The sequence below is a fragment of the Paenibacillus sp. O199 genome (assembly GCF_001636635.1).
In the GTDB taxonomy this organism is placed as follows: domain Bacteria; phylum Bacillota; class Bacilli; order Paenibacillales; family Paenibacillaceae; genus Paenibacillus; species Paenibacillus marchantiae.
The window spans coordinates 57,672-98,768 of the sequence record NZ_LGRP01000019.1 but is presented as its reverse complement, the minus strand read 5'-3'; the positions used below and the strand labels follow the sequence as shown (position 1 = coordinate 98,768).

30 protein-coding genes and 2 riboswitches (1 of these 32 cut by a window edge) are annotated in these 41,097 nt (G+C 47.3%); of the genes, 6 read left to right on the top strand and 24 right to left on the bottom strand.

From position 1 onward, the window contains the following. Positions 1 to 547: 547 nt before the first annotated feature. On the bottom strand, positions 548 to 1,366 hold the full coding sequence (locus A6049_RS23105) for a TerC family protein (protein WP_063566900.1): 819 nt from the start codon (positions 1,364 to 1,366) through the stop codon (positions 548 to 550). 279 nt (positions 1,367 to 1,645) lie between these two features. Next, complete coding sequence (locus A6049_RS23100) at positions 1,646 to 1,960, bottom strand: DUF3817 domain-containing protein (RefSeq protein WP_063566899.1); 315 nt, start codon at positions 1,958 to 1,960, stop codon at positions 1,646 to 1,648. A 174-nt stretch (positions 1,961 to 2,134) separates the two neighbouring features. Between A6049_RS23100 and A6049_RS23095 the strand changes: the two genes are divergently transcribed. Then, positions 2,135 to 3,235, top strand: coding sequence for a glycosyltransferase family 4 protein (locus A6049_RS23095; RefSeq protein ID WP_063566898.1), 1,101 nt, complete (start codon positions 2,135 to 2,137; stop codon positions 3,233 to 3,235). A gap of 23 nt (positions 3,236 to 3,258) precedes the next feature. Here the strand turns inward: A6049_RS23095 and A6049_RS23090 are convergent, their stop codons facing one another. The 12 genes from A6049_RS23090 to A6049_RS23035 form a co-directional block, all read right to left on the bottom strand. Continuing rightward, positions 3,259 to 3,621: an HIRAN domain-containing protein gene (locus tag A6049_RS23090; protein ID WP_063566897.1), complete on the bottom strand. Its 363-nt coding sequence runs from the start codon at positions 3,619 to 3,621 to the stop codon at positions 3,259 to 3,261. 48 nt (positions 3,622 to 3,669) lie between these two features. After that, positions 3,670 to 4,635 carry a helix-turn-helix transcriptional regulator gene (locus tag A6049_RS23085; RefSeq protein ID WP_063566896.1) on the bottom strand — a complete coding sequence of 322 codons (966 nt, stop codon included), beginning with the start codon at positions 4,633 to 4,635 and terminating at the stop codon, positions 3,670 to 3,672. Positions 4,636 to 4,907: 272 nt separating this feature from the next. Next, the gene (locus A6049_RS23080; protein WP_063566895.1) at positions 4,908 to 5,426 is read right to left on the bottom strand and encodes a hypothetical protein; all 519 of its coding nucleotides are present in this window, start codon (positions 5,424 to 5,426) and stop codon (positions 4,908 to 4,910) included. Between the two features lie 263 nt (positions 5,427 to 5,689). After that, the gene (locus tag A6049_RS23075) at positions 5,690 to 6,322 is read right to left on the bottom strand and encodes a 50S ribosomal protein L25 (protein WP_063566894.1); all 633 of its coding nucleotides are present in this window, start codon (positions 6,320 to 6,322) and stop codon (positions 5,690 to 5,692) included. A 281-nt stretch (positions 6,323 to 6,603) separates the two neighbouring features. Further along, positions 6,604 to 9,483, bottom strand: a complete 2,880-nt coding sequence (gene pulA / locus A6049_RS23070; RefSeq protein WP_063566893.1) for a type I pullulanase — start codon at positions 9,481 to 9,483, stop codon at positions 6,604 to 6,606. Positions 9,484 to 9,765: 282 nt separating this feature from the next. Beyond that, on the bottom strand, positions 9,766 to 11,817 hold the full coding sequence (gene pulA / locus A6049_RS23065; RefSeq protein WP_063566892.1) for a type I pullulanase: 2,052 nt from the start codon (positions 11,815 to 11,817) through the stop codon (positions 9,766 to 9,768). A gap of 165 nt (positions 11,818 to 11,982) precedes the next feature. Continuing rightward, positions 11,983 to 13,494: an extracellular solute-binding protein gene (locus A6049_RS23060; RefSeq protein WP_095206194.1), complete on the bottom strand. Its 1,512-nt coding sequence runs from the start codon at positions 13,492 to 13,494 to the stop codon at positions 11,983 to 11,985. A 185-nt stretch (positions 13,495 to 13,679) separates the two neighbouring features. Beyond that, entirely contained in the window at positions 13,680 to 14,789 is a 1,110-nt protein-coding gene (locus A6049_RS23055; RefSeq protein ID WP_063566891.1) for a glycoside hydrolase family 88/105 protein, read from the bottom strand. A 23-nt stretch (positions 14,790 to 14,812) separates the two neighbouring features. After that, entirely contained in the window at positions 14,813 to 16,312 is a 1,500-nt protein-coding gene (locus A6049_RS23050) for an extracellular solute-binding protein (RefSeq protein ID WP_063566890.1), read from the bottom strand. A 65-nt stretch (positions 16,313 to 16,377) separates the two neighbouring features. Further along, positions 16,378 to 17,250, bottom strand: a complete 873-nt coding sequence (locus A6049_RS23045) for a carbohydrate ABC transporter permease (RefSeq protein WP_024633116.1) — start codon at positions 17,248 to 17,250, stop codon at positions 16,378 to 16,380. A 45-nt stretch (positions 17,251 to 17,295) separates the two neighbouring features. After that, positions 17,296 to 18,249 (bottom strand): ABC transporter permease, encoded by a 954-nt coding sequence (locus tag A6049_RS23040; protein ID WP_063566889.1) that lies wholly within the window; start codon positions 18,247 to 18,249, stop codon positions 17,296 to 17,298. A 283-nt stretch (positions 18,250 to 18,532) separates the two neighbouring features. Beyond that, positions 18,533 to 20,869 carry a helix-turn-helix domain-containing protein gene (locus A6049_RS23035; RefSeq protein WP_161490628.1) on the bottom strand — a complete coding sequence of 779 codons (2,337 nt, stop codon included), beginning with the start codon at positions 20,867 to 20,869 and terminating at the stop codon, positions 18,533 to 18,535. 574 nt (positions 20,870 to 21,443) lie between these two features. Here A6049_RS23035 and A6049_RS23030 point away from each other — a divergent pair. Next, the gene (locus A6049_RS23030) at positions 21,444 to 23,453 is read left to right on the top strand and encodes an endonuclease MutS2 (protein WP_063566887.1); all 2,010 of its coding nucleotides are present in this window, start codon (positions 21,444 to 21,446) and stop codon (positions 23,451 to 23,453) included. Between the two features lie 92 nt (positions 23,454 to 23,545). Further along, complete coding sequence (locus A6049_RS23025) at positions 23,546 to 23,794, top strand: cysteine-rich CWC family protein (protein WP_063566886.1); 249 nt, start codon at positions 23,546 to 23,548, stop codon at positions 23,792 to 23,794. 52 nt (positions 23,795 to 23,846) lie between these two features. Here A6049_RS23025 and A6049_RS23020 read toward each other — a convergent pair whose 3' ends face one another. The 5 genes from A6049_RS23020 to gcvH form a co-directional block, all read right to left on the bottom strand. Beyond that, positions 23,847 to 24,998: a mannitol-1-phosphate 5-dehydrogenase gene (locus tag A6049_RS23020; protein ID WP_063566885.1), complete on the bottom strand. Its 1,152-nt coding sequence runs from the start codon at positions 24,996 to 24,998 to the stop codon at positions 23,847 to 23,849. After that, the gene (locus A6049_RS23015; protein ID WP_024633110.1) at positions 24,995 to 25,429 is read right to left on the bottom strand and encodes a PTS mannitol transporter subunit IIA; all 435 of its coding nucleotides are present in this window, start codon (positions 25,427 to 25,429) and stop codon (positions 24,995 to 24,997) included. The genes A6049_RS23020 and A6049_RS23015 overlap by 4 nt, the downstream gene beginning before the upstream one ends. After that, positions 25,426 to 27,531 carry a BglG family transcription antiterminator gene (locus A6049_RS23010; protein WP_063566884.1) on the bottom strand — a complete coding sequence of 702 codons (2,106 nt, stop codon included), beginning with the start codon at positions 27,529 to 27,531 and terminating at the stop codon, positions 25,426 to 25,428. Before A6049_RS23010 ends, A6049_RS23015 begins: the two co-directional genes overlap by 4 nt. Beyond that, entirely contained in the window at positions 27,531 to 28,997 is a 1,467-nt protein-coding gene (locus tag A6049_RS23005) for a PTS mannitol transporter subunit IIBC (protein WP_063566883.1), read from the bottom strand. The genes A6049_RS23010 and A6049_RS23005 overlap by 1 nt, the downstream gene beginning before the upstream one ends. Before the next feature lie 563 nt (positions 28,998 to 29,560). Then, positions 29,561 to 29,950 (bottom strand): glycine cleavage system protein GcvH, encoded by a 390-nt coding sequence (gcvH, locus tag A6049_RS23000; protein ID WP_063566882.1) that lies wholly within the window; start codon positions 29,948 to 29,950, stop codon positions 29,561 to 29,563. Positions 29,951 to 30,297: 347 nt separating this feature from the next. Further along, positions 30,298 to 30,420, top strand: a riboswitch (glycine riboswitch). Positions 30,421 to 30,423: 3 nt separating this feature from the next. Further along, positions 30,424 to 30,524, top strand: a riboswitch (glycine riboswitch). Positions 30,525 to 30,721: 197 nt separating this feature from the next. Here gcvH and gcvT point away from each other — a divergent pair. From gcvT to gcvPB, 3 genes are all read left to right on the top strand, one after another. After that, the gene (gene gcvT, locus A6049_RS22995; protein WP_063566881.1) at positions 30,722 to 31,858 is read left to right on the top strand and encodes a glycine cleavage system aminomethyltransferase GcvT; all 1,137 of its coding nucleotides are present in this window, start codon (positions 30,722 to 30,724) and stop codon (positions 31,856 to 31,858) included. Further along, complete coding sequence (gene gcvPA, locus A6049_RS22990) at positions 31,855 to 33,210, top strand: aminomethyl-transferring glycine dehydrogenase subunit GcvPA (protein WP_063566880.1); 1,356 nt, start codon at positions 31,855 to 31,857, stop codon at positions 33,208 to 33,210. The genes gcvT and gcvPA overlap by 4 nt, the downstream gene beginning before the upstream one ends. Positions 33,211 to 33,305: 95 nt before the next feature. Beyond that, positions 33,306 to 34,793, top strand: a complete 1,488-nt coding sequence (gcvPB, locus tag A6049_RS22985) for an aminomethyl-transferring glycine dehydrogenase subunit GcvPB (RefSeq protein ID WP_063566903.1) — start codon at positions 33,306 to 33,308, stop codon at positions 34,791 to 34,793. Between the two features lie 144 nt (positions 34,794 to 34,937). On the opposite strand, the gene A6049_RS22980 is transcribed toward gcvPB, so the two are convergent. From A6049_RS22980 to ptsP, 5 genes are all read right to left on the bottom strand, one after another. Next, positions 34,938 to 35,720, bottom strand: coding sequence for a hypothetical protein (locus A6049_RS22980; RefSeq protein ID WP_063566879.1), 783 nt, complete (start codon positions 35,718 to 35,720; stop codon positions 34,938 to 34,940). Next, positions 35,717 to 36,697: an ABC transporter substrate-binding protein gene (locus A6049_RS22975; RefSeq protein WP_063566878.1), complete on the bottom strand. Its 981-nt coding sequence runs from the start codon at positions 36,695 to 36,697 to the stop codon at positions 35,717 to 35,719. Before A6049_RS22975 ends, A6049_RS22980 begins: the two co-directional genes overlap by 4 nt. A gap of 26 nt (positions 36,698 to 36,723) precedes the next feature. Next, positions 36,724 to 37,890: an alpha/beta hydrolase family protein gene (locus A6049_RS22970; RefSeq protein ID WP_063566877.1), complete on the bottom strand. Its 1,167-nt coding sequence runs from the start codon at positions 37,888 to 37,890 to the stop codon at positions 36,724 to 36,726. Between the two features lie 144 nt (positions 37,891 to 38,034). After that, positions 38,035 to 39,606: a helix-turn-helix domain-containing protein gene (locus A6049_RS22965; RefSeq protein WP_063566876.1), complete on the bottom strand. Its 1,572-nt coding sequence runs from the start codon at positions 39,604 to 39,606 to the stop codon at positions 38,035 to 38,037. Positions 39,607 to 39,855: 249 nt separating this feature from the next. Next, a protein-coding gene (ptsP, locus tag A6049_RS22955) for a phosphoenolpyruvate--protein phosphotransferase (RefSeq protein ID WP_063566874.1) crosses the window boundary here: on the bottom strand, positions 39,856 to 41,097 show its 3' portion. The gene runs 471 nt beyond the window's last position; 1,242 of the gene's 1,713 nt are visible here — the last part of the coding sequence; the start codon falls outside the window, past its right edge; it ends in the stop codon at positions 39,856 to 39,858.

Below are 41,097 nucleotides of genomic sequence, written 5' to 3'. Positions count from 1 at the left end.
AAATTGAACCTAACGTTATTCCGAATTCATATCCATATTCAGTACAACAAAAAAGAAGCCACGGACAGTTCGCCCGTGACTTCTTCATGACAATAACAGAAAACAAAAGCAGCATGAACATGCCGCATCTGTTCTCCATTGCTATATACGCCGAGAGTAGCATATCGATTAATAACGTTCAAAGGATAAACGATATGCATCTTCCCCTATGTCGCCCGTATGAGGCCAAAGAGACGATGAACTGGATATACAATTGTGTCTGTGCTTCGTAGTGTCTTTGTGAATTTCAAATCATAACCAACCATCATATCTCTCGGCCTCCCTTCATTAATATTATGTTTATATTAAGCGGACTCGTTTCGATATGTCAACCCTTTTCTTGGAAAATTCCCTATTTTTCATATGCATTAGATTTAACTTCGTGCCAATAACTTATATAAAAAAAGCAGGGTCTGTAAGGAACAGACCCTGCTTACTCATGCATATCATGAGATTAGATATCGATTATTGATGGTACATGTTTTGACAGATTTGAATCTGCATCTTATCATTTCCCTGCTTGTTTTTCCAATTCTTCCACAGGATTTTCATCTTCTTTTTCAGGCACCTTGGACGACAGGAACCAACCGCATACTGCAATCGTAATCAGCACAATGTAGAATCCAAATTTCCAAATTTTATTTTCCGGGAAATGCTCATCCAGAACGCCCAGTGAAGGGTGTGCAAGTGTAATAACAGCCAACTTAACCCCAACCCAGCCGACGATAACGAAGGCTGCAACTTCAAGCCCTGGACGGGAATGAAGCAACTTAACGAAGAAGGAAGCCGCAAATCTCATGATGACGAGACCGATAAATCCGCCGAGGAAGATGACGATAAACTGGCCACCGTCAAGTCCACCGATCGGAGGAAGACCACTTGGCGGCAAGGCAACAGCCAGCGCCACAGCTGCGAGAATGGAATCGACCGCGAACGCGATATCTGCCACTTCCACCTTGAATACAGTCATCCAGAAACCAGATTGTTTTTTTTGTTTTTTGGGAGCGAAATCAGCCGCTTCATCTGTTTTGTTTCGGCTACCCATAACCTTCTTGATAATGTGGTTAATCGAGATGTACAAGAGGTACAGTGCCCCAATTGCTTGAACCTGCCACACATCCACCAGGAATGAGATCAGGAACAACGAACCCAATCGGAAAATAAACGCTCCCATCAAACCATAAAATAACGCCTTTTTGCGTTTATCATCAGGTAAATGCTTAACCATAATGGCAAGAACCAATGCATTATCCGCTGCAAGCAATCCCTCCAGGACTACTAATACGACGAGAACCCACCCATACTCCAATAATAATGACAAATCCAAAATTGACTCCTCCTTAGTATCCTTATGATGTACAAAAAAAAGGACCTTTACCATTACTGGTAAGGTCCTTTTTATTCACAAAAAGAGACCTTTACCCAGTATGAAAACTTGGTAAAGGTCTCGCTAACAACAAAATTGCTGCCAATAAAGCCGGGGATATAATCCCGAACTGACGACTTTACTGTGAAAGCTACTCCCCTTTAACATCAGGAATATTTAGTTTTAAGTTGAAACAGGTTCAATAATCTGTTCTCATCATATTCATAACGATAAGCAAAGTCAAGCTTTATTTGACTGACTACGATCCAGCTTGCGAAAGACCAGCAAATCATAGATGAGATTGCCTAGCGGGATAAATGAGACAAAAAACAAAGCAATTGGACGACGTAAACGCCATTTTTGCGTGGTATAAAGACTGACCATAAATAATAAATACATCAGAAATAAAAAGCCATAGATGTTGCCAAACCACGTGACTGCCTGAGGCATGATTCCTGATTCCCTTAATGGAAAAGCAACAAATAACAACAGCACATATGAAAGCCCCTGCAACCACAACAGCAGTCGAAAGCGGCTGAGTGTTGAATGTAACATTTTTTTCCTCCTGCTTCTAAATACGCGCAACGATTTCACTGCACCCCGTACAGTATATCACAAAAACGAAATTTCCCCTCACGCGTAGTTCCACAGGAGCCAAATCCACCCGATGCACATAGGATATATGACCAAAGTAGATTGTTACGAATATGGACAAGGAGGAGCCTGTTGATGAAAATAGCCCTGATAGCGCCTGAAAAATTGCCAGTCCCAGGTAACGGATCAGTCGAAATCTGCCTCCTCGGCATTGCTCGCGAACTTGCACTCCGTCACCAGGTGACGATCTTAAGTCGTCAGATGCCCGGCCTTGCCATCACAGAGCAATTAGATGGCATTACGATCCGTCGTGTACCAGCAACCAGTCCCAGCGAGTACACAAGGGCAGTGATCCGTTTTCTGAAAATTCAGCCCTTCGATTTGATCCAGGTAGACAACAGACCTCATAGTATGGCTGCAATTAAACGCGCCTTCCCTTCGTTACCTGTGGTGCTCTATCTTCACTCGTTAACTTTTGCACAACCAGGTCCTGCAAGATTAGCGCTGTTAAAAAAAGCGAAGTGGATTGCCGTCAACAGTCAATCTCTCAGACAAAGGCTAGGTCGCCGATTTCCATCCTTGAAACGACGGATGGGTGTTGTACCACTTGGCGTGGACCTAAGCCGCTTTTTGCCTGCAGCTAAAGGAGAGCAGCAGCAGCTACGGAAGCAGTTCGGTATTTCAGGGCCATTCTCCATTCTGTATGTAGGCCGACTGATTCCGGGCAAAGGGGTGGATGTGCTGATTCGTGCCGTAGCTCTTATTCAGCAGCAGGTACCCATGCAACTGATCATTGCAGGGAAAGGACCTCCAGTTTACGTCCGCAAACTGCGACAGCTTGCCCGAAAATTAAAGGTGGATGCCACCTTCCGAGGTCAAATCGCCCATGAACGTATTGACCGTTTGTACAGGGCTGTGGACTGTCTGGTGTGCCCTTCCCAACAACATGAGGCCTTCGGGCTGGTTAATGTTGAAGCTATGGCTTCAGGACTACCCGTCATTGCTTCAGACAATGGAGGCATTCGTGAAATCATTGTATCGGGGACTAATGGATACCTTGTGAGACAGTATCACAACCCCCGAAGTTTCGCTGCTTACCTGTCTAAACTCGCAGACAATCCTTCTCTTGCTCGTTCGCTTGGAGAAGCTGGCCGTGCCAGTGCAGTTGAACAGTTCAGTTGGGCCCGGACAGCCATGCATCTTGAAGCAGCTTATACAAGACTCATCCGCGCATAAATCTTGTTGCGCTTGTGATTTCGTTAGGCTTTTTCACGTGACTGCCAGTCTGCAATAAAACTATCCATATGCGGAACAGGAACGTACATCATTTCAATTAACTCCACAATAATCATATCTTTCATGGCAAACCTTACTTTAGCGCAGGTTTGTTGGCGGAAAGCATCATAGATTCCCGAGCCTGTCCAGCAACCATGAGGAGCGAGCAGCGGATTATTAACAATATATCCAACCGTCCCAATGGGTGGAACCACTACCTTGATGGCTCGAGAGTCCACCCGATTGTCGGGGTCTTTAACCAGAAACAGGATATCGCCTACGTTTAAAGCTTCTACACCATGATAATGTTCCATTCCATACATGGCTGCAAATAATTTGGTACTCATCGAAAAAGCTCCTTTTACACATTTTTTTTAAATTTAGAAGGGTTGAAATTATTGATCTTCCTCATAATGCTTCATCCACTCTATGAGTTGTTTACGAATTTCTTTACGATATTCGCGGGGTTCAAGAACCTCCGCTTCGGGGCCAAATTGATATAACCATTTCAGGAATTCACGACTACTGTTCAGCGTTACTTCAAATAACAATCCGCCATCAGGCAAATCAGTCATTCGTGGACGAACAAACATTTCTTCTTCTTTTATGTAGGGGGCCACCTCTTTACTGAACCTTACTTTAAAATGAATCAGTTTATCCCCACGATCAATGGACCACGTATTTTTCATGAACTGCGTTATGTTGAAATCACCCATAACAAAATGGGTATTGGTCTGGATAACGTCCAGAAAGCGACTGATCCGAAACAAACGTACTTTCTTCAGCAAGTGGCAATAACCAATCAAGTAGAAACGCTGATCGCGCGGAATGAGGTAATAGGGGTCAATGTCGCGGACCGTTATTTCATTTTTCGTAAGCGTATGATATTGGGTTCGAATCGTTTGTTGATCCAAAATGGCTTCAATGACTGGAATAAGTAAGTTGGGATACTTCCCTTCTTCCCGGTATGCAGGTGTACCCATACGAATAATGCCTGCAATATTTTCTACAATGTCACTGTTTCTCGATTTCATTTTGGTATGAGCTGTCATCACCTTGTCAAAAGCTGAATCAAATTCAGCCGGGAGTTGCGAAGTATCCACCACGGATGGAAGCATCGAGAATACCATCGCTTCCTGTTCGGTAAAATCCAGAGGATACATGGCAAATTCACCAATGAACCGATATCCCTTGCCATAACCTTCATTCATGATAGGGGCAACCCTGTCCAAAATTCGGAGATCGCGATAAATCGTGCGCACAGTGGTACCGCATTTCAACGCCAATTCTTTGGCGGAAATTCCGGGATTCGCTTGTATAGCCTGAAGTATACGCAGAAGACGAATTAATTTCTCTGTCATGTAGTTTCTCCCCTTCGATATTTTATCGGCAAGGAAAACTAGTTCCTTTAGTCCGGTACTAAATCTTTAGTCCCAAACTCACTTTCGCAATTTCACCTTATGTATATAGTTCAATCGCACTTATTCGGCTTATTAAATATACATTCTCTTACTTGCTTGCGTAAAATATTAACCTCAAGTCCTTATACCTACGCCTGATAGCCTATTTGGCATTCAAAAAAAAATAAAAAAAGTCTTGTCTCTTTGAGCAGAGACAAGACTTTTTCGCTTGGTTATTTGTGCAATTGCAATAATTTAGTCAGCACATTGACCATATGGTCGCACAGATCAGGGATATCTCCCATCTGATCTTCATTCACACTACGGTCAAAATGTACTTCAGCAGTGACGGCGTAAGTTGCTGGCTGATCTTCAAATATATAATGAATATGCTGCAATTTTCGTTGTTCCGGCCAGCTCTCTTGTAATATGGGGCTAATCGCCGGACATTGAGTCTCAGGCTCCTTAACAACCATTCTGAACCGCAGCCGCAAACGGCAACCTGATGGACCACCTGGTGTCTCCAAAATCTCAGCCGCGAGATCCTCAAGCGATGTGCTCAGTACCACTTCGCCAGTTACCTCAGGACAATCTCTCAGGCAGAATTGCAGCACGAACTCTCTGGACATACGAGCCATCTCAAGCTGATCCTTCCGATCTGTTATGGAAATAAGTTCATCCAAATTATCGAGATCATATAGGTAATTTTCGAAGCCTACTTTCAAATTGTCATAAATCGTCGGATCAAACATGTTGCGAAACCTGCTTTCTTGTGCAAATTATTCCAAAGTGCATTGTTGCTGCTCCGAATCATAGTATACTGTAACGCTACTTCACGCAAACAGGCAACGTTATCATACCGAATAGCTCGACTATGTAGCCATCTGTCATAAGTCAAAACGACATTCATTATCGCGCATCTCCAGCGACTCCACTTGTCCATTTCCAATATAAAAAAGCCCAGTCGTGATGACCGGGCTTGGTTGAGATACAGAATAATAAATATTCTGACTCCCTATTCTTCTTTAGCTGGTTCTTCTGGTGCTGCTGGTGCTGCTTCATCAGCAGAAGCCGTAGGCTCTTCCTCAGCCGCTTGTGGCGGCATCACGGAAGCGATGATGGAATCACCTGACGTCACCAGAGTCAGACCTTTTTCGAGCTTGATATCTCCAGCTGTCAAACGATCACCAATTTCCAGTCCGCTAACATCCACCTCAATGGAGGTTGGCAGATCAGCCGGAAGTCCTTCGACCTCCAGTTGAGTTTCCTGTGTCTGGAACACACCGCCTGCCTTGGAGCCGGCTGCGGTACCTTGGAAGTCGATCGATACACTAACGCTGATCGGCTTGTTCTTCGAAATTTGCAGGAAGTCCACGTGCAGCAGACGTCCGTTACGTTCCTGCTGATCCTTGATCAGCACTGGAACCGTTTTGCCACCCTCAAGATTGAGGTTGAACATCTCGGAGCGACCTGTACGTGCTACTTTCAGCACTTCTTTTTCATCTACATGTATCGCGGCACCTTCTAATCCCGGGCCATAAACGACAGCCGGAACACGTCCGCCTTGTCTTAACAGGCGCAATGCTGCACCTTTCTTTTCAGTTCTTGGTGTTGCCGTAAGTTGAGCCATTTTTCCGTTGGATTTCATGATTGAACATCCTCCTTCAAGGGATCCTTACTTTATATTTGTTAGGAAGCGATAAGCTTCTCTCTTAGACCAGAATGGCCTTTTCGTGCGTGGCCGAATCTGGGGCCATATCTATATTTACCCCAATGAAAGACCATCTCAAACACTGACATGTACAGTTTTTTTATTTTTCGGGTGAAAATGGTTCTTTCTGATGAACAAAAAAAGCAGCCGGAATACCTTCCGACCGCTTGTTAAGCCTATATTTTCCAACCATTTGTATGAAGCTATAACCTGACCAGCTATGCGCTGTTACGATCATCCTCTACATCACTTTCACGGATAACCTGCATCTGATCTGACCCACTCTGAACGATAATGTGTACATCTCCGTCTTCAGGACCGATATCAACATAACGGTCTCCGCAGGTATCTTTGGCTTCCCATTCATTCAGCCGAATGATTAAGCCCAGATGATGCAGTCCTGCAGCCACCCGAAAACGGGCTTCTGCTGCATTGCCTACTCGCTCAAAGGAGACCGCTCCATCCTCCATGCCTGTGCCCCATACCCAGACATCCCATCCCTCATAATGCTGATCTTCCCGTTCATATCGGAGAGTGACAATTCGCGAAATTGGTTTGTGGATTTTGATATTCAGCGATGCCTGAATTCCTCCAGCCTCCGCGATAATCTGGGTAGATCCTGGTGTTAAAGCACGCACAATGCCTGCTGTACTAACCGCTGCATGATCCAGATGAGACGAGCTCCACCGTATATTCATACCTTGCAAAGGCTGGCCGAATTGATCCAGAACCAAGGCGCGGAATCGACTGACACGTGTTGTGTACATCACGGATTCCCCGATAATTTCAATTCGTTCCGGATGGAGGTAATCAACCTGCAGCGTACACTCTGTGGTAATCGTGCCACATTGGACGCTAATCGTGGCTTCTCCGGTCTCCCCCGTATGAATTGTCCCATCGGATTGAATCGCAATAATCTGTGGGTTCGAAGAGCTCCAGTTCACAGATGCGTTCTCCACCACATTACCAAAACGGTCTCTGACCGATGCTCGCAAACCGGCAATCTCTCCGACACTGTACACAAGACGCGGCGAATGAATCTCAATCACAGCGGGTTCAGCACCGCCAGCATACTCCGTGTCGTACATTACCATCAGTGACCATCGTTCTACCATTGCGGTTCCGCTCACCGTCTCAATGAGATCTGTACCTGCCTGGTGATCATTCACCACGATATGCCAGTCACCCTCCGGCAGTCTCACTTGCTGCTGCTGACCTGTACCGTTGTAAATCACCACGATCTGATTCCAGGTATCCTGATTCGCTCCGTGATCCAGTGTAAATGCAACCACATTTCCTTCTGCTCGCATCATGCGAAGGTGACTCCTTACCTGCTCGGCGTTAATCATACGAAAAGCCGGATGTGTGCGGCGCAGATGAATCAGGCCGCGATAATAGTCAAAAACAGGTCTGAATCGAGCTTTGTTAGCCCAAGTGATCGTATTCACGGCGTCCCCGCTGCGATAACTATTGTGATCTCCTGCTTTGGATCTCAGCATCTCATCCCCTGCATGGAGAAATGGAATCCCCTGTGAGGTAAGTAGAATCCCTGTTGAGAGCAAGGAACGACGGACCATCTCATGATCAAGTACATCATCCGCATTGACATAACGATAAGGGTCCGCCGCTTTAACCGCCGATTCCGCACTGCCTCCTTCTACGGGCTGCCCGTCTCTCCATACCGGGTAACCGAGATCATGCCTGAGGTACATCGTTGTTGCGATTTTGTCCCACAGGTTGAGATTATCATGTGCTGTTACATAATTGACGGATTCCACCGGTGAAGATGTGAAATCATCCAGCGCTCCAGCTACACCCATGGCAATTTCGTACTCCCTACCGTCTGCTCCTGTAACAAAACCTTTGCCGATACTATCACTATCCCCTTTGATGGCACTGCGGAAATGATCGTTAAAAACGGAAAATCCCTGACCGCGCTGTGTTCCTTTTAACGTTTTCCGATCCAGAGGTGAATCTCCACCTGTCCACGGCTCCCCGTAGATCAGAAAAGCCGGATCAATCTGTTCTCTCAGCTCACGGGTCACTTCGTTCATCGTATCTGTATCAATCAGACCCATGAGGTCGAATCGAAACCCGTCCACATGATATTCCTCTGCCCAATACAGGAGAGAGTCCAAAATATATTTTCGCACCATGGGGCGCTCCGTAGCCAGTTCATTGCCTACACCCGAACCATTGCTCAATGTGCCGTCCTCACGGTAACGATAAAAGTAACCCGGTACAATTCGTTCAAAAGGTCCATCATCCACGCTGTACGTATGGTTATAAACCACATCAAGCACGACACGAATGCCTTGTCGGTGCAAGGAATGAATGAGAGCCTTGAACTCCCGAATTCGAACCGCAGGATCACGTGGATTGGTGGCATAGGAACCCTCCGGCACGTTATAGTGCTGCGGATCATACCCCCAGTTGTATGGCAATTTGGCATTCGAACCGGCGTCCGTTGTCGATGCCAATTCATCCACCGTCTGATAATCCGCTACAGGCAGAAGATGCACATGCGTGATGCCGAGTTCGACAAGATGATCTACTCCGATGGAGTTGCCGCCTCTGTCCGTCAACCCGGAAGCTGTAAATGCCAAATATTTGCCCTTATACGGAATATCGGCATGGGGGTCGGAGGAGAAGTCACGCACATGTAATTCATATAGAACTGCATCTGCCGGACGTAGAAATACGGGCTTCACATCCTCTTCCCAGTCCACAGGATTGGTTGTACCCAGATCAATTATGGCTGTTCGCTGTCCGTTCGCCGATACAGCACGAGCGTAAGGATCGGGTGCCACTGCACTATGCTGATCATCATGCGTAATGTGATACATATAATAATGTCCGGCCCAATCCCCTTCAAGCTGTAAGCTCCATATTCCATCCGGGTCACGGGTCATCGACCGTTGCTGTCCGTCATCATGTTCGGTTACTTTACCACTTGCATCATAATGTCCCTCATCATCAAAAATGAGTATAGAAACCTGCTGAGCTGTAGGTGCCCACAGCTTAAATGTGCTTACTGTACGCGTATATGTTAAGCCAAGATCGTTGCCTTCATAACGAAAAGATGTCCATTCCGGCATCGTTCCCACCGCCTTTATATCCATTGATTTCGTGTTGTCCCGATGTTACGGAGCGAGACGTCATTTGTCAACCCGGGGTTGTCTGTACTCAACATATCGGTTGAGCAGAGGCTTTCAATTAGCATATTGAATATGATGCAAATCTACATAGCAATCGCTTTCAAGATACAGCATATGTAAACAAGCGCCATAGATTGACAGCATTTGTACCTGTCCTGATGAAAAAAGACGGGAGAAAACAAAACACCCTCGTCCCACAATGGAGAAAGGGTGCCATAACGTTCATTCACCTGAATACATAACCGTCATGGATATAGCAGGAATGCTGACCTGACCATCCTTGGCCGTACGCAGCGTCTCGGTACCAACCTGCCCCTGCTCTACGACCACATTCCATGTACCTGAAGGAACGGAGGTTGTACGGGTTTCTTTGGAAGCATTATATATAACGATTATCCGTCCCCATGAATCTCCGACAGCGGTTCCTGCCAGTTCATAGGCCAACAGCCCTTTTCCTTTTTCAAGCAATCGAACATGCTCTTCAATTTCTTCCCGGGTACGAAGACGAAAAGCAGGATGCTCGCGCCGAAGACGGATCAGGCCACGATAATAATCATAAATAGGCTTAAACTGCTGCTTTTGCTCCCACCGAATAGCATTGACTGAATCCCCACTCTCATGACTGTTGGCATCACCATATTTACTTCGCAGAAATTCATCTCCAGCCGCAAGCAAAGGAACCCCCTGGGAAGTCAATACGATGCCATTAGCAAGTAGACAGCGCCGGACCGTTTCGTTCTCCAGTATACGATCCGGGTCAACGTGTAAATACGGCTTCGCCTGCTGTACAGCCTCTTCCACGTTGGCGCTGCCTTTCACACGACCATCCTCACTATATGTGATAAATCCCAGTGTATCGTGCAATCCTTGTGTCTGGGCGACTTTGTCCCACAGGTTGAGATTATCATGTACGGTTACATAATTAATTGTTTCAGATGGGTTATCCGTAAAATCGGTAATGGCTCCCCGTACGCCTGTCCATATATCATCTTCCTTTCCCTCCGCTCCAGTAGCAAATCCGGTTCCCGTTCCATCACTATCGCCTTTGATCGTTCCACGGAGGTTATCGTTAAATACAGCAAATCCGGCTTTACGCTGTGCTCCCTTAAGTGTCATTCGATCCCCAAGGGGTGATTCCAGCGCACCCCAGGGTTCACCGTATAAGAGGATGGACGGAGAAACTTTGGCATGCAGTTCTGCTGCGAGCTCTTTCATCGTTGCAGTGTCCATCAGACCCATCAGGTCAAAACGAAACCCGTCCACATGGTATTCCTCTGCCCAGTATCGTACGGAGTCGATAATGAACTTGCGCACCATCGGCCGCTCCGTAGCCACTTCATTGCCTGTACCAGATCCATTGCTGTACGTGCCATCCGGGTTCTGACGGTAGTAATATCCTGGAACAAGCTTCTCAAATGAACTGGCTGCCGTATCAAACGTATGATTGTACACCACATCCATAATGACTCCGATCCCCTTCTCATGAAGGGCGAGTACCATCGATTTGAACTCTCGAATTCTTGTCTCCGGCTCATCTGCACGGGATGCATAAGAACCTTCTGGAACGTTGTAGTGGAGCGGATCATATCCCCAGTTATAACGTGAGCAATCGGAAGTCCCGTCATCTTCCTTCGATTCGTCCACTGTCGCAAAATCAAAAACCGGTAGCAGATGTACATGAGTAATTCCCAGCTCAGCCAAATGATCGATCCCCAGTGTATTCCCGTTTGAATTGTGCAAACCTGTCTCGGTAAAAGCAAGATACTTTCCTTTGTGCCTCATGCCGGATGACTCATGGATCGAGAAATCGCGCACATGCAGCTCATATAAGACCGCATCTACCGGGCTCGCCAGTTCTGGACGAATATCCTCATTCCAGCCATTCGGGTCGGTCTGTTCGAGCCTGACGATGACTCCCATTTCTCCATTCATGGTCACAGCCCGTACATATGGATCAACCGCAATCTCCTGTCTTCCGTCATCAAAGGTTGCCCTGTACATATAACGATAACCGTTCCACTCACCTTCGAGCTTCAGGGACCAGATGCCCTGATCCTGTTTGTTCATTGGTATTTCTTTCTGTTCATCCTGATTCTTCTGTTCATTGGGACTTCCCCCTGTTGAAGGCGGGGATAACAGCACATCTACCTGCTTTGCGGTAGGCGCCCACACTTTGAAACTACAGGCTTGTGGTTCCATCGTGACACCCAGATCTCTTCCTTGGTATGTATCTACTACGTTTAATACGTCTAACTTGTGATGGTCATCAATCATGCTGTATATTCCCCTCTCGATGAGCAATAAAATGAATGTGAACAAATGCTCCTTACCTTTTATACCCGTTCTGTCACTTAACCATAATCTTAGGGATGAAAAAGAACATAAAAAAACAAGCCATGCTTCACGTCATTTCACGCAAAACACAACTTGTTCTTCAAATTACTTCCCGTTTAGCTGGGCATAAGACGCTTCAAATTCGGAAATGAGCTGTTCGCCACCGGATTTTCTCCAGTTCGCCACTTCCTGCTCCCATCCAGCATCATCGATTTTGCCCATAATGTATTTGGTCTGTGCATCCCAGATCATCTGGTCCAGCTCCTGGCCGCGCTCAGTATAGATGGCAGAAGACAAGGTCAGCGCCGGATTTGGAATGGCATACTGCTCATTCTCACGTGCCATCTTCGTGCCCTTCATACCGATTGGTACATCGACAAGTTCAGGCACGTTATATCCTTCAATGCTTAGCAGATTGTCACGATAAGGCTTCACTTCACGCTGGTATCCGTCGAAGTCCTTGAATTCGGTTTTGCCATCCGAAGTCTTCGTATAGTGTACATCTTCCAGACCACGCAGCTGAAGCGTACTCAGCGGTTCGTCCATCAGTTGATCCAGGAACGTCAGCACCTGTTTTAACTGTTCTTCGTCCGTTACGGAAGCTTTGGGAATGACAAGCATGCCATAGTTCCCTGGTTCACCGGCAATTCGAATGCCATCCGGTCCCTGGAACGGGGCCACATCAATCTCACCATCAGGCACGTTTGGTGTCAGCCGCTGTTGGAACGACTTTCCGTTCTGAGCAACACCGTTCAGCTTCATAGCTACAAGACCGGAGTCGATTTTTTTGTCCGCATCGGAAGGGTCCAGCGCAGGGAAATCACTGTTGATCAATCCCTCACTGAATAGACGCTTGAACAGCTTCATCGTGTCCACATATTCTGTGGTCAGGAATTCAGGGGTAAGTTTACCCGCATCGTCCACACCCCACTTGTTCACCCCACCAATACTTACGGCGATCCGTGTCAGCGGAGAGGATACTCCTTCGTTGTACTTTTTGAATAGTACCGTTCCATACGTATCTTCCTTGCCGTTACCATCAGGATCATCCTTGCGAATGGAGCGCATCACTTCGTACCAGTCATCCAGCGTTTTTGGTACATCCAGCTTAAGCTTGTCGAACCAGTCCTTGCGGTACACCATGGCTGTACGCCCAATATCGCGGAAGTTGGGTACCCCGTAGACCTTTCCTTCGATCTTGATATTGTCAAAATAAGCCTCGGATTGGGCAGACAGGTTCTTATAATCCTTCAGATAGGGTCCAATTTCCCAGAACAGCCCCGTTTTGGCTGCGTTAAATGTTGTGGGTACATAATTCACACGCATGATGGTCGGCATCTCGCCCGAAGCTACCATGACATTAACTTTATCATCAAAAGCAGACTGCGGAATCCACTGTACACTGACATCCGTATTCGTATATTCCTCAATCTTTTGTTCAATCCCATTCTCCTTGGCCGGCACATCACCAACCTGCATCAAAGAAATCGAAATGGGAAGCTTGCCTTCCCCTGCCGCAGGCGCTTTTTCTCCCCCACAGCCTGCAAGCAGCCCGGCGGACATTGCACCAACCACGACCAATCCGCCTAAACGGGACATCCGACCTTTTGGACTCATGAACCATCTCTCCTTTGGTTAACCAAATTGTTCACATTTTGCCTCATTTGATTAAATCGCTACGGGTACACAATATAGACGGACTGAACCGTTCCGATCTATATTGTGCTGATTTGAAGTCGCTCCTTGGATTGATGCAAAACGCCCCATGAATGCGCTATCATAAATAAGTCTGAAGAAAAGAACTAGCGTGTCGCCAGTTCTATCTCCACTCCTGCCAAAATAAATGGAGCAACCGATTTCGGATCATTAATCCGAATGGATTCAGTTACATAATACTCGTATGACCCGTCACGATACGGGGTCCCCCCCAACCCTGCTCCGCCGTTACACTGCGTCAGGGACAATACACCTTCACGGTCCGTTTGCAGCAGATGCAGCAGCAGACCTTGATACCCCTTTTCTGCGATCGCTTTAAACTTGCCACTCAGATAACCCTTACGTACGCCCTTCGCAAGTGCATACACAAACATTGAGGTTCCCGAAGCCTCTAAATAATTACGCTCACGCCCCGGCTGATCGAGCAAATGAGGCCATAACCCGGACTGTTGGTCCTGTACATGTACAAGTGCATTCGCTACACGTTCGAAAATCCCCACAATCTGACCCCGCTGCTCATGATCTACAGGCAGATGATCCAGTGTATCCACTACCGCCATCACATACCAGCCCATCGCCCGGCTCCATACATGCGGAGAACATCCGGTTTCTCCCGAGCTCCAGCGCTGTTCTCTGCTCTCATCCCAGGCATGATACAGCAGACCGCTGCGTGGATCACGTGTACGTTTCTCCACCAGCAGCAGCTGTAATGCCGCCTTGTCAAACCACTTCTCCTCGCCAGTAACCGCACCATACTGCGTTAGAAACGGCGTGGCCATATACAGCCCATCCAGCCACATCTGGAACGGATAGATTTTCTTGTGCCAGAATCCGCCTTCACTCGTACGAGGCTGTCCCTTAAGCTGTACCATGAGCAAATCCGCGGCTTTACGGTACTTTTCTTCACCCGTTTTGTCCAGCAACAGGAACAGCGATTTCCCCTGGTTAATCTGGTCTAGGTTATATTCCTCTACCGCATAGGAGCGAATCGAGCCATCCTCCTGAATGAAGTTATCCATCAGTTCACGGATGTAGTCGAAATATTTCTGTTCTCCGGTATGGGAGTACAGCTCTTCCAGCGCTTTCAGCAGACAACCATTTTCATAATGCCAGGTCGGATACAGCTCATGATTGCGATAACTTTCCATGAACTGTTCAGCCATCCGTACCGGTGTGAATTGCAGGGTTTCTTTCATGGCGTTCCTCCGCTTCCGGCTTTTTATTTAGCCTGTTTTTTGTAGTCTTCGGCATATTCCTCACGAATTTTGGTACCGCCCGCATTGCCCCAATTCTCGATCTCCTGTTTCCAGCCATTTTCATCGATTTTGCCCATAATATATTTGGTCTGCGCATCTGCAATCATCTGATCCAGATCTGCCCCACGGTCGCCATAAGTAGACGAATACAAGGTTAATGCAGGGTTTGGCACAGCGTGTTCGGCCAGCTCTTTGGCAAGTTCCGTACCCTTCTCACCGAGTTCGGTATCTTTCAATTTCGGTACGTTGTAACCTTCTACGTAAGGCAAGTTATCACGATATGGCTTCACTTCACGCTGGAATGCATCGAAGTCGCTCATCTCCACCTGGTCCTCGCCAGCCTTCTTATAATGTTTGTCTTCAATACCACGCATCAGCAGCGTTGCCATCTCCGGGTCCATCAATTTATCCAGGAAAGACAACAGGTTTTTCAGCTCGTCTTCCGATTTCACCGTCGCTTTCGGGAAGGCCAGAATACCGGAGTTACCCGTCTGCCCCGCCACACGGTCGCCACTCACACCAAGCAAACCTGCAATGTCTACTACGCCATCCGGGTCATTCTTAGAAAGACGCTCTTGTTGGCTCTTTCCGTTCTGGGCGACACCGATACGCATGCCGACAACACCTGTATCATATTTCTTCTCCGCTTCTGTCGAGTCAAATACGGCAAAGTCCTGATTCAGCAGTTTCTCGCTATACAAACGTTTCAGCAAATCCAGCACCTGCATATATTCCGGTGTCATGAATTCCGGCGTAAAACTGCCGTCATCTTCTACCTTCCACTTGTTTGGTGCACCAAAACTTACGCCAAGACGTGTAGTGAAGGAATATTGATCCTCGTTATACTTTTTGAAAAGCATGAGTCCAAACGTATTATCCTGACCGTCTCCATCCGGATCGGAGGTCGCCAGCGTCTTGATCGTTTCATACCATTCATCCGGTGTCGTTGGTACCTTGAGATTCAACTTATCAAACCAGTCTTTACGGTAAATCACCGTTGCACGGGCAATATCAGAGAATACGGGTACCCCGTAGATTTTGCCTTCCACCTTGATATTGTCAAAGAAACGCTCGTTCTGTGCAGACAGATTTTTATAATCCTTCAGCAAAGGTCCAACTTCCCAGAATACATCGTTACGCATCGCACTGGTTACGGTTGGGTTATACTGTACTTTCACAATTTTGGGCATATCGCTTGATGCAATCATGACATTGATTTTGTCATTGTAAGCCGAAGCCGGAATCCACTGAATGTCTAGTTTGGTGTTCGTATACGCCTCAATCTTTTGCTGGACCTCATTGCCTTTGCTCGGTACGTCGCCCACCTGTGCTATTGCAATGGACACATTCTGCACGCCGCCCTCGGCATCCTGACCTTCATCCGATCCGCATCCTGCCAGCAGGCCTGTTACCAATGCCAGTGTGCTCAAGACAGCTACGGCTTTCTTTTTTGTTGCTTTCATTAAACGAAAACCTCCCCTTTTTTATACAGTCATGAACCCGTTTTGATGTACAACCATGCGCAATTTCAACCTTTTACCGATCCCAGCATCACTCCTTTGGCAAAGTGTTTTTGCAGGAATGGATACACCAGCATGATTGGAATCGTGGAGAACACGATAACGGCCATGCGTATGGTGAGCGGCTGAATCTCGGTCTCTTCGATACTGGTATCCCCGATCCGGCTCTGAGCCAGGATGACAATCTCACGCAGCCACACTTGTACGGGCCACTTTTCACTATCGTTGATATAAATGACAGCGTTGAAGAAGCTGTTCCAATGAGCCACCGCGTAAAAGAGAGAGAATGTAGCCATTGCTGGCATCGACAAAGGCAAAACAATACGGAACAATACGCCCACATCGTTACATCCATCGATTTTGGCGGCATCCTCCAGTTCATCCGGAATGGCTTGGAAGAAGTTCTTAAGTACGATCAGGTTGAACGCACTAATCGCTGTAGGCAGCATCAAAGACCATAATGTATCCGTCAGGTGCAATGATTTTACGACAAAGTAGGTTGGAATCATCCCACCGCTGAACAGCATGGTGAACAGTACACCCAGCAAGATCGGCTGGCGTCCACGCAAGTATCTTCTGGAAAGCGGATACGCCATAAGCGAAGTGAACAACAGGTTAAGCAGTGTTCCGATTACAGTGATATAAATGGATACACCCAGACTGCGAATCAATGTGTCTGTAGAGAAAATGTAACGGTAAGCAGCGAGGGAGAATTCTTTTGGAAAAAGAATGAATCCTCCCTTAGCCACTTCATGCGGACTCGTAAACGAGACGGCCAAAATATAAATGAACGGGATAACGGTCACGATTCCGATCAAAAGTAGAAAACCATGATTGAGGATATCAAAGATCCGGTTGCCCCACGTTTTATCCTGTTGCATCTTAATGTTCACTCCTGTCTGGTGAAGGACGTCTGCTGCCAAGCTTTAGTAGACGCCTTCCTCTCCGAATTTTTTGGCCATCGTGTTGGCACCCAGTACAAGTGCCAGTCCGACCACCGACTTGAACAAACCAACAGCAGCACTATAACTGTACTGTGCCTGTGTGAGACCTTTGGTGTAGACGTAGGTATCAAATACCTCACCCACATCCCGATTCGTCGGCGTGAGCATCAGGAAGATCTGTTCAAAGCCTGTATCTAGGAAGTTACCCAGACGCAGAATGAGCAAAATAATGATTGTACTGCGGATGGCAGGCAACGTAATATGCCATGTCTGACGCCAGCGATTGGCACCATCCATCCGTGCAGCTTCATAGAGCTGTGTATCTACACCGGAGAGTGCCGCTAGGAAAATAATCGTGCCCCAACCTACCTCTTTCCAGATGGATTGTCCAACAATCATCGTTCGAAACCAGCCAGGCTCAAGCAGGAAAGCCACTTTTTGTCCCGTCAGGTTATAAAGTAATTCGTTAATAGCGCCACCCTCGGTTGTGAACAGCATGTAGAACACACCAACCACAACAACCCAGGATACAAAGTGCGGAACATATACCAGCGTCTGTACAAAGCGTTTGAATCGTTCACGGCGAACTTCATTCATCATGAGTGCCAATACAATTGGCAGCGGGAAGAAGAACACCATATTATAAATCGCTAGCAAAAACGTATTCCGGAACAAAGTCCAGAACTGCGGTTCCCCGAAGAAACGCTGGAAGTGCTTAAACCCTACCCAGTCGCTGCCCAGAATGCCCTTGTAAGGCGTGTAATCCTGAAAAGCCATCGTAATACCGTACATGGGTATGTATTTGAAAATAACAAAGTAAAGCACGCCCGGTATCAACATAATATAGAGCCACCGGTTTTTGATGATGTCCCTCCACAGCAGGTTTTTGTCACTGCGGGTAGCGGGTCGTGTCCGAGCCGCCGTTTCGGCTTTCATAGTGTCTTCCTCCCCACATTGGAAACGATTACAAAATATCACTTCCTGAATTCATGTCTTCATTGTGGAGGATAAATGGGTAACTGGCTATCGTCTCATTTTAGCTTCTTGTTTTCCCTTATGCAGCAAGGGTTTAAGGCATTTGTAATTCTGGAATGCTCCTCTGAATGAACCACATTTAACCTCCGATATTCCTGTCTTAACTCTGCTGCAAACGCAGAATAAAGGCTGACCTTGAAACAAAGAAAAACCTGCCTGCCATGGCAGGCAGAGCAGGTTGCTTTTATCGCTGCTGCTCCCGGTATTTTCCGGGGGTAGTTCCCGTAATTTTACGAAATGTACGGATAAAAGCGGTAGGGTTGGTGTAATTGAGTTTCTCGGCAATCTCCGATATTTTCAGGTTGGTCGTCTGCAGCCAGGTTTTGGCTTTTTCCATCCGGTATTCGGCAAGGTATTCCGTAAAGTTCACACCAGCCTCCTTCTTGAACACACGGCTCAGATAGACTGGATGAAAATTCAGTTCTTCTGCGCAAGCTTCCAGCGACAATTCGCGATCATATCGCTCCTCGATCAGCCGAATCATGCGCCGGGCAATATTCAGATATTGAGATTCTTCCTGTTCACGCCAGAATCGAATGACAGGGTGAAATAAACATTTGCGGAACCAGTTCGTCATTTCATCCAATGTGGATAACTTGAGTAGTCGAGCCATAGAGGCCTTTTCGCCCAACACTTCCGCAACATTCCCACCCTGCTCCTGTACAAGCTGATACACACGGGACAACAGTTGAACCATGATAACGGGGTATTCGCTGAAGTGCAGCTTCTTGTCTGCAAGCAGACCGAGGTATTGCTTAAAGTACGCATCGGTTTTCTCCTCGTCCCCTTGCTTGAGTGCAGAAGCCAACTGGTCTTCAATCATCCTGAGCTGTGTATATAACGCTGCCTCCGTCTGACCTCGCGGCTGAATATCCTCGTAATGCAAAATAATACGGCTGCCCAGACTTACCCTGCCTTGCAGAGCCTCACGACTCTCCTGGTAAGCCCGTGGCGAATCACCTATTGCAGAATAGGAACGACTAATACCGATACTTACAGGCAGATTCAGATAGGTCACAACCCGCTCACGGATCAATTCCGCTTGAGTGTGCATCCACTCTTTTAGCTGTACTTCATCATCCAACACGGATGCCAATACCGTAACCTGGGCGTCATCAATCATGACAGGTGCAAAACGAATATCAGAGGGCAGCAGCTCACCGACCATATTGTTTAACGCAAACAGCAGCAGATCCCGGTCCTGCTCCTCATACCTTGTCCCTTCAAGGGTATCGATCTGAAGTGTAAGTAGCCCAAGTCTGGACCATGAGGTTGGAAAATCGTATAACTGACCCTGATATCTGAAGTCATCTTCCGATATTTTGCCTGTAAGCAGTTTGGTCATAAAAAATTCCTGCAAATGAACATGCTGGCCCTTCATCTGCTCACGCATCGTCTTTTCCGAGCTGAACAAGGTCGATAATCGCTCTTCGATGTATATAAATTCATCCTGACGGCGTCCCGACGGAGCCAATGGAGAATCCAGTCCTTTTGTAAACTGCAGAAGTCTGGAAATGGGAGAATACATCTTGCGACTGCCGTAGATGGCTACTAATCCCGTCAAACATAACATGACTAATGTAGCCACTCCCGTAACCAATGCAATTTTCTGCGATTGGGCGGTTATCTGACTCAGCGATACAACGGATACATACAACCAACCATTGAGTGGGGATTGCCTGTAGCTAACTGCCACCTGACTTCCCTCGACCTCTGCACTGAAGAAACCCTCCGACTGTCCTGTCGTTTGTACCTTTTCATGGATTTCCTGATTTAGCGTGTCGTATTTCCCGTCTTGTTCTGTATCGTTGAGAAAATATTTTTGCTCCCGATCAAGGACGTACATATCCCCTGAATTCGGATTTCGACTTAGAAATGTACTTAGCTCTGTATCGGCTATGTCTATAACCAGAAATCCCTTGGGTTTCACATTCGTTGGTATCATCGGAATCTTGAATACCATGCTTACCACGTTGTCGGATGAAATAAGAGTAGGTGCGTGTTCTGGCGTTGCTTCACCAACTCCCGCCGATACCGGCACACTTTCTTTGGTTGAACTCACATTTTGCGTTACCCAGAACAGGCTGTTTGTATATTTCAAATAAGAGCCTATCCGGTCCCGAATACTGAAATCATCCAATTTTCCAAAGGAACGCATCGAAACGACCCAGTCTTCATCCAGATTCACGAGATAGGCCTGATCGATATTAGTAACCGATTGCAGATTATTAAATCCGGAAGTCAGATCACGAATTTCCTGAAATTCGCTGCTGTCCAGCGGTTTTTTCATCGCTTTTAATACCAGTGGAGAATTCACATATTGGATGGACGATAATTGCAGGCTGCGCAATACTTGCTCTACCCGCATTTGGGTCTGATGCAGAATCTGCAAATTACTCTCCCGGACCTTCTGTTCAATGTCACGTGAAGCAATCGAATAGGAGACTGAACCAATAACAATGACCGGAAGGGCTCCGAGAATCATGGTAAAACAGAGCAAACGCAGCAGGTATTTAGGCAAAAAGAGCATCCTCCTTTGTGCATTTTGCGTTATTTGATCGAGAACGATTTCGGAATCACTACCCGATCTAATGCAAAACGTATGTATAATATCGCTTTCATTGGATTAATTTACTATTGTTATTTTAAAACCCATTGTTATTCAAGTCCACTATTTATTATTGAAGGTTGACTTCAAGGCAATTTCCAGTTTATATTGGTTGCATATTCCTCAATCAAAGGAGAGATTTTGATGTCGGTGAGCGTTCTTAACTAACTAGTTTCATATTCAGGAGTTTGGCCTTCGATTCACTTGTGCCTTGTGGCATACGTGTATTTCATGATGCGCCATTACCCTGTACTTAGTTAAGAACAGCGGATATCATAAATCGCCTCCGGGATTGTACGTGTCCGGGTCTATTTCCGCGCTGTGTTCAGCGTGGATTTTTTTGTATAGACCTATAACGGGCCCTACTTTCCCGTACGTTAAGGGCGGAGAATGACGTTTGTTCATTCTCCGCCCTTTTTGCGTTTTCCGGGAATATGTCCCATCGCTTTAACCGAAATTCCATTTTATATCCAAGGAGAGATTAAGCATGAATGAAAAAACGTTAACCAGTCTGGGTTATCCCCAAATTCAAAAAAACGTTGCAGCCTGTGCCCTATCCTATTTGGGCAAACGTTACGCAAGAGACATGAAGCCAATGGAGGACGCTTCTCTGATTCAAATGCGGCTGGAAGAGACCGCTGAAGCGGCTGCTTTGATTCGTTACGGTGCCAGTGTGCCCATTCCTTCACTGGATGGCATGGAGACCATCATGGATCTGCTCGGCACCGGTTATTTATTTACGGAACGTGATTTCAGTCATCTCGCCCAATTTCTGCGCAGCTGCGCACAGCTTATGAAATACATGGAGGGCAAATCCGAAGTGGCCCCCACAGTTAGTCGCTACGCTTCATCCATGATATGGATGGAATCCCTGCTCAGCGAGATTGAACGCTGTATCCATAGTGGACGCATTCAGGATCAGGCGAGCAAGGAGCTGATACGTATTCGTAAAAAAATGACGGTGAATGAGGAACGCATGAAGCGCAAGCTGGATTCTCTAATAAGCAAACACCGCTCCATCATGCAGGAAAATGTGATTAGTCAGCGTGGTGGAAGAACCGTGCTGCCCATTAAGAAAGAATTCCGCAAACACGTTAAAGGCAGTGTGCTGGATGAATCAGGAAGTGGCCAAACCGTATATATTGAACCTGCTGAATTAGTAGGTCTGCAAATGGAGCTGTCTTCACTGCAAGCCGAGGAATCACGGGAGGAGATGAAAATTCTCGGTGACTTAACCTCCCTTGCAGAGTCTTATAATCGTGAAATTTCGTTAAATACGGAAACGGTAGGGATTCTGGATTTCCTATTTGCCAAAGCGAAATATGCGGCCACCATGGATGGACGAACTGTACGCGTCAATGCCATTGGACGCGTTCGGCTTCATCATGCCCGCCATCCGTTTATGGGTGCATCCATGGTTCCGCTTGATTTTGCAATTGGTCAAACTTATTCCTCGCTAATCATTACCGGGCCGAATACGGGTGGCAAAACGGTTGCACTCAAAACATTGGGTCTGCTCACATTGATGATGCAATCTGGTCTGCTTGTGCCTGTCGCTGAAGATGGCGAGATGGCCGTGTATCATGAAATTGCTGTTGATATCGGCGATGGACAGAGCCTGGAGCAAGCACTCAGTACCTTTTCTGCACATATTCGCAACATGATTGGCATCCTGGAGCAAGCCGATTCATCGACACTTGTGCTTATTGACGAGATGGCCTCCGGTACCGATCCCGGTGAGGGAGTGGGACTCTCGATCGCCATGCTGGAGGAGCTGCACAGCCGTGGAGCTACCGTTATCGCTACAACCCATTTTGGGGAAATCAAACATTTTGCAGCATCCACGCCTGGATTTGAGAATGCAAGAATGGAATTTGATACGGTCTCTCTTCAACCTCTTTATCGATTGCGGATCGGAGAAGCCGGGGACAGCTATGCCTATTCCATTGCACTGAAATTGGGTATGCCACAGCGTATTATTGAGCGCTCCAAGCTCATTTCAGATCAGGGTGTCTCGCAAAGTGTCTCTTCCACCTCCTCTCCATCCGTGCCTAACGTAAGTTCAACGTCATCGCAAATAAACAGCACGGTTGAACAAGAACAATTGAATGAAGCAAGGAACACGATAAAACCTATCAGCCCGTCCGTACAGACTGGAACTAGAAAGCAATCTGCTGATCGGCCTGAAACATTAGAACCCGCGCCCCCTGCCAAAGCATTCCGAAAAGGGGATCGGGTCTATGCAGCTTATCTGAACCAGTCAGGCATCGTCTGTGATGTGGAGGACAGTCGCGGAAATATCGGAGTCATGCTGCGTGGACGTAAAGTCAAAATTCATAAGAAACGTCTAACTTTGCACATCTCCGCAAATGAACTATATCCGGGTGACTATGACCTCGACATTGTGCTGGAGACCAAAGAGAATCGCAAGAAACGCAAACTGATGAGTCGCAAGCATGTGGAAGGACTGAAGATTGAATTGCCCCCTGAAGAATAACCACAGGATTGATATAATGGGTTGAGTTGCTATACTTTAATAAACCTATCGATCGTTCGTGGTTAGAAATTTATCGGGGAAGGAAGACTCGTATGTCTGTTGAGCAGGATACAAAGAAAGTCACTCCAGAAGTTCTTGTATGTCCTTTATGCGGTGAGGCCAATGGCTGCTCCTATGCGGCTGGTCGTCCTCATTCAGAATGCTGGTGTAACTGGGCTGTGTTCCCAGAAGGGGTATTTGACCCCATTCCGGCAGAACAGCGCAGGAAGTCCTGCATCTGCGAGGCATGTCTGGATACGTATAAAAAGAAGACAGAGCAAAATAAAGAGCCCCACAGTTAACCCTGTGAGGCTCTTCTTCAATCAATATTATTTTGTATTGAAATACAGAACGTTACTTCTGCATTTGTTGATAATGCGCTACAGCCTGCTTCAGTACAGGATGACTCTCATCCATGGACGTATACTGGCTGAGTGCTGCTTCAATCCCTTTTTGCTGGATCGTAGTCTGGAGTTCCACCGCTTCCGGGTCTTCGGATACGTCAAACTTGCAGGCAGCGGCCATACCCATCGCCAAAAGTGTTGTCTCCGTTCCATACTCGTAAGCCTGGAGAGCTGGGCGAACCAGACGGTCATTCGGGGACAGTTTCCGCAGTGGAGAACGTCCTACACGAGTTACCTCATCCGTCAGATGCGGGTTAACGAACCGTTCCAATATTTTGGCAATGTACAACTGATGATCGTCGGCATTGAATCCAAAACGCTTCACCAAAACGGCTCCGGTTTCCTGCAAGGCACCATATACGATGGATTTGACTTTTTCATCGGCAATAGCCTTCTGAATTGTATCAAACCCGTTCACATATCCAATATAAGCGGCAATACAGTGTCCCGTATTTACGGTAAACAGCTTCCGTTCGATATAAGGCTCCAGATCATCCACATACATTACACCCTCAACCGGTTTGAACGCAGGAGCCATTTGTGAACGGTCAACAACCCATTCATAGAAAGGCTCTACCTGTACATGCAATGGATCTTCATGATGCTGAATCGGCACAATCCGATCTACGGCAGAGTCCGGGAAATACACGTACTGATCCGCAAGCAGGCGAGTCCGCTCATCAAGCAGGCCATATACATGTTCTTTCAGCTGAGTGCTGGCTCCAATTGCATTTTCACAGGCAATAATGTGAAGGGGTTGGAAGACATCGCCCGTTCCCAGTCTGGACGTAAGTCCTTTGGCAATACCGGGAGCAATATGTTTCAGAATGTTCACGCCCACTGCAGTTGTGATCAGTTCAGCTTCTGCAACATTCTGAGCAACGGTATCCAGATTGGTTCCATCGATTGCACTCACACCGGTAACTGTCTCCAGGTCTTTGGCCTCGTTAGCCAGTTCAACCGTATACTCTCCACGCTGCTCTAGAGCCTTAACCAGCTCCTGGTTAACGTCCGAGAAAACAACATTGTAGCCTGCACGGGACAGAATCAAACCGATAAAGCCACGTCCAATATTACCTGCTCCAAAGTGAAGGGCCTTCATAGTTCCATTTCACTTTCCAAAATAGTGATGACTTCTTCAGCGGTTTGAGCATGACGCAAAGCTTCCATGTTCTCTTCCTCGGCGCAGATGACTGCGATGCTGGTCAGGATCTCCATATGTTCTCCACCTTGAGCGGCGATACCAATTACCATATACGCTTTTTCTTCCCCAAAATCAACACCTTGCGGGAACTGAATGACGGAAATGCCTGTGGACAGGATGAATGATTTGGATTCCTTCGTGCCGTGTGGAATCGCAAGTCCGTTGCCGACATACGTGGAGACAATCTCTTCACGCTCCAGCATTTTGTCGATGTATTCAGCGGTGATATGTCCCGCGTCTTTCAAAATTTGACCTGCCATACGAATCGCTTCGTATTTGTCCTGAGCCGTTGCATTCATGATGACTTTATCTTTAGTTAACACACTCATGTTTGAATACCTCCAATTTCGGTTTTGCTGCGGTAAAATCCCGCAAGTTCTTGGGACAAGTAATGAATAAGATCATCCCGGTTGCCTTTTTCAAGTAATGCAATCATTTCTTCCTGCAACAATAGCGCACTGATTTCACTCAGTACCTCCAAACTTTCCTTCGATAACTGTCTGGGTCCAAGCATCAAGAGCACATGGCTGACACCTGCCGGGTCTTCCGGCGTGCGTAGAAGCGGCTCTGTCAATTGGAACAGCGTAATTGAAGGACTGTGAATGCCATCACTGCGTGTATGAAACAGAGCGAGGGAAGTTCCGGGAATCTTCTGACTTCCAACAGCTTCACGCTCCTCCAGCAGCCTGGCAATCTCATCTGGATTATTCAATACACCGGATTGATGCAAAACGCTGCACATGGCGTAAGCCGTTTCTAAAAATCCGATCTCCTGATTATCCAGCGGGAACACCTGAAACTTGCCGATTATCTGTACGATTTCAATCAGGGTCGCTTCCAGTCCAACCGGATCGGAAATTCGTCCTGTTGTCCTTGAGTCTGCTTCAGGTGGGGGACTATGTTCCCGCTGAAGCGTCGTTGTCCTGATGAAGTTTCTTAAACGTTCACTTTCTTCTGCCGTCAGCAGTGGGCTTACCTTGTAGTATTGATGTTTATCCATCGGCAGATCCACGGTAGAGAGAACCAGATCATATTCCGTCTTCGGTATACGTGCGGCTTCATACCAGGACACGCTGTCCACAATCCGAATTTCGGGAATTTCCTTGGACAGACGGCTCGATAACATCCGTGAAGATCCAATCCCACTCGTACAGACGACGACAGCCCTGATTTCACGCTTCAGCACCCTCAGCCGTTCAATGGAAGCACCGAAGTGCATTACCAAAAATCCGATCTCCTCATCCGGCACATCCGTATTGGGCCAAGCCTCTCGCACGGCTTTCTTTACATCCTCAAACAGTGATTCATAATCCTTGCGGATCTGCTGAAGCAACGGATTACGGATGAGCTGCCGCCCATCCATTCGTTCCAGCACCGGCTCTATATGGGCAATCAGACCTTCACGAAGCAGACGATCCTCATGGAACGAATAATGAGTTTTCTCCTGCATTCGATCTGTAAGAGAACGAACCATGTCGAGTAAGACCAGATCGTCTATGGGCAGTAGACGCGAGGAATGAATCGATTGCTCGATTTCAACTAGCAGCCTGTGAAAATAAGCCTGCTCCTCGCCGACAAACTCCAGCCCAAGCTGGGCAGATAGAACGCCGCACAACCGTGAAGCCAAATATTCCGGCACCTTCCGCTCATCTTGCAGTGGATTTCCAACGTCATTTTTGTCCTGTTGTGTGCCCCGACCTATGCCAAAACCTTTGCGAATCCGCACAACCGCTACAGACAATTGGATCAGCAGCTTCATGTATTGACGTTCCGGGATATTTTCCAACCACTCAATATCCGGCTGCCATAATGCATTTTCGACCGTAAGTACATCCTCATGCCCTATCATTTCCAGAAGTTTGCTGTTTACTTTGGAAACTCCCTGCTCCGCTTGTCTACCGAATAAATCGGATTCATCCAGATATTCAAGAGCGAGCGCGGAAATAGCCATGCGATGAGCCAGCTCGCTTCCATTGATCTTGACCCCATATCCACGTCTGCGAACCAGCTTCAATCCAGCCAGCTGAATGCGTGGTTCCAGATCGTCCAGATCATTGCTTGCCGTAGACACGGTTACCTTCAGATCTGAGGCCAATGCAAGCAGCTTCACAGGCTCGGATTCATCCAGCAAAATACAAAGCATGAAGAGTTTACGCTCTTCGGGCGTAAACTCCACATATTCGTTAAGCTCAAGTTGTTGACGCAATACGGCCAAATCATCGGAACCGGGATCAATTCGAACCCCGGTTCCCGATTTTTTTTCCAATCTCATGCCAAGGGGCTCAAGCCATTGTTCAATCATCTGCAACTCTCGATGTACGGTACGAGTGCTTACTTTGACCGCAACAGCTATATCGCCAGCAGTTACCTCATGAGGATGCTCCAGCAGGAACTCCACGATCTCACGCTGTCTCCTTGTAATATTACTCATCAGGAGTCGGATTTGAGGCGCTCCACCAGTGCCTCATATTCAGGACTCTTCAGGAAGTTATCGATGGAAATATGCTCTGCATTTGGAGCCACGGATTTGGCCCGGTCAGTCAATGTTTTCTGTGTGATGACGATGTCGGCATCTTGTGGAATCTCACTGATCGCCGTGTTGGTTACAGCGACATCCACACCGGCTGCCTTCATTTTCTTCCGCAGAATCGAGGCACCCATGGCACTCGAACCCATACCTGCATCACAGGAGAATACAATTTTATTGATATCCGTTTTTACTGCCGAAGAAGCAATATCGGCTGCACGGTCAGCTTCACGATTGTCTTTATCAACGGTGAGGTTGCCCGTTTTGCCCTGATTTTTCATATCTTTCATGCGGTTGGAAGCACTATCCAGATCTTCGTCATCCTTCTGTTTACCTGTTTTGAGCAGTATGGATGCCACGAGGAAGGAGATGACCGCAGCTACGGCTACCCCGGCAAACATGCCAAGATATCCGCCCTTAGGTGTTAACAATGAGTAGGCAATGATACTTCCCGGTGACGGTGCAGATACCAAACCAGCTCCTGTCAGCATGAAGGTCAATGTACCCGCCACACCACCAGCCATCGCAGCCAGAATCAGTATCGGTCTCATCAGAATGTAAGGGAAATAAATCTCGTGAATCCCGCCAAAGAAATGAATGATTACAGCACCTGGAGCGGAAGATTTGGCTGATCCGCGACCGAAGAAGCAGTATGCCAGCAAAATGCCGAGTCCAGGTCCTGGGTTGGATTCAAGCATGAATAATACGGATTGCCCCAGTTCTCTTGCTTGATCCGTACCAATCGGTGTCAGAATACCATGGTTGATCGCATTGTTCAGGAATAATACTTTTCCTGGCTCAATGATCAGGTTGACCAGCGGGAGAAGACCAGCATTCATCAAAGCTTCTACCCCAGCCGATAACACCTTGCTAATCGCTTCAACGAAAGGCCCGATGCCTTTAAGGGCTAGAAGGGCCAAAATCCCACCAATAATACCAGCGGAGAAGTTGTTAACCAGCATCTCAAACCCTGATTTGATTTTGCCATCGACAGCTTTGTCAAATTTCTTAATGACCCAAGCTCCCAATGGTCCGGCAATCATGGCGCCAAGAAACATTGGAATGTCACTGCCGACAATAACCCCGATGGTCATTATTGCACCGACTACACCACCACGTTGGCCGTGTACCATGGTACCGCCTGTGTAACCGATAAGCAAAGGCAGCAAATATTTGATCATTGGATCAACCAGCAATGCAAAATCTGCGTTAGGGAACCATCCTTTTGGAATGAACAATGCCGTAATCAAACCCCAGGCGATAAATGCACCCATGTTCGGCATAACCATACCACTCAGGAAACGTCCAAACTTCTGAACGCCGACCCGTATTCCTCCGCTTTTTTCGGACTTTGCGTCCACTGAACTCATATTGAAAACCTCCTCAACATATTAAACCTTAATTCCACTGAATTTTGACAACGATGATCCAGACGAACAAAGGTACAAATCTTCAATAAATCTTAATTTACAACCATATCGTAAATGAAAACGGTATCTTCTACAACGAAATGAAAACCTACTTCCGTCATGAACGTTGATGACAAGATTTAAATTTAAAGGATTGTCCCATGTTTGAACCTTGTATATGGAATGGAACCTGTTATTCCCTTTCATGTATCATACCCACGAAATGCCCCATTTTAATGACATATGAAATTGTAAATTTATTCTATTTGAACGAGCTGTTTCTATCTCAATTAGAAATAATGATGAAACACGTTAATTGATATTCATTCCATCCCATTCGTCTGTTAACAACGAAAAAAGCGCAATTACCTCACCCTGTCCCAGGTGAGGCAATTGCGCCTAAGTATTCTCCGAATGAGCTGTATCACCATCCGGATCTTTAATTAATCGATTCATTTTATTACGTTAAAGGACTTTTCCATCAAGCTGAAACTCCGTATCTAGCGGAAATTTGTACCTTAATATTATTCCGTATGTTTACGATACGCATCCGCGTTCATCAATGTGGAAAGTGCTGCTGTGAGGTCGCCCTCAACACGAATCTCGATCATCCAGCCTTCCTCATATGGGGAGTTGTTAACCAGCTCCGGGGAATCCTGCAATGCATCATTCACAGCAATAATCGTTCCACTGACAGGAGAAAACAAATCCGAGACGGTTTTGACGGATTCAATCGTTCCAATGCCGTCTTCCGCTTTTACATCCGATTCAAGGTCAGGCAATTCCACAAACACAATGTCACCCAGCTGATGCTGCGCGAACTCGGTAATGCCAATACGTACGGTATCCTCCCCTACGGTCTGCACCCATTCGTGCTCTTCACTGTACAGGAAATCACTTTTCAATTCGCTCATCGATATCCGCCTCGCTTTTCATTAATGAGTGCATGCGTTTCTTTGACCTTAACCTTTTTCCCAGAACATAGCGTATGATATTTTCGATTCAAATGTCAAGATACCTTACAATTTATTTGATTTTCTTCTATATATGCCTGTAACTCAAATGGACCCTTCCTACATATAATGGTGAATATTAGAAAAGTAAGCGCACTCTTTATAAATAGACGTACATTATAATGTTAATTAAAAATTTCATTCGGATTTTTTGTTCATATCTATGATATCGTTCTTGACATCAATAGACGATTCAGGCTTTAATGAGAGTAGTAAATGTGTTTAATTGGTCTATGCAATACCCGCGGATGAATGTAAAGGGAGAGATTACCCTTGACACCCGAATCAGGGTGTACATGCGGTAACGCCGAAGGAGTAAGCCACCGACAAGCGGAGGTGAATCTCTCAGGCAAAAGGACTTTTACGGGACGCAACTCTGGAGAGCATCTAATCGCCCTGTATGGGCGTTATGATCACCCAAGGGGAAACCTGCTGCATCATGCGGCGGGGTAACTCTCAGGTACCAAGGACAGAGCCTAAGAATACAGCGTGCTTCTGGCATGCCGATTCTTTGGCCTGTCCTTTTCCTTTTTCCCAAAAAAACGAAAACAGGTTATAGAGCGGCGCTGCCTATAGCGTCCTTACCTTACTTTTATAATAAAATATGATGCCAGATTCATTGATCCACGGTTATACACTCGGCCGGTTGACGGCCCATGACGAGGTGATTGGATGTCCGATTTGCTTAGAACCCCACTCTTTCCACTCTATCAGCAATATGAAGGCGTACGATGCATTGATTTTGGTGGCTGGGAGCTCCCGGTACAATTCAGTGGAATTCAGAAAGAGCATGAAGCGGTGCGAGAACGTGCCGGATTATTTGATGTATCTCACATGGGTGAATTCACCGTACAAGGTGAACACGCAGAAGCTTTTTTACAGCACATGACCACTAATGATGTAACAACACTCGTTCCCGGTCAGGCCCAATACACGTTAATGTGTTATCCGGATGGCGGCGTGGTCGATGATCTGCTGATCTATAAACTGAAAGACCAGCATTATATGCTGGTGGTTAACGCCTCCAACATCGACAAGGACTGGGCATGGCTGCAACAGCACATGACGCCAGGCGTAACGATGACCAATGATTCGGATCAAACGGCGCTGCTTGCTCTGCAAGGTCCGCTGGCAGTGGATATTCTCAGAGCGGTGACAGACACCGATGTGTCTTCGATTGAGCCTTTCCGCTTTGTGGAAAATGCGAAGGTATGTGGCGTTTCATTGCTGTTATCCCGCACCGGATATACGGGTGAAGATGGCTTTGAGCTCTACGTTCCCGCGGAACAAGCTGCTGAGGTCTGGAACGGATTGATGCAAGCGGGAGAAGGTCACGGACTCGTTCCGACAGGACTGGGTGCCAGGGATACGCTGCGCTTTGAAGCCAAGCTGCCCCTGTATGGACAGGAATTGTCCGCAACCATCTCACCGCTGGAGGCTGGCGTAAGTATGTTTGTGAAGCTAAATGCAGGACCGTTTATCGGACATGAAGCCTTGTTGCAGCAAAAAAATGATGGGCCTGCCCGCAAGCTGGTCGGCATCGAAGTGCTGGAGCGCGGCATCCCTCGTCCTCATTATCCCATTTACGCCGAAGGCGTACAGATTGGTGAAGTAACCACAGGCACCCAGTCGCCTACGTTAAAACGTAATCTGGGGCTGGCCTTGATTGACAGCAAATATGCTGCACTGGGTACCCCGCTGGAGATTGAGATTCGTGGCAAGAAACTGAAAGCCGAGGTCGTGAAGACCCCTTTTCATAAACGGATACGTGCGCCAAAGACACCTACTCAAGGAGCTGATCAAGCATGAGCAAGCATCGCTACATCCCCATGACCGAGCAGGATCAGAGTGCCATGTTGGCAACCATCGGCGTGGAAACGATTGAGGATCTGTTCCATGACATTCCACAGGAGATTCGCTATCAGGGCGAACTGCCTGTTTCCTCCAAACTGGATGAATACGCACTGACACGTCATATGTCGAAGCAAGCGGCAGCGAATGCCAACTTCGAGACACACGCCAGTTTCCTGGGTGCAGGCATTTATGATCACCACGTTCCCTCCGTCATTAATCATGTCATCTCCCGTTCCGAGTTCTATACAGCCTATACACCTTATCAACCCGAGATCAGCCAAGGAGAATTGCAGGCGATTTTCGAGTTTCAATCCTACATCTGTGAGTTGACAGGCATGGCTGTAGCCAATGCCAGCATGTACGATGGTGCAACTGCATTTGCGGAAGCAGGCAATCTGGCCGCAGCGGCAACCCGCCGCAAACAACTGATTGTGTCACGTACCGTGCACCCCGAATCCCGTCAGGTATTGCAAGCTTATGCTCACGGCCTCAATCTGGAGATTGTTGAGATTGGATATCAAAATGGTGTAACAGACTGGGATGCCCTGCAAGCCGCCGTGTCCGATGACACCGCAGCCGTCATGATTCAAAGCCCGAACTTCTTCGGCGCCGTGGAAAATGTAAAACAGGCCGCAGACCTTGCGCATGCGCACAAGAGCCTGCTCGTGGTCAGCGCCAACCCGCTATCGCTGGGTCTGCTGGAAGCCCCAGGCAAGCTGGGTGCTGACATCGTCGTTGGCGACGCGCAGCCCCTTGGCATCGCCGCTTCACTCGGCGGCCCAACATGCGGATACTTCGCCGTATCCCAGGCTCATATGCGCCGAATTCCTGGCCGAATTGTAGGCCAGACAACGGACCGCAACGGCAAGCGTGGTTTTGTACTCACGCTGCAAGCACGGGAACAGCATATCCGCCGTGAAAAGGCGACGTCCAACATCTGTTCCAACCAGGCGTTGCTCGCGCTGAGCGCCTCTGTATATATGTCCATTATGGGTAAACAAGGCATGATCGACGTTGCTGATTTGAATTTGCAAAAGAGCCATTATGCCCTTAACACGTTTACCGCAATTCCAGGCGTCTCTCTTACGTTTACCGCACCTACGTTCAATGAGTTTGTTATCCAACTGCCTGAAGGAACAAATGTGGAACCACTGCAACTGAAATTGCTGGATGCAGGTTTCATTGGCGGCTATGAGCTTGGACGTGATTATCCGGAGCTCGCCGGACATATGCTGATTGCAGTTACTGAACGACGCAGCAAGGAAGAGATCGACGAATTCGCACGTGTATTGGAGGGATCGCTGTGACTCAGGAAACGACAACAAAGACAACTACGACGACATCAGCACAAGGACAATCGGAAACGGTAACTTCTATCTCCCCTTCGGGCAAACCTGAAACTATCACAACAGACACTAACCAGGCTGCCTCTCCAGTACCGGAGCAATCGTTGATTTTTGAACTCAGCAGTCCGGGTCGGGTCGCTTATTCGTTGCCTGAATGCGACGTTCCCCGTCAAGCTGTGGATTCCCTGATTCCCCGGGAAATGCTTCGGTCGGAAGCAGCAGCATTGCCTGAGGTTTTTGAAGTTGACGTCATTCGCCATTACACTGCCCTGTCTCGTCGTAATTTCGGGATAGATAACGGATTCTATCCGCTGGGCTCTTGTACGATGAAATATAATCCGAAGATTAATGAGGATGTGGCCCGTTACAACGGGTTCGCCAAAATTCATCCATATCAGTATGAATCCAGCATTCAAGGTGCACTTGAACTGCTCTACACGTTGCAAAATGACCTTGCCGGACTTACCGGGATGGACGCCGTTACGCTGCAACCGGCCGCTGGTGCACATGGCGAATGGACCGGGCTCATGATGATCCGTGCTTACCACGAAGGTCGTGGTGAACGGCGTACGAAAGTCATCGTACCCGATTCTTCTCATGGGACCAACCCGGCAAGTGCAACCGTAGCAGGTTTCGAAACGGTAACGATTCCTTCCCGCGCAGACGGTCTGGTAGATCTGGACGCACTTCGCGCAGCTGTTGGTTCGGACACCGCAGCGCTCATGCTGACTAACCCGAATACACTCGGACTCTTTGAAAAAGACATTCAGGAGATTGCCTCCATTGTGCATCAGGCAGGTGGCTTGCTGTACTACGATGGAGCCAACTCCAATGCCATTATGGGCATCACCCGACCTGGCGATATGGGCTTCGACGTGGTGCATCTGAACTTGCATAAAACGATGAGTACTCCGCACGGCGGAGGTGGACCTGGTGCCGGCCCGGTTGGTGTGAAGAGCCGCTTGATTCCATTTCTGCCGAAACCGATGGTCATCAAAAATGATGAGGGTATATATGCATTGGATCGCGAAGGTGATCAATCCATTGGCCGGGTCAAAGCTTACTATGGTAACTTCGGTATTCTGGTCCGCGCCTATGCCTACATTCGTACTTATGGACCTGAAGGCTTACGCCGGGTATCTGAATGTGCGGTGCTCAACGCCAACTACATGATGGCCCGTCTCGCACCTTACTACGAGATTCCGTATCCAGGCGTGTGCAAACATGAATTCGTTATGTCTGGCCGGGGGTTGAAACAGTATGGTGTACGTACACTGGATGTTGCCAAACGATTGCTTGATTTTGGGTATCACCCGCCAACCGTGTACTTCCCACTGAACGTCGAGGAGTGCATCATGATCGAACCAACCGAAACCGAGAGCAAAGAAACCCTTGATGGGTTTGTCGATACGATGATTCGCATTGCCAAGGAAGCAGAAGAAACGCCTGAACTGGTACTCAATGCCCCTTACGGCACACCGGTTACCCGTCTGGATGAAACAACAGCAGCCCGTAAACCTGTACTGAACTGTGCTTGCAGTTAAAAGCTAACCTCTAATAAACTAATGAAAACATATTCAGTCGTTGATAATCATTAATAAATGCCAAAAACAGCCGCATTTTGCTTTCTGTGCGGCTGTTTTCTTTATTGCTTATTAACCTGTCAGCTTTATTTTATCTTCTCCGGTCTAGGGCTTCCAATTGGCCCGTTCCTTCTTGCCCAATCGCGGACAGGTGTAACAATAGGAGCGACCTTTTCGTAAATATTGCAAGCAACAGACGTTTTTGATCGCAAGTCTCTTCGTAGGCTCCAGCGGATGATCAATCATCCGAACCCTGACACGAAGCGGATTCTTGGCCAGACCAAATACATCAGCTTCCAGACCATTTTGCAGCACCAGTTCATCAGCGGCAAACTGACGCAAGAGAGCTTCATCGTCTTGATACGTATTATGAATATTCTCCCTGTAGTTTTGCAGAGCCGTTGGCAACTGCCCCCACAACATGCTGACATGCAACCCAGAAGCTTTGGACAAACACTCCATGAGGGGACGTGCAGTCTGACTGTAAAAACGTCTTAATTCTGCTTCAAGCCAGACCGTTCTTTCCTCCGAATCCTTCGGAGCGAGAGTGACATCCATGTTCTCAAGTTGAAAAGCAATTCGTGTATACCCGGTTTCCTTCATCAAATGTATACTCAGATTGGCTAGCGAAAAATTCAGAGCTGCATCATGGACTGATACGGTATATTGCAGCGCAGCTGCCACATCCCCGAACCAACTGGTGAAATAGGCTGCGGCAACCGCTAGATCCTGTCCCTCGATTAACTGTTGATAGGCGGACAAAAAGCTTCTCATTGCCTCCGGATCAACAATAGATTCTCCACATAGCGATGCCACGGGTACACCATTCAGTTCCTGTACAAGATTAAAGTGCTTCCCCAGTTCCTCACGAATCCGGTCATTCATCATTCGCCGAACAAACGATTCAGGTCATCCAGCATGGAAGTAGCCGCATTGGGTCCATACCCGCCAAACCACGAATCTGAAGCCACCTGGAATACCTGATTATTTTTAACAGCCTTCATGTTTTCCCAAATCCCCAAGGTCTGCAGATTGTTATAGATCTCTTCATTATCATTGATAAGGATAATGTAATCTGGATCGATTTCTGGCAACTTTTCATTAGACAATACTTCATAGCGACTTTCAGCGCTTGTCACGGGGAAAACAGCCGGTCTGGAGAAACCGAAATCATCATAAAGCCATTTGTAGTCCATGTCTCCGTAATACCGAATATCATTTCTTATCCGCAATACCATGAGTGTCTTACCCTCTGCTTTGGCGTGAACTTTTTGGATCGCCTCAGCTTTATGCGTTTCATAGGTTTTTATCACTTCTTCTGCCTTTTCGTTCAGACCAAAGGCCGCCGCGGTAGCTCGAAATGCCGTCTGCCAATCAGGTGCCACATATCCATTCTCAAGCATGGCCGTTGGAGCAATTTTGGCATAATTCTCGTATTGCTCTTTGCTGTTCGTATCCGTCACAATCAGATCTGGTCCAAGAGAGAGCATTTTCTCTGCACTGACCTTACCTTGATCACCGATGATAGCCACATCATTCAAGAATGGCTTCAAATATAACGGAAAATCTTCGTTCTGTGATTTCACCGTAGCTTGTGGCGTCATGCCAAGTGCAATCAGGTGATCCGTCAAATATGTCACTGTGGAAGCAATATTTTCTGGCTTTTGTGGTAATGTCTGCTCACCATTTGTATCCTTAAATGTAAACGTGGCATCTTGGGACTCTTCCGAAGCCGCTTGTTCCTGTTTCGTCGGTTCTGCCTCAGACGAACCTGACTTCTCTTTGTTGCCACAGGCCACAATCAATAATAGCACCGCAAGCAAAACTGCTGTTAACGTGAAGTAGCGTTGATTTCGTTGTTTCATTTTCTACAGATCCCCTTATTCTTTGGTTATTCTATTATTTTGTCTTCTGCCGTTCTCTCATTTCTCATTACACGTGTGCTTGTGATCCATCCCATTTCATTTCTTAGATTCATAAAAAACGAACTTCCATGCTGTGGAAGACGTATGAGCGCTTTGCAGTTCGTTGTATCCAACGAAGCGGGAATGGACTCCCATCTTGCGGTTCTCCAATTGCGATCATCCACACACCAATAAAGATTGGCCTCCAGGACAGGAAGGCATGAATCATACCGAACGACAAACCAACCGTCCTCGTGCTTCTCCTCACAAATTTCAATAAGCGCAGCTTTCACTTTAACGATGCTGTCCGCAAAAGCGAAGACCTCCTCGCATGCCCATGCCTCCTTATAAGAATGCCCGAGACCCGGGTGAAGGCTTAGTCTGCTGTTGTTGTTCGGATGGCACTCCAGATGCTGCTCAAAAGACTTGTTAAATATGGTCAACGGAAAATGGGTATCATTACTACCGTTAAGCCATAACATCGGCAAGCGGCTTTCCGACAGAAATGTGGATGGATCCCATAATAGACGAACACGTTCTGCCTCTGCCTCCGGCATCGATGCAAAGCTAAGCCCATAATAGGAACCCGGTTCATGCAAATACCCACAGCCATAAACGGGCATGGCAAAAGAAAGCCTGGTGTCTAACCCCGCAACCAAACTTGTGATGATGCCTCCCCATGAAATTCCTGTTATACCTATGCTCTGCTTGTCTACACCCGGAAAAGAGCGGAGCAATGAATGAGCCAATATTACAGCGGCTACGGCATGATACATCCATTGATCTTCAACAGGCTGTTCGTAATCTGCAAATACACCCTGTTTCTCAGGACCACTCCATGAATGTGAAGGCCATTCCATCCGTTCGGTGTGCTCCTCATCCCCGAATGGAACATGCCCTTCCAGATCCATGGCTATCGCAGCATACCCTCGTGCCATCCATTCTTTCACCCAACTGCTAAAAGCTGTTCCCGCACCACCGTGAACCAAAATTACCGCGGGAACTTCCTCGTTAGGAGAGACCGGACGCGGGATGCCGTAGTAGCCAAATATGCGAGTAGCACGACCTTTATATGACACACCCTCATAGAAGCAAGCATGTACGCCGGTATGTTGATCTTCGGAAACCGGGTATAATCGAGGTGCTTTAAACAATTGCTCTAGATTCCAAGGCGGCTTTCCAGAAATGGAATGTCACCTCCTCTTTACACTGATAATGATTTTCTTTCTCAATACGTATCATATCATTCATTGCTTCAGCTAAACATGGATATATAAACGGAGTGAACTGGACTTTAGTCAGCCAAATAACCGCATAAAATAGGATAGCGCCCGATCATGCGACCAAGCTGAATACTCAAACAATTTTTCTGTCCCCACCTCGTACACATGTCCATGCCGAACCGCTGTCAAACGATGCCACTGCTCACTGGCCTGAAGCGCCTTCCATTCCCGGGCCGCCTGCTGTGTGGAATCTACCATGATAATCAGCATATCTGCGTCGTATTTTTCCAGAGCTTCTTTAGTCACCGATTCAAAAACATTGATGTCATCGAGACGATGCGTAGCTGCCAATCTAAAATCATCATAAAGGACCGCGCCAGCATTGCGTTTGCCATATATCCGATATTCCGAATCCGTGATACGCCATATGTTGACGGTAGCTCCACCGATGTTACGTCTTACTTTGCGGTAGACCGCTTCCGCCTTGCCATCATATTCTGACAGCCACACCTCCGCCTCTGCCCGATGCTCCATGACTTCTGCAATCATTCGAAGCTGCTCGCGCCAGTCTGCGGATAACCAAGGGATGGCAACTGTCGGCGCAATCTGCTCCAGCTCTTTTCGCGCCCGCTCGCCCAGAATGTCAGTGCAGAAAATAAGCTCCGGCTCCGACGCACGCAATCGATCCACATTTTCTTGCCAGATCTGCCCTTCCCCCAGCTCATAAGAATGCAGACGAGTCATTCGGTTGTATAATTCATGATTTGGATAAAAGGCAGCAGCTTTCGGAAGCAGGCCAAGTGCCAGTAAACTACCCGAGATTGGATCAGAGACACTTGCGATACTATATCTGCGGCTTTTGACAAACGCATTAGGCGAAAGTCCCATCTTCTGTTTGAATCTGCGGCTAAAATAAAATTCATCTTCATAGCCGACTCGGACCGCGGTCTCTTTTACACCATCACCTGACAAAAGGAGCTCCTTGGCCCGTTTCATTCTGACATCCATCAGATAGGCCGTCGGGGTCTTTCCTGTATATTGCTGAAATGCCCACGAAAAATATCCTGGACTCAGGCCAGCAAGCTTGGACAATTCATCTCGTTTTAACTCATGATCCAGATGTTCATTCATATAATCGGCAACACGGGCAATCGCAGAAGCGGTAGACTCAACGCTTTCCGGCTTGGCCTCCGCTTGAACAAGTGAAGTCATCAAACCGTATAATGCGGCCTGTCTATTGAAGTGTTCCTCGTCACCAGCGACCTCCAGTTGAAGCAATCGATCACAAGAGAGCGCGAGTTGATGCGGATCTTTGCACCAAAACAAACCCTCCATGAAAGCATGGGTAGCAGTCATCTGCTGTTCTCCGCCATATTCGTATACTTCGAAACGGACCATACAGCCTTTTAACGCCTGCTCATCTGCCGCCAGCTTGAACCTCTGTCCAGGAGCCAGCAAATAGACTTCCCCTTCATTCAATCGGGATATGTGTTCGTTCGATACCAAAGTTCCTGAGCCACTTATACAAAGAATAGCGAAGTGTTCCGCTGTCGCTGCATGAACAATTTCTCCATTTGAGGACACTTCAAACGAATCGATACTGCTATATTTAAGCATCTTGCCTGCCTTTTTTTCATTGACCTTCATGGTAACCCTACTTTCTCCCTCAGCATGATGTCCATTGATTGAATTGTTCGAATATCTTAATGATAATGATTTTCAACCAAGATACAAACGGAAAAATGTAACTTCTCTGCAGAATAGTGATATCGGCCCAAAACAAAAAAAGCCGGTATCTGCTGTAACAACAGATACCGGCAAAATCGCTGCAAGACTGCAGCTTTTTTATCGGAAAAAGAAACCCTAAAAATCGGGTGGAAACCCCGTAAAATTACATTACGCTTGAATGCTTTGAACCAATTCAACGACTTGTTCAGCCGTTTGCATATCGAGTGCTTTGGCAGCAAGTTCTTGCATGTCTGCACGGGACAGCTTGGTGATCTGACTGCGAGCTGGCAGAATAGATGTTGCGCTCATGCTGAACTCATCCAGTCCGAGACCGAGTAGCAATGGAATTGCTGTTTCGTCTCCGGCCATCTCACCACACATGCCAACCCATTTACCTTCACGATGCGCTGCATCGATAACCATTTTAACCAAACGCAAAATAGCTGGGTTGTAAGGTTGGTACAGATATGCCACTCGTTCGTTCATACGGTCAGCAGCCATCGTGTATTGAATCAGATCGTTCGTTCCGATACTGAAGAAATCCACTTCTTTGGCAAACTGATCCGCCAGAACTGCAGTCGAAGGAATTTCGACCATAATTCCGAGTTGAATGCTGTCAGAAACAGCAATACCTTCAGCAACCAGCTTCTCTTTCTCTTCGAGCAAGACAGCTTTCGCTTCACGGAATTCACCAAGTGTTGCGATCATAGGGAACATGACACGCAGGTTACCATGTACGCTTGCACGCAGCAATGCACGCAATTGAGTACGGAAAATGTCCAGACGGTCCAGACACAGACGAACTGCGCGGAAACCGAGGAATGGATTCATTTCTTTTGGCAGGTCCAGATATGGAAGCTCTTTGTCTCCACCGATGTCGAGTGTACGAACAACAACAGGTTTGCCTTCCATTTTTTCCAGTACAGCCTTGTAAGCATTATACTGAATGTCCTCGGAAGGAAGCTTGTCTCTGCCCATGTACAGGAACTCGGTACGGTACAGGCCTACAGCCTCGCCGCCATTCTCCAGAACACCAGCAACATCATTCGGTGTACCAATGTTGGCTGCCAGTTCCACATGAACGTTGTCCACCGTTACCGTTGGCTCATCACGCAGTTTTCTCCACTCCGCACGTTGTGCATCGTATTGCTCCTGTTTGGAACGATACTCAGCAATAACATCATCCGTTGGATTAACCAGTACGTGACCGTCCAAACCGTCAACGATAATCATGTCACCTTGTTTCGCTTGAGCCAGAATGTCCTTGGTTCCAACGACAGCCGGAATTTCAAGCGAACGAGCCATGATTGCAGAGTGAGAAGTACGTCCACCAATATTGGTTGCAAAACCTTTAACATATTGACGGTTCAGTTGAGCCGTGTCGGAAGGCGTAAGATCCTCCGCAAGCAC

Bases quoted from the DNA above. Each gene is read 5' to 3' on its own strand.
- A6049_RS23090 (WP_063566897.1), bottom strand. From the start codon at position 3,621: ATGAGTACCAAATTATTTGCAGCCATGTATGGAATGGAACATTATCAT.
- A6049_RS23010 (WP_063566884.1), bottom strand. From the start codon at position 27,531: ATGAGTAATATTACAAGGAGACAGCGTGAGATCGTGGAGTTCCTGCTG.
- A6049_RS23080 (WP_063566895.1), bottom strand. From the start codon at position 5,426: ATGTTTGATCCGACGATTTATGACAATTTGAAAGTAGGCTTCGAAAAT.
- A6049_RS23100 (WP_063566899.1), bottom strand. From the start codon at position 1,960: ATGTTACATTCAACACTCAGCCGCTTTCGACTGCTGTTGTGGTTGCAG.
- A6049_RS23015 (WP_024633110.1), bottom strand. From the start codon at position 25,429: ATGAGTGTGTTAACTAAAGATAAAGTCATCATGAATGCAACGGCTCAG.
- pulA (WP_063566892.1), bottom strand. From the start codon at position 11,817: ATGATTGATGACCATCACAAGTTAGACGTATTAAACGTAGTAGATACA.
- A6049_RS22975 (WP_063566878.1), bottom strand. From the start codon at position 36,697: ATGAAACAACGAAATCAACGCTACTTCACGTTAACAGCAGTTTTGCTT.
- A6049_RS23050 (WP_063566890.1), bottom strand. From the start codon at position 16,312: ATGAAAGCAACAAAAAAGAAAGCCGTAGCTGTCTTGAGCACACTGGCA.
- A6049_RS23055 (WP_063566891.1), bottom strand. From the start codon at position 14,789: ATGAAAGAAACCCTGCAATTCACACCGGTACGGATGGCTGAACAGTTC.
- A6049_RS22980 (WP_063566879.1), bottom strand. From the start codon at position 35,720: ATGATGAATGACCGGATTCGTGAGGAACTGGGGAAGCACTTTAATCTT.
- A6049_RS23095 (WP_063566898.1), top strand. From the start codon at position 2,135: ATGAAAATAGCCCTGATAGCGCCTGAAAAATTGCCAGTCCCAGGTAAC.
- gcvT (WP_063566881.1), top strand. From the start codon at position 30,722: ATGTCCGATTTGCTTAGAACCCCACTCTTTCCACTCTATCAGCAATAT.
- A6049_RS22965 (WP_063566876.1), bottom strand. From the start codon at position 39,606: ATGAAGGTCAATGAAAAAAAGGCAGGCAAGATGCTTAAATATAGCAGT.
- gcvPA (WP_063566880.1), top strand. From the start codon at position 31,855: ATGAGCAAGCATCGCTACATCCCCATGACCGAGCAGGATCAGAGTGCC.
- pulA (WP_063566893.1), bottom strand. From the start codon at position 9,483: ATGCCGGAATGGACATCTTTTCGTTATGAAGGCAACGATCTTGGCTTA.
- gcvH (WP_063566882.1), bottom strand. From the start codon at position 29,950: ATGAGCGAATTGAAAAGTGATTTCCTGTACAGTGAAGAGCACGAATGG.
- A6049_RS23060 (WP_095206194.1), bottom strand. From the start codon at position 13,494: ATGAGTCCAAAAGGTCGGATGTCCCGTTTAGGCGGATTGGTCGTGGTT.
- A6049_RS23005 (WP_063566883.1), bottom strand. From the start codon at position 28,997: ATGAGTTCAGTGGACGCAAAGTCCGAAAAAAGCGGAGGAATACGGGTC.
- A6049_RS23085 (WP_063566896.1), bottom strand. From the start codon at position 4,635: ATGACAGAGAAATTAATTCGTCTTCTGCGTATACTTCAGGCTATACAA.
- A6049_RS23075 (WP_063566894.1), bottom strand. From the start codon at position 6,322: ATGAAATCCAACGGAAAAATGGCTCAACTTACGGCAACACCAAGAACT.
- A6049_RS23040 (WP_063566889.1), bottom strand. From the start codon at position 18,249: ATGAAAGCCGAAACGGCGGCTCGGACACGACCCGCTACCCGCAGTGAC.
- A6049_RS23030 (WP_063566887.1), top strand. From the start codon at position 21,444: ATGAATGAAAAAACGTTAACCAGTCTGGGTTATCCCCAAATTCAAAAA.
- A6049_RS23020 (WP_063566885.1), bottom strand. From the start codon at position 24,998: ATGAAGGCCCTTCACTTTGGAGCAGGTAATATTGGACGTGGCTTTATC.
- A6049_RS23025 (WP_063566886.1), top strand. From the start codon at position 23,546: ATGTCTGTTGAGCAGGATACAAAGAAAGTCACTCCAGAAGTTCTTGTA.
- A6049_RS23045 (WP_024633116.1), bottom strand. From the start codon at position 17,250: ATGCAACAGGATAAAACGTGGGGCAACCGGATCTTTGATATCCTCAAT.